The following is a 48420-nucleotide window of genomic DNA, read 5'->3' on the forward strand; positions in this document are numbered from 1 at the left end:
GGGGGTTAGGGGGAGAGGTGCGAGGGACAAACAACAAAAATCCGGCTGTCATCGCCACTATTGCCGCCACATAAAAAACCATTTCTAAGCCGCTAAAACCGAAAATAATTCCTAACAGTAAAGGCGACACAAATTGTCCTAAAAATCCTGCGCCAGTTCCCGCAGCGAGGACGCTGGAACGTAATTCTGAGGGAGCAAGATTGGCTAAACTATTGTATAAATTCGGTAAAACTAAGCCAAATCCTACGCCAAAAAATACGGCGGTGACGAGAATTAAACTCAGTTGAGATAACACAGGAATTGTAATTAAAGTCAGTGCCATTAAACCAAAGCCAAGGGCGATCGCGCCAGCCCCACCAATTTTTTTCGCCAGGGGTTTTGCGCCAAAAGCGGAGATAATTGCTGCTCCTACGGCTCTGCTAGCTAAGACAATACCATTAAGGGTACTTCCTGCCCCAATTGTTTGTTTGAGGTAGATAGGGGCGTAAATAACCACAGCATACATGGCAATTGAAGCGAGAGAGAGGGTTAATAACAGTCGCAGCGTTTCTGGATTACCTAAAACCGTCGTCAGTCCGAGAGAATCTGACTTTACCTTAGTTTTGGGCTTTTGGGGCGGTTGCTTACCAAAAGTTAACGCAGTTAAGAAAGCCAGAGGAAAGGCGATCGCGTACAAATAAAAGGCATAATGCCAATCAAACGAACCTACCCAGCCCCCCAAAAGCGGAAAAGCAATCCCCGTCAGAGTTAAAGTGCTAGTAGCGTAACCGAGGGCTTGCGATCGCGCCTCACCTTCATACATACTGCCTAACAAACCTAAACTCGCTGCCGCAATTCCACCACTAGCAGCCCCCAATAAACCACGAGTGACTAATAACGGCGCGAGATCGTCAATAAAAGCCCCAGCCGTGCCAAAAATAGCATAACCAACCAAACTAGGAATCAAGATCCGCAATCTCCCGATCCGATCTGCCAAAATCCCCAAGGGAGGGCTAAACAGCGCAATTGTCAAGCAATGAAGACTAACTAAATTACCTGCCAAAGCTGGATCTAATTGTAACTGTTCGATTATTTCTGGCAATACCGGGGAAACAACTCCTCCTGCCATTGTCGTCAAAGAACCTGCGGCAAGCAAGACTAATATTCTAGGATCTCGAAACATCAGCAAATTTTTCACTAAAAAAGATGAATAACTGGCACAAAACGGCAACTTCAGACGTTTGCCCCTTTCTCAAGGTGAATTTAACTTTTTCTCCCTTTTTCTGGACAGTAGAGGGATCTATTGACTCAAATCGGGAAAAATCACCAATAATAAACAACAATGAGACAATAAACAACGAACGATCGCTAACTGTCAAGGAATGGAACTAAAGACAGCCTTAACTAGCCAAATAGTCCGGAATCAAGTGAGAGAAGTGGGAATTAACCCGAATTACTGGTATCCGGTAGCTTGGGCAAATCAACTTCAGCCTGGTAAAATTCTGCCTGTCACGATTTGGCAAGAAAATATCGCCGTTTTTCGGGACGAGTCGGGTAAACTTCATGCTTTAGAAGACGTATGTCCCCATCGTGGTGTTGCCTTACACAAAGGAAATGTTACTGGTTGCAATCTTGCCTGTGGTTATCATGGCTGGGAATTTAACGGCAGTGGCGAATGTGTAAAAATTCCTTATTTGCCTGAATCACAAAAGCTGCCTCGCGCTGCGGTGCGGAGTTATCCAGTGCAAGAAAAATATAACTTGATTTGGGTATTTCCGGGCGAGATTTCCTTAGCTAGTAGCCAACAACCGCCAGAAATCAAAGAATTTGACCGACAAGACGAGTGGTTAATGGTTCCGGTTTCTGCCCATTTTCAGGCGCATTTCTCGATGTGTAACGAAAACACGATGGACGTTTTCCACGGCTACTTGCATCGAGGCTTGCAAGGATGGTTCGATCCGGTGTTAACGAGTTTAAAAGAAACCGAAAACAGTGTTTGTGCCGAATATAACGTTTCCTATCAAGGTAGGATGGCAAAATTTTTAGGATTAAGCGATCGCGCAGACGAAGTAACTACTCTACCAATCTCAATTCAATATCGCTATCCTCACTACTACACCTCTCTTCAAGGTGTTTCTACTTTATATCTGATGCGTTTGCCAATTTCCCCTACGGAAAGTCGTTCTTTTGCTTACTTTTTCTTTAAAGTTCGTCTTCCTCGGTGGTTACTTCAACCCCTCCAGCCCGCGTTACAATTCCTGCTTCCGCGCTTTCTCTTACTCAAATTTCTCGCCCAAGATATCGAAATGGTGGAAAGCGAACAACAAACCTATCTCAAAAACCCTCAACGGCGTTACGTGGAAATCAACCCAGCAATTATCGCCGTCCAACGCTTGATAATTCGTCAATACGAGCAATTTAAACAGAATTCTTTGTCAACAACCGAAAATTCAACAACGTCCCAGAATGGTATCGTTGAGGGTGTCAGCCAAAATCCCAGTTAAATCAACCAGTTTTGGCAAAATTTTCCTAGTAATAAAGAGGGAAATTTTCTCTGTGGGAAATCCAACTCATCTAACTTTTTGCCCAAAAAAACCACTAACGATGAACAATCTACCGCCAACAGAGTCTTTGAATTATAGCAGTAGACTGCTACCATACTTGGAGTTTCTCAGGAATTGAAGTGTAGACTAACTTTGCCAAATGGTATTAAACAGGTGAGAGGAGTAAATCCGTGCAAGTTGTGAAAGAGTACGTTCAGCGCTGGTACGAAAGCGGACTAGATCCAGATGAATTTATTTGTCATGCTAAACAAGGTAATCTGGTTGACATTGAAGCGCCTACTACTGGCAAACGTCAAACAGTGCTAACTTTTTGCACTAATGACGTTTTGGGTTTGACTCAATCAGATCGAGTCAAGCAAGCAGCTATTGATTCGATTCTTCAATATGGTACGTCAAATAGTTCCTGCTCGGTTTTGAGCGGTCGTATAGACTTACACCGTCAATTGGAAGAAGAAATTTCTCAGTTTAAGCATCTACCCCACACCCAACTGTTTCTTAACGCTTGGATGGCGATGCAAGCTTTGGTGGATGCTTTTTGTCATTTGGCTATTCCCGTTCCAGGATTTCAGCATACCAAAGAGACGTTAATTATGACCGATGTTCTCAACCACGGTTGTATTGTCTCGGCGGTAGTCAATGCTGGCACTCGTTCTGGTAAAGTATTCGGTCATAGTCCCCAAGTACGAGTCAAAGCTTATCGTCACTGCAACGTCGAAGATTTAGCTCGGAAATTAAAACGATATGCTCGTCCTGATGAGAGAATTATGGTAGTTTCTGATGCAGTGTTCTCGATGGACGGGGATATTGCTCCTCTCCCGGAAATGCTGGACGTACTAGAAAATTATGACGGTAGCGTGTTATTAATGGACGAAGCTCATGCTAGCGGTGCGATCGGTGCGACGGGAAGGGGAATTTACGAACATTTTGGGATTTTACCCGAACAGGCGATCGCTCGAGGTATCGTCCCTTTGATTTTAACCACTTTTTCTAAGTTTGCAGCTTCGGCTGGGGCGGCGATTAGCACTCATGTTGCCGAATTTAAACCTTTGTTGAACGTTTCTCCTACTTCTATTGGTACAATTTCTTTACCACCAGCAAGTACGGCTGCGGCTTTGGAGAGTATTCGTCAGGTGCGCCAATCTCCTGAGTTGGTGCAAAGGTTGCAAGCTAATACTCGTTACTTGCGAAGTCGTCTGGCGGAAACAGGTTTTTCCGCGATCGGTGAAACTAATGTCATCCCCGTCATTTTACCCCCAGAGATTAATCCGAAAATCTTTGCGCGGGAGATCATGTCAAACCACGGCATTTGGATTTCACCAATTTGGTTTATCGCTAAACCTCGTCTCCGCATTACGGTTAATTCTCTCCATACTCAAGAGGAAATGGATCGTTTGATTGCTGCTTTGGTAGCAACGCGAGACTTACTTTATCGACCGACAATTAGTGCATAAATCGGTGTTTAAGTCAAGAGAAAATTTAGAAATTCGGGCTGCGATCGCTCCAGAAGATTTGGCAAAGTTTCTGGATGTACCAGCCCTTGTTTACCGCGATAATCCCCACTGGGTAGCACCTTTGCGTAGCGAAGTCGCCAAGCAATTTGCACCCAGCAATCCTTTCTTTAAATATGGTAAATTACAGCCTTTTATTGCCATTAAAGATTCAGTTGCGGTAGGGAGAATTGTTGCTGCGGTTAATCAACGTTTGGTTGACAAAGAACGTAGAAATGTGGGTTTGTTTGGCTTTTTTGAGTGTATTGAAGATTGGGGAATTGCCCAAGCACTTATTGATACTGCTTGTGATTGGTTAAAAGCACAAGGAATGACTTTGGTTCGCGGTCCAATCGACCTTTCTACTCACAATAAATGTTTATTTTTGGTCGATGGGTTTGACGAACCACCAATGGTTATGATGCCTTACAATCCTCCTTATTATCCTCAATTTATGGAACAGTTGGGTTGGGAAAAAGCACAAGATGCTTATGCGTATAAATTTCCTTTAGATGAACCCTTACCAGAAAAGTTTGCTAAAGCTTATCGAATTGCTTGGAAATCGGGAATAAATTTTCGCCAAATTAATCTTAAAGGTAAAGCTTTTGAAGAAGATGCTCTTCGACTTTATCAGCTTTTTAATAAGTGTTTTGCCAACAACTTTAGTGCTACTCCTCGCACTGAAGAAGAATTTCTCGAAGAAGCAAAATCCCTACAAAATTTAGTCGATGCAGATGCTTTTCCCATCGCCGAAGATAATGGCGAAATGGTCGGCTTTTTTATGGGTTTACCTGATTATAATATTCCCCTTAAATACGTGAATGGTAAACTAAATTGGTGGGGAATGCTGAAGTTTTTCTGGTATCGGCGACAAATCGATCGAGGGAGAGTGGTAATAATTTGTTCGTTACCAGAATATCGACGAAAAATGGTACCTTTAGCGTTAATTTATTTAGGGCTTCAAGGAGCAACTAAAAAAGGTAAACCCTACAAATACGCGGAATTAGGTCACGTTTTTGAAGATAATTTCCCCTCGCGTCGTTTAATTGAGGCATCGGGTGGTAAAATTCACAAAACTTACCGTATTTATGAGAAAAAAATAGGGACTGGGGATTAGGGATTAGTGACTGGGGATTGGGGATTAGTGACTGGGGATTGGGGACTAGGAAATAGTAACTAAAAAGATTAGAAAAATTAGATGAAAACTATCAACTACCTCCAAAAAACTGACAACTTTATCGCTAATTCTAAATCCATAAATCACTAATTAACTCATCTTTGATTACCCATACTAACTATTAAATACTAACAAATATTATGAAAGCATTTGTAACTGGAGCTAGTGGATTTACAGGCTCTCATTTAGTAAAATTACTAATAAATAAAGGACATGATGTTGTTGGTTTGGTTCGTAAAACAAGCAACTTAGAACGTCTTGCTGATTGTAATCTTAAGTTAGTTTATGGTGACATTACCGACAGGGAAGCTTTAGCTAAGGGAATGACAGATGTAGACTGGGTTTTTCACACCGCAGCTTATGTAGAATTAGGCTTAGTTGATGCTAATAAAATGGCAAAAGTAAACGTAGAAGGAACCCGCGCCGTGTTAGAAACTGCCCAAGCTGCTAACATTTCAAAAATGGTTTATTGCAGCACAATTGGCGTATTTGGCGATACAAAAGGGAGAGTTATTGACGAAACTTTTGTCAGACAACAAAGTGAATTTTCTTCTGCATACGATCGCACAAAATTTGCGGCGCAACAATTAGTAGCTGAATTTGCGGCGAAAGGGTTGCCTGTAGTTAGTGTTTTACCGTCGGGAATTTTCGGTGCAGATGACCCTCATTTTGGTCCAGTTATTGACCAATTTCTCAAGGGAAGATTAAAATTGTGGGCGGGAGGATCTCGCGTGACGGGAATTGTCCATGTTGACGATTTAGTTACGGCGATGATTTTAGCAGCAGAGAAAGGTGAAACTGGTGCTAAATATATCATTTCGGCGGGGGAACTTACAACTAAAGAAATGTTTGCTTTTCTCAGTCAAGAAACAGGTATTCCCGCCCCTGGTGAAACTCCTCAACTAATAGTTAGATTAGCAGGAAATATTCTCGATCCGCTTGGGAGATTTTTGAATTGGCAGCCACCTTTGAGCCGAGAAAGAGTACATTATATTTACGATCGCTGCGTGCGTGTGGATGCAACTAAAGCGCGTCGGGAGTTAGGTTGGCAACCTCGCGGTGTTAAGGAGACTTTGCGCGAAATCGTCGCCGCGAAGAGATAATTACATCTGTTGTTGCATCAGTCGCGCGAATAAGCCTTCTTGGGCAGCAAGTTGGGCAAATGTACCTTCTTGGACAATTTTACCTTGGTCGAGGACGTAAACGCGATCGCTATTCCGAATTGTAGTTAATCGATGGGCGACGACAATTCTGGTAATTTGTAATTTGTCGATATTTTCGCTTACTTTTGCTTGAGTTTGGTTGTCTAAAAAACTCGTAGCTTCGTCTAAAAGTAAAATTTTGGGTTGTTTAGCTAAGGCTCTAGCTAACATCAACCTCTGTTTTTGTCCCCCAGAAAGATTAGTTCCGCCGACGCTAATTACAGTTTGCATTTTCATCGGCATTTTGTCAATATCGGCGGCAAAATCAACTTGTTTGACTGCTTGCCAAGCTTGCTCGATGGTAATATTACTACCACCAGCAATATTCTCAAAAATTGTCCCACTAAAAGGTTGACTATTTTGTAAGACTACGCCGATTTGTTGGCGTACTGCATCTAATTCGAGGGAGTTTAAATCTTGTCCCTCATATTTTATTTTACCAGCTTGGGGTGTTTCTAATCCTAAAAGCAAGCGTAAAATTGTTGACTTTCCGCTTCCGGAAGCACCCACTAGGGCGATAAATTCTCCGGGTTGGGCATTAATAGTAATATTTTCTAAGATATTTGGTGTATCTTGATGGTAGGAAAAGGTCAGATTTTCTAAGGATATTTTACCATCAAGTTGACCCGGATGACTTGAATTTTGCGTAATTTCGAGAGGTGCATCAAGGATAGGTTTAACTCGCTTCCAGAGAGACGCGATCGCTAAAAGATCGATTGAACTATTACTTAAATTAATCCCCCCAGTTATAAAAATTCCAAAGGCTGCATAAAATGCCACAAAAGTACCTGTTGATAACTTTGATAAACCAATTAAAGATACCGCCAACCAAAACAATAATACCGTCGCTACTAAAGGTAAAACTTCGTTGAAAACTGCCAAATAGTCCTCAATTCGCTGGCTTTTCAACCTCAGCACTAACTGTTTGCTATAGCCTTTACTCCAATAAGCAAAAGCACGTTGAATTGCACCAGCTACCCGTAATTTAGCTACACCATTAATTAACTGAATCAGGATACCAAAAACCTCTCCTTCTTGCTCTTGTTCTCGACGTAAATACCTCAAACTAATTATACCAAAAATAAGCGTAGTTAGCGCAGCAATTAAGCCAACAGCACAAGCAACTAAAGCAAGTTTCCAGCTATAATAAAACAATAAACCTAAATTGAGTAAAGCAAAAATACTTGCCAAAAAACTACGCAAAATCGTCCCAGCAAATTGACGGCGAATCTCGCTAACAGTAGTGACTCGACTTGACAAATCGCCGCTAGAATATTGACGAAAAAAACTAGCTTTTAACTTCAATAATCGATCCCAAACCGCCGCTTGGCTAGCAAGATCGGCAAAACTTTCTACTCGCAATTGAGCAAATCCTTGGGTAAGTTGATACAAACTTCTTCCCCATGCTGCTACTAATAAAGCTAAACCTATTTGTAATAAAATTTCTCTTGACGCAGCCGGAATAGCGTAATCAATTAAAATTGCCGTCGCGTAGGGTGTCAGCATCCCCAACACAGTTGCACCGATACCACACCAAAAAATAAGTTGTAAGTCAGATTTACGTTTAAATAAAGCAAATTGTAGCAATTGCCAAACTTGTACTAAACTTGGCTTTTGGTTGATATTTTCAGGTAGAATGCGATAAAAAGTATAAGCGTGACTAGATAATTTTTGGGCAAGTTTTGCTGTTAATTTATTTTTTGTCTTCGCTACCGGATTAAATAACTGATAACTTCCTGACTTAGCTGGTAACAAAACTACAGGTTGCTCTTCCTGCAAATTATAAGCCAAAATTACACCAGCATCTTTTTTCCACCAATCTGTGGTTAACTTTACCTGACGCATTCGTAAACCAGCCGCGTGACTCATTACTGATAAAGAATTTTCTTGAGGAAGAGATGCAGGGATTTTAACTTCCAAATAGCGACAAATTTCGACAAACGCGAGAGATAAGGGGGAATCAACTATTGGTGTAAAATTTTTTGCTTGCTGCGGATTTAATAAGTGACTTAATTTTCCAAAAGCTATCTCAGTCGCTTGACTATTAACTTGTATTTGTGTTTGTAATCTTAACTCAGCTTCTGCTTGTTGCTGTTGTTTAACCTGATTTAGATGTTGAAAGACATTTTCGTGAAGTTTATCTAAATATTCCCTCAGACTTTTGGTTTTAGGTAAAGCAATTTTATGAGGAAATTCTAAATATTTAAGCCAATTATCTAAAAGCAAACTAGCATTTTTATCTCCTTTGATAATTAATTCCTCTACCTCATCTAACTCAACCTTGAGCAATTCACTTGCTTGTAAACAAACTGCCAACAAACCTTGACATTTGTCAATATTTGAAACACCAAACATTGCTTCTCCAGCATTCACACTAAATAAATATTTACGTCTTCCATGAGGAATACCATTCTCAACATCAACAACAAAAATAGCAATTTCTCCCGATTTAACCAGCCAAACAAGATCGGGATCGTCGAGCAAATTAGCCTTATTTACATTTACCAAATAACCTTGTCTTTCCCACAAATTACGAACATCTTCACCATGCTTACCACAGTCATCATTTATCTGCGTGTATCCGCGTTCATCTGTGGTTAATAATTCCTCATTATCAAGACTTTTTCTTTCTTGACTCAAACTCCAATACAGTTGTTTCAATTGCAATAATTCTTCGTGAGTTCCTTTCTCTACAACCTTTCCCTCTGATAACACCAAGATTTCATCGCAGTTACGAACCGTACTTAAACGATGAGCAACAATTAAACAAGTACAGCCTCTTTTTCGCAAATTTTGGTCAATAATTCTCTCAGTTTCTGTATCCAAAGAGCTAGTTGCTTCATCTAAAATAATTAGACTCGGATTATTAACTAAGGCTCTAGCAATTTCCAAACGCTGTCGTTGTCCTCCACTTAAATTTAAACCAGCTTCAGTTAATTTAGTATTGTACCCTTTTGGTTGCGATCGCGTAATTTCATCGATTACTGCATCTTGACAAGCTTGACTTATTTGTTGCTCGGATATGGTATAATCCCACAAAGTTAAATTATCCCTAATTGTCCCGGCGAATAAACAAATATCTTGAGATACAAAAGCAACTGATTGAGCAAATAAATAAGATGGTATTTCTGACATTTCTCGATCGTCAAACAGAATTTTACCTGACCAAGGTTGATAAAGTCCGCAAACGAGTTTAGCAATCGTCGATTTACCCGAACCACTAGCACCCACTAAAGCAATTCTTTGTCCTGGTTTAATAGTTAAATTCAAATTTTCAACTAACGGCGGATCGATAGGGCTATAGCCAAAGGTAACATTTTTTAACTCTATGTTTCCTTGTAAAGGTTGAGATGAATTTTGATTTGTTTGTTGGTCTTCCTTCAAATTATCTGCTATATTGGTTTTATAGACATCATCTAAACGTTCTAAGTCTCCCGTTAATTCTTGAATCAAACTACCAAAATCAACCAAGCGGCTAATTGGCGCGAGGAAAGCTTGAATTAAAATTCCAAAAGCGACTAAACCGCCAATAGTTAATTCTCCTTGAATAATGCGCCAACCACCAATTACCAAAACTAACATCGAAGTTAATGCTGTTAGCAAACTTGGTAAAACTGCTAAAATTTGATTTTGCTTGCTTAAATTTTGTTGAGTGTTAATTGCTTTCGTATAGTAGCCCACCCAGCGCGAAAAAAAATCGGAAGTTTCCCCAGAAGCTTTCAGAGTTTCGATGTTTTGCAAATTAGCGATCGCTACTCCAGACACTTGTCCGTATTCTTGTACCAAACGCCGATTTGCATCTTGTCGCTGTCGAGATAACCATGCTAAAACAAAAACATTAATAATGGCAAAAAATATGCCAATTCCTGTTAGAAATAGGTCGTATTGAATTAAAATTAAAATATAAAATAAAGCGATAATAATATCAATAATTGTCGTTGCCAATTTGCCCGAAAGTAAATCAGCTACCTTATCATTTAATTCGACCCGGCTAGCAATTTCGCCAGCAAAACGTTGCTCATAAAAACTAATTGGTAATTGCAGCAAATGCCAAACAAATTTGCTCGACATTCCCACCGCCAGTTTGATTTTTAAACCTCGTAAAGCTTGCAACTGTAGCAAAGTCAGAATAGCTTGAATAACTCCTGCCAAGAATAATCCTAATAGCAAAGGACGCAACCAATCTTCCCTCCCCGCAATCAAAATTCGGTCGATAAAAATTTGCGTAAAAACTGGTAAAGCAATCGTCGGAATAACTAAGAAAAAACCTACCAAAACCGCATACGCGATCGCGCCCACAGATGACCTTAACCGCTCCCACAAAGCTATAATTAAACTAGGCTTGCGTCCTCCGGGCTGAAAATTTGCACCCGGTTTCATCGCCAAAACAACACCAGTATAAGCAGCGTCAAATTCCTGCCAAGAAACTGTCCTCGGTCCCGTTTTCGGGTCGTTAACATAAACTCGGTTTTTAGTAAAGCCTTCAACGACTAAAAAATGATTAAAATTCCAGAAAACAATATAAGGAAACTCTAACTTTTTTAATCCGTTCAAATCGGTCTTTAAACCTTTAGCCTCCAAGCCATAATTACGCGCCGCTTTCACAATATTTATCGCCTTAGAACCATCGCGAGAAACCCCACATTCTACCCGCAACTCGGCAAGGGAGACAATGCGCCCATAATAACCTAAAATAATCGCTAAAGCTGCCGCACCACATTCGACAACTTCCATTTGTAGAACCGTAGGCGTTCTGACTCTTTTGCTCATTGTTTATTGCTTAGAAAATCGTGCAATTAGCTTAATTAACAGTTTGATTAATTAAATCCCGCTAGCTTGTTTTAAAAGCGGAATAACTAATTCAATTGGCGCTTGCTTCTTAACAGTAACCCGGCTAGAAGTAGTAGTTCCCGAAGTAATTTTTAATTCAGGTCCAGCAGAAGCAGACCATTGATAACCGCTATAATTAGAAGTATTTGGTTGAAGTTCGGTAAAAACCGCGATCGCGCCTCCTTCGGGAAGCAATTTTTCCACAACTTCCGCATTACCAACCAATTCAGTTGCACCCTGTTTCGTTACTGGAAACGGCGATACCTCAGTAACAGTACCGACAATACCGCCAAATTCTTCTCTTTTTACCGTATTTGGTGTAACTTGAACCTCCATCCCTGGTTCAATCTTTTTCCCGTCTTGAATAGAAAAATAGCTAACCGCTAACATCTCTTTTCCGGTTTGAGATATTTGCAAAGTTCCCAAAGAATTTCCAGGGTTAACATATTCGCCAGCAGTAGTAGTAACTTCGAGAATGCAGCCCCTATGCGGACTAAAAATTTGACTATTCTCAGCTAATTTTAGTTCTAACTGAGCAACATTTTGCTCCACTGCTTGAATTTCATTTTGGCGGGTATTAGCAGCTTCAATTTTTACCTGTTCTCGTTCTTGTTGTTGACTTGCTAATTCTTCCAACTGAGCTTGCAATTGAGCAACTTTATTGAGACTTTCTTGATAAGATTCTTCTGCTTGTAACTCGCGAATTTCTAACTCTTGCAATTGCGCTTGTAAATCAGTAATTTCTGTAAGCGAATTCAGATAAGTTTGTTCTGCTTCTAGTAAAGCATCCGCAGAAATTGCCCCTTCTTCGCGAAGCTGACGGCGATTTTCTAAGCGTTGTTTGAGAGTAGGAGCTAATTCGCGAGCATTGTCAAGCTTTTGTTGAATAAGTTGACGTTGTTTTTGGATAGTTTCGAGTTGTTTTTTTTGCAAATCAGGAGCAAGATTTTCCGCATTTCTTAACTCTTGTAACAACGCTTGACGCTGTTGTTGCAGATACTGTTGTTGCTGGTTAGATTGTTGTTGTTGTAATGCAGTCAATTGGCGATCTTGACTTTTTAATTCCGTTAATTTATTACGTTGTTGGGTAAGTTGTTGTTGAACTTCTGTGGGTTCAATAGTAGCTAAAATTTGCTTAGTTTCGATACAGTCACCGGGGGCAATTTTTAGTTCTTTTAATTGTCCCGCGATCGCAGATTGTAACTCTACCACTCGACGCGGTTGAATTAGCACTCCTTCGGCTTTCACGGTAATCGGTATTCGTCCCCAAATACTCCAAACCCCAGCAAATGCTACTAGGGAACCTGTAGTCAACAAAGCTAACCAATTTTTGGCTGTAACTACTTGCATTAATTCGTCAATTCTCTCCGGTGAAGATACACGATTTAATGCTTCTTTCCGAAAAAGATTATTCATAATTTGTTAGTAGTTAATATTACTCATAGCGCTGCATCACGCGATAAACATAAACCTTTCTAGTCTTACCTTTCAAAGGAATTAAACCCCAAGATTCTACGGCAAATTTATCGTGAAGATGTACTAAAGTTTCTTTAGCAATCAAAATTCGACAATCACTAGTTTGGCGTTCTTTTTGGCAACTTTCTAAACGAGAAGCAATATTCACGCTATCGCCAATTACACCATATTCTAAGCGTTCTTTACCACCCAAAGAACCCACCATAACCGAACCTGTAAAAATGCCGACTCGAATCTGAATTACCGGTAAATCTTTACTTTGCCAATTTTGATTTAATAAGCGCAAACGATCGCCCATTGCTAAAGCACAACTAACCGCTTGTTGAGCATCAACAGCCATTTCTGCGGGAGTTTTACTCGGTACAGGTACGCCAAATACTGCCATTAAACCATCGCCCATAAACTTATTAACTACCCCATGATGTCGAGAGACTTCTTGTGTCATTGTCGTCAAATATTCATTCAGCCAACTCATCACTTCTTCGGGCGATCTTTGTTCAGAAATAGTGCTAAAATTACGAATATCACTAAAGAGAATTGTCGCCGTAATTCTTTGTCCTGGTAAAATACCAGATTTGAGTAGGCGATCGCGGTCTTTCCACAAAGCCAGGGCAACTTCGGGAGAGGTTTGCTGTCCTAATAATTTCATCACCATTTTTTGTTGTTGTCTGGCTTGTTGCATTTCGTAAGTAATTAACGATCCACTAGTAAAAAGAACGGCTAAAGTAGGAGATGCTAAAGGAATCCATCCAGAGTTAAGAAAAAGCACGAATCCGATGCCGAAAATTGACGCGATCGCACCAAACTCACCCAGACACAAAACCAGGAAATTGTTGCTACGCCAAGCGATCGCGCCGCCAACTAAGCCCCAGCCCCAAATCCAAAGTATTTCTTGCCAGTCACTCCAAAACCAAAAGACTGCTCGATTTTTTTCCACTCGATCGAGAATTTGACTCACCATTTGTGCGTGAATAATTACTCCAGGCATTCCCGGATTATCCGGTTCCGCTACACTGAAAGGAGTAGGAAAAAAATCCTTCAAGCTTGGCGCGGTACTCCCAATCAAAACTAGTTTATTTCTAACTAAATTTGGCTCAATTTCTCCGTTCAAAGCTTCACTTAATGTTACCTGGGGTGCAACCAAATTAGGCGAGCGATAATCGAGTAAAATTTGATAGCCGAGAGCATCAATTGTTTGATAACCGCCAGAATCAGCATTTAAGGCAAAAAAAGTGGTTTCTCCAAGCTGTAAGGAATTAAGATTAATTTGCAAATTGTCCTCAGCAAAATACTTTAAACTTAAGCGTAGGGAAAAGGAATAAAATTCTTCCGTAGCGGTAAAAGCATATAATAAATTTCGCCGGACAACGCCATCAGGATCGATTAAAATATCATTAAAACCAACTCTTTCTAAAGGTACAGTTGGTGGTGGTGGGACACTTTCACCACTAGGATCGATTAACTTTTCGATCGCCACCACATTTTCCTCTTGCAGTTGCTTTAATAAAGCTTCATTTCCGGGAGGTTGGGGAATATCGCGATACAGATCCAAACCAATAACTTTTGGTTGATATTTTTGCAATTCAGCTAACAATTGTGCTAAAGTGCGATCGCTGAGGGGCCACTGTCCTTGTTCGCGGAGATCGGCTTCCGTAATTGCCACCACCAACAAACGCGAATCAGGAGGTAAAGAAGTTTGCGATCGCATCAAGCGATCGTACGCAGCTAACTCCAGAGGTTGCAACCAACCAAACTGTCTTACCCCCAGTAACAAACCCGTCACAGCAAGACTACCAACCGCAACTGCTGGTATTCGACACAAAAACTTGTAAATCTTGCCAAGACGATCCGGGAACCATTTCACTTTTGCTTAAATAAACATCGGAATAGGATTGAGCCACTCTTCTTTTAAAGGTTCTTCTAACCAGCCTAACTTAACTGGAACCTCATAAAGCCTTCCCGGAGCAAACTGCGCCCAAAAATGACGCAACCCAGGAACAATTAACTTCACTACACTCATCTTAATGTCCGGACGAGTGAGATCCAAAACTAAAGTTTCTAAACCTCGTTCCGCAGCAATATTTACACATTTCATGACATCTTCGCGCAAATCAAAACTTTCCTCCTCTAGATAATCTCGATAAACTTTTGCTTTGACAGTTTCATCTGCTACTAAATAAGGTTGATTTGCTACTGTTGCCATTTCACACCAACTCTGCATATCTTCGCGAGAAAAAATTGCTCTCCCTTCGGGATCGGCAGCCCCAGAAAGAAACACCATTTGATTCATTTCTGCCACTGCCCGTAGGATGGCAATTTTCGGATTGAAATGACAACCAAAACCAAATAAAATATCCTCTGGCTGGCGATTATTCCGATGGGAAATTGCTGCAAAAGTTGGAATATTCAGGTCGCTGGTAAGATCCAAAACCCAAAAATCCCGCCCTAAACTTTGATAATATTCTTTAACTTTATCCAGATAATTTAAGCCAAAACTTGCCAAATTTACCGCAGGTCTTTTAACTCGATTGTACCACCACAAAGCTACCGCATCTCGTTCAACTAATTCCAAAAATCCTTGTAAAATCGCCTCTTCCAAACAATTTCCTGCCGCATTGCCATTGGTATCTGCCCAGCAAAAACATTGTTCTTTGGGCAAAAAATAGCCATAGTAACAGTATGCTGTCGGCAAATATTTAAATTTTTCTGCTGTTAGCGACCAAACGGGAGTCCATTCAATTTCTTGCTCTGGATTGAAAGGTTCGGGAATCCATTGAATCGGATGATTAATTTGATTCCACTCCTGTCTTTTTTGATATTGCTGTTCGCTGTAAAGGAGAAACTTATCCGGAGCAATAGCATCATCTCTGAGTTGAGAATATGTAGCTTTTACCCGCATTTCTTGACCAGTATAAATTCCCGAATACCGTTCGATTGCTTCACCCAAACAACTAACTTTGGCTTGCCAATCTGTTTGACCTTTACCCGCACTTTTGCGGCGTAAAGCTCGTTGCAAACTATCTAGATCGTGACCTGTTTTCGGAAAATTATGTTCGGCAAGATAAACGTGAATTAAGCTATTTTCTTGGGGAAGCGGATTAAATATTTTGCGAACAACTCCGGTAATTGGACTGAGATGAGCGGTGTATTTCTGCCAAGTTTCTTGAGGCGAGCAACTGCGATATCCGCCAGATTGGTTATCAAGTTTAGGTTGACTTTTTAGTAGCAAAGGTTGCGGTTTTAAGTGATTTTTTGAACCGCATTTAAGACATTGCGGTCGTCGGATTAGTTGGTGATGTTCTAAGCTTAAACTAACTAAATCAAAAGTGATAATTTTTCCTAGTAATTGTTTTTCTTCTGCTCCTACCAGCCATTTAGCTATTTCTGTGGCTGCCAAATTAAAGCCGATTTGGATAGTAGGAGGTAAGGCGGAGCGAGAAACAGGAAATGGTCGTAAAATTCCTTTTTCTTGTTGCAGAGAAGATTCAATTTCTCGATTCATTTGTAAACGTTGGCGGAGACATTGCCAACAACCTGTTTGATTAGGAACAAAAATTGGACCAATCCACAAAACTGCTCCTACAGGTTTAACTAATAGCCAAGGTTTTCCGGAAAGTAATGCCTTTTGATTAATAATTGCTAATTCTGGTTGCAGATAATCGTCGGTTAAGACAACTGTCAAATCTCCCTCTTCGCTAAGATTAATATTCAGAGATTTCAGGGCGTAAATAAATGGTTCGGTAGGAATATTGCTGATATTAGTGACAGTGACTTGGGCAGATTTTAAGCTATTTAATGTAGTTGAACTGTCGAGATCGAGTAAATGCCAAAAACTAGCAAAACTAGGTGGTAAATTAGGCTCTGCTTCGGTAATATAGCCTTTATTTTGTAGTAATCTTAGCCCATAGTTAATTTCCTCGGCTGTAGCTTTTCCTTGTAACTGCTGGACAATTTCTGCAATCGTGTAGCTGCCATTCAGAAAAGGTGCTAGAAGCACATAAAGTCGTCCCCGTAAGACAAAATGTCCTTTTTCGCTCAGTAAATAAACTAATTTTGGTTCCCTAACTTCAACATGGAAGTGATTTTTGAATTTTGGTTTTTTGAGCATAGTTTACCTGTGGCTAGTTACGGAACCAATTGGAAAATATTGAAGATAAATAGCTGGTAAAATAACTGACTATAATTGCCTAATCTGTCTCAAAAAGGGTATAATTATAGTCAGTGTTATTTCTGGGAATTGCCCATTTTTTGTGTAATTTTTAAGGTAGCTGCACGATTTAGGGATTATTTTCAGAGCGACGATCTTTTAGCGATCGCACGCCAATTTTAGCAATTTAATTTGCAGTGGAGATCCACCCTGGTAGGTGAGATTACTCCTTATATCTTAGTTAAGAGCTAATTGAGGATTAGTAATCTCGGTGGACGTGCTGAGATTTTGCTTGATTTCGTTAATTTCTGCACGCAATTGTTGTATTTGAGAGTCTTTTTCTTGCAACTGTTGGTATAAACCTTGAATTGCCGCTAAAGCGACTCCATTAGCATCGACAGCAGAAATTTGCGTTTCGCTATCTCCCAAACTAAAGCTAGCAGCAAAATCTTGCGCCATTGGTCCGAGGTGACGAACGCTCGTACCTTCATCGGTATAATTCCAAGTAGTTATGGGGAGAGATGCCACTTTTTCCAGGATTTCTTGATTATCGATATTAGCGAAGTTTTCTTTAATTTCGCGATCGCTCCAGTAACCCCAGGATCTGTGGGAACCTTCCGGATCGTATTCAATCAAACCCTGTTCGAGCTTCTTCTTTATCCACTTATCGGACTTATTTTTGGTATTAAATGGTTTACCACTTTTAGTGTGGATGTAGCCAGTGCCGCCTACACAGTCTGTTAACATCTCATCAGACAATTCTTCGATTAAACCATCTTCACTGGCGTGAGTTTTATTCTTGTCGAATAAATCCATTTTTGCCTTCTCCTGTTGAATATCTTGAATACTGATTGCTGCACCCTCGCCCTAATGCTAGCTAGGGTAATTAAGTATTTACCTCTACCCGAGGGATTAAGATTTAGTTAATTATTTCTTTCCCTAAGTGTATCTACGGGATTTTTTTGCTGAAACCGGAGAAAAACAAGAGTTTTTTTTTCGCTCGCGTTTCTCAAGTAATCCTTCTCAGTAGTAATCCTCTAGATAGATGAATTATTAAATAAAAATTTCAAAAATATACCTGGCGAAATAGCTGAAGACAGTTCAGTAGGAAACTCAGGTAATGAAACAAAGACGTAAGTATTTTTATCTAATTTTGAAAATGGCGATCGCGTCTTTGGCAACCACTACATCCGCCTCAGCTCAACCTATCTCCGCCGATGGAAGCCTATCAACCACAGTCACTTCACCCGATAATCTCAACTTTGTCATTACTGATGGAAACCGCGCAGGAGACAACCTTTTTCACAGCTTTGATAGCTTTTCCGTACCTACTAACGGTTCAGCTTTCTTCAACAATAATGCCAATATTAGCAATATTATTAACCGAGTTACAGGTGGGGCAATTTCTAACATCGACGGCTTACTTCGCGCCAACGGAACAGCTAATGTATTTTTACTCAATCCTAACGGAATTATCTTCGGTTCCAATGCTCAATTAAATATCGGCGGTTCCTTTGTTGGTAGTACCGCCGACAGCTTAAATTTTGCCGACGGTACTGAATTTAGCGCAACCAATTCTTCATCCCCTCCTCTCCTGACAATCAGCGTACCAATTGGCTTGCAATATGGCAGTAATCCCGCATCAATAGAGGTACGCGGTACTAATTTAGCAGTACCGTCAGGTCGCAGTTTAACCTTGGCTGGTGGAGAAATAAATATCATTGGCGGTAAGCTAACAGCCGCCACTGGAAATATCGATTTGGCTGCTGTATCAGGTAACATTACTGTGGGTTTAACCAGCAATAATAACCAAATTCAGTTAAATTTACCGAACAGCATTGACAGACAGAATATTTCTCTGACTGAGAATAGCTTAGTTAGTACGACTGCTGAAGGTAGTGGGAACATTCAATTATTTGGTAAGCAAATTATCCTCGAAAATTCGCGAGTTGAAGCTAATACTCTGGGAGCAGGAGTAGGAGGAAATATTACCGTTAATGCGAGCGAAAATGTAGAATTACTCGGCGATGTTGCTAGCGGAATCTTTAATAATGGCTTATTTGCAGAAACAATTGCTACAGGAACAGCAGGTAACATTAAAATTACTAGCAACAGCTTAACTATTGCCGGAGAAGCGAGAGTTTCGGCGGCTACTTTTGGGGCTGGTGATGGGGGAAATTTAACTGTTAATGCTAGGGAAACTATAGAATTAATTGGTGCTGAATCGAACAATGTCGCTTTGTTTACAGGATTATTGACCGATGCTGAAAATCTCGGAGATGCAGGAAATTTAGTTGTCGAAACAGAACGTTTAACTGTTAGGAATGGAGCGCAGATTTCGGCGGCTACTTTTGGGGCTGGTGACGGGGGAAACTTAACTGTTAATGCTACTGAATCGATCGAATTAATTGGCGTTACTCCGGCTGATTTTTTAGCTAGTGGTTTATTTACCGCCGTCCAACCAACCGCTACGGGAAATGCTGGAGATTTAACGGTTAATACCAGAGATTTGATTGTTCGGGATGGAGCGCAAATTTTTGCTGGGACTTTAGGTGCTGGTAATGGGGGAAAATTAACTGTTAATGCCAGCGAATCGATAGCATTAAGTGGTGTTTCGCCTTTGAGTCTTATTCCCAGTGGCTTGTTTACCGCAGTTAATCCTGGAGCGCCGGGAAGGGCGGGCGATTTAACTGTTAACACGGGGCGGTTAATTATTAGTAATGGCGCGCAAATTTTTGCTGGGACTTTGGGTGCTGGTGCTGGGGGAAATTTGACTGTTAATGCGAGTGAATTTATTGAATTAATTGGTGTTTCTCCACAATTAGGTAATCCTAGTGGAATTTTTACGGCGGTTAATCCTCCTTCTACTGCTCAAGCGGGAGAATTAACGATTAATACAGAAACGTTAACTGCACGAGATGGAGCGCAGGTAGCCGCCGCCGGGTTTGGTGAAGGAGAAGCTGGTCAAGTCAGTGTAAATGCGGATACGGTAGAATTGAGCGGTATGGGCCCTGTCAGACCAGATCCTAGTAATCCGACGCAAATGCGACAAGATCCAAGCGGTTTGCTTTCGGATACGGGTGGTGAGAGCGATTCTGGTGATGTGACGCTGAATGTGCGGCGGTTGACGGTGCGAGATGGTGCGGCGATCGCGGTGAACAATCGCGGTTTGGGTCAAGCTGGTAATCTGGAAGTTCAAGCATCTGAGATTTTTCTCAATCGCGATGCAACCTTAAGTGCTTCGACGGCTTCGGGAATTGGTGGCAATATTAATTTAACGGTGGAAAACTCGTTACAGCTACAGGAAAATAGTATAATTTCTGCCGAAGCTGGCGGTAGCAGTGCGATCGATACTTTAGCCGGAAATGTCAATATTCAGACTCAACTTTTACAGGTAGAATCAGGTTCAGCGATCGCGGTGAACAATCGCGGTTTGGGTCAAGCTGGTAATCTGGAAGTTCAAGCATCTGAGATTTTTCTCAATCGCGATGCAACTCTTAGTGCTTCGACGGCTTCGGGAATTGGTGGCAATATTAATTTAACGGTGGAAAACTCGTTACAGCTACAGGAAAATAGTACAATTTCTGCCGAAGCTGGCGGTAGCAGTGCGATCGCTACTTTAGCCGGAAATGTTAATATTCAAACTCAACTTTTACAGGTAGAATCAGGTGCGGCGATCGCGGTGAACAATCGCGGTTTGGGTCAAGCTGGTAATCTGGAAGTTCAAGCATCTGAAATTTTTCTCAATCGCGATGCAACTCTTAGTGCTTCCACAGCTTCTGGTGAAGGGGGAAATATTCAGCTAGATCTTGCCGATTTACTGTTTTTACAAGGTAATAGTGTAATTTCCGCCGAAGCTGGGGGTACGGGTAATGGTGGTAACGTGACTATTGACGCAACTTTTATTGTCGCGATCGCCAATAGTGATATTATTGCTAATGCTTTCCAGGGTCGGGGAGGTAATATTCAAATTAATGCTCAAAGTGTCTTTGGAACTCAATTTCGCCCTCAGTTAACTCCCACAAGCGATATTAATGCTAGTTCGGAATTTGGAATTGATGGTGTTGTCGAAATTGATACTCCCGATCTCGATCCTAATCAAGGTTTAGTTAGTTTACCAGAAGAGGTAATCGATCTTGCTGGCTTAATCGTTGAAGGTTGTGGAGTTGCTGAAGAAGCTAATGAATTTATTGTTACTGGAAGAGGTGGACTACCGCCAAATCCTGGTGGCACTAACCCTAGTGAAACAATTCTGGTAGACTTAGGAAACGAGAATCTGAGTAATTCTACGGATAATTCTCGCGATCGCCTCTCCGATTCTACCAAGGTCGAATCTTCTCTTCCAGATCGGATTGTTCAAGCTCAAGGTTGGATAATTGGCGATCGGGGTAATGTAATTTTAACCGCTACCCCGCCTACCGTGACGCCTCAAAGTACCTCCCCGGCTGCGCGTCGCTGTCAAACTCAGCGAGGTAATTAACTACCTCTCTTGTTCCAGTGGTCTGGAAAAACCATTTTACAAGCTAGTTATATTCATTTAAGTGAATATAACTATGAGGATTATGAAGCTTTTATCAAGACTCCGTAAAGATACTGTAAAAGGCTTGAATCTTCACTTAAATAGATGTTATTCTTACTTAGAAGTAGATTAACCAAAAAGATATTTTTTAGTAGAAATTCTCTAAAATTAGCGACTAATCTTAAGAGCGGCGAAACACTTACTACACGCCTAAATATTCACAAACAGCTAAAAGATAGCTAAAAAATAAGTATTGAGTCTCGATATTTATGTCTTTTTATTCGCAAAAATCCTCCCAGCAGAGAAAATCAAAAAATATTTCTCTTGACAGAGAATTTCAACGAAAAAAAATACTAAACTAATTGATGAAGTTAGCAAAGAGATCGGAAATAAAACTGTTTTTATCGCTCCGGTAATTGTTTCTCAGAAATGAAACTGTACCAATTGTTTAAAAATTCATGAGAAGAAAAATCTTAACCAGATTAGCAGGTGCAACCACTACCATTGCTCTCACCTTGGGAATGACTAATATTGCAGAAGCAACTCAGCTTGTTTACCTAGATTTCGAGAGTAGAACCGACCCAGGAGAATATACTTACTCAGCAACAGAACAACAAACAATTCTCGAAAACGTAGCCGCCGATTATTCCTTATTTGACGTAGAATTTACACTCAAAAAACCAACTTCAGGAGACTTTTCCACAGTTTTCTATAACACAGGAATTCTCGGAGCATTAGCCGATCCGATCGATTTTCGGAATCTAGATAAAAACGATAATGTCATCATTAATATCAATTTTTTCCTCAATCCAGACTTATTTCCCGAAATAGATCCCGTAGCTTTAAGTAGTTTTCTCACTGCTCACGAATTAGGTCATATATTAGGAGGATTACGACATCGAGATTCCTTCGGTCCCATTGGTTCGGGAATTTACAATCCACCAGGAGCAGATGCTTATTTTCCCACCTATCCAGGACCAGTAGCAGCAGACGAAACCTTAGCTCATCTTCAAGTTATTCCCGAATTTGGGATCGGTATAAATCAAGCAAATGAAGAATTATTTCTCAGCGAAAGATCGGCGGTAAGATTATCATTTAGCGAGCGCGGCAAACTAGTCAGCGAAGAAGCAGAAAATAACTCATTTGCTACCGCTCAAGAATTAGAATTAGCTCAACTAGAAGTTCCCAACCCACTGTTAACAGGAAAAAATGCCGGGAAAGAATTTTTAGTCGAAGCGATCGCGGTGACAGGATCTTTAGACACACCAGAAGAAACAGATTTCTTTTCCTTTAGCGGGAAAAAAGGAGAATTATTCAACATCGAGGTACTTTCAACCGTTTTACAAAGCCTAATCGACGTTCCCCTCGATCCCGAAGATCCGATTATTAAAGAAGAAGGGCGAATTACCGATCCCATCGATCCAATTATTAGTATCTTCGATTCCAACGGAGACTTAGTACCTTATTACGATAGCGTTGCCGTCAACAACGATGAATATGAATTACTAGACTCAGTAATCATCGATTTAATTTTGCCCAAAGACGACACCTATTTTATTCAAGTTAGCAGCGATCCCACTTGTTGCATTGACTTAGCAACAGGAGATTACGAACTATTTGCATACAACTTTGAAGCAGTCGAGAGCAAAACAGTACCCGAACCAAATTCAGCGATCGCGCTAACAGCGATCGGAATATCACTTTTTGCGACAGCCAAATCTAGACGTAAAAGCAAAAAATCTAACTCCTAGTTCTAGCATGAAGAGAAGCTTTAGCGAGACGAGCAGCAAAAACCGATGGCAAGAAAAAAGACGAGAAGATTCGATAAAATAGCAGCGATCGTCACCAAAAAGTGGCTCTTGATCGCTTTAGCGATCGCTTCTTTTCTCTTCACTTTTACCAGTTACCAGTTTAACAGTGAACAGTTAGCAGTTAACAGTTACCAGTTATCATCACTTAACAGTAACACCCTAGTTTACCAATCCCCAGTCCCCAATCCCCAATCCCCAATCCCCAGTCCCCAATCCCCAATTTCCCAATCCCCAATCCCCAATCACCAATCCCCAATTTCCCAATCCCCAATTTCCCAACTAATCGAAGAAGGGAGAGAATATTATCGCCAAAGTCAATTTTCCCAAGCAATTCAAATTTGGCAAACCCTTGCTAGCTCAAATCAACTCCCAAACATAGAGCGAGCAATGGTATGGAGCAATCTTTCCCTAGCCTACCAACAACTCGGACAGTGGGAACTAGCCCAAAAAGCCCTTAACAACAGTTTCGACATACTAGCAACCCAACCAACCACCGAAAGCGCGATCGTTTTCGCTCAAACCCTTAACACCCAAGGTCGTCTCCAGTTAGCATTAGGAGAAACCGAATCAGCCTTAAAATCTTGGCAACAAGCCGAAATCCATTACCAGCAAGCAAACAACGAAGCCGGATTACTCAAAAGCCAAATTAATCAAGCCCAAGCCTTAAAAATCCTCGGATTCTATCGTCGCGCCTTAGACATCTTAAGCGAAAGTTCTCAGCACATCCAAACTTTAGCCGACTCCCATCTCAAAGCCGTAGGGCTACGCAGTTTAGGTAACGCCTTCCTCTTAGTAGGTAATTTCGATCGCGCCACCGAAAACCTCCAACTTAGTTTACAACTCGCTCAACAAATCAATTCTGCTCCCGACATTAGCGCCGCCTTGTATGACTTAGGAAATACAGCCCGCAGCCAACAACAATTAACCACCGCCCAAAAATATTACCAACAAGCAGCCACCCAAGCCACCTCACCCAGCCAAAAACTCGACGCACAACTCGCACAACTGAGCATCTTCATCGAAAAGCAATCTTTCTCAGCAGCAGAGCAACTCATACCCGAAATTAAATCCGAGTTAGACAAATTACCTATTTCTCGTCAGAAAATTTACGCTCAAATCGACTTCGCTACGAATTTAAGTAAACTCGCACCCGCAAATACCGAGCCGAATTCGCCCTATCTCCTTCAATCCGCAGAACTTCTCGCATCAGCCCTAAAACAAGCAAAAAGCTTATCCGACAGCAGAGCGACAACTTATGCTCTAGGGAATTTAGGCAAATTATACGAACAAACCCAACAATTATCTACAGCCAAAAACTTAACCGAAAAAGCCCTTTTAATTGCTCAAGCGATTAACGCACCAGATATAGCTTACCGTTGGCAGTGGCAATTAGGTCGCTTATTAAAAGCCGAAGCCAAAATTGAACCAGCCATTTTCGCCTACACTCAAGCAGTCAACACTTTACAATCATTGCGGAGCGACTTAGTAGCAATTAATCCCGACGTACAATTTTCCTTTCGCGAAACCGTCGAACCCGTTTATCGTCAACTCGTCAGTTTGCTCTTACAACCAGGAGATCAACCAGCTAGTCAAGAAAATATCGCCCAAGCTCGCGATGTTATCGAATCTTTACGAGTTGCCGAGTTAGACAATTTTTTTCGGGAAGCTTGTATTACTATTCAGCCAGTACAAGTAGATCGAGTCGATAAAACGGCGGCTGTTTTTTATCCGATTATTCTCGAAGATCGCTTAGAAGTTATTCTTTCGCTACCAGAGCAACCTTTACGTCACTACGCTACTAATTTACCGAGAAACGAAGTTGAAGCAATTGTCGCCGAAATGCGGCAAAACTTAGTAATTCGCAGTAAACGCGATTTTCTCAGTCCGGCTCAAGAAATTTATAATTGGTTAATTCGTCCTGCGGAAGCAGATTTAAGGAAAAATAAGATTCAGACTCTCGTTTTTACCTTAGATGGATCTTTACGCAACATTCCAATGGCAACCTTGTACGATGGAAATAGCTATTTAATTGAAAAGTATGCTTTAGCGTTAACTCCAGGCTTGCAATTATTAGATCCTCAACCTTTACAACAAATAAAATTAGCATCACTTACCGCAGGTATTACCGAAGCGCGTCAAGGTTTTCCACCTCTAGAAAATGTGAGCTTAGAAGTAGAGGAAATTAAATCCGAGTTACCTAGTAAAGTTTTACTTAATAGTGAGTTTACCCGCGAAAGTTTTCGGGAAATTCTCGAATCTTCATCTTTTCCTGTAGTTCACGTGGCTACTCACGGTCAGTTTAGCTCAAATGCCGAAGATACATTTATTCTCACTTGGGAAGATCGGATCGATGTGAAACAATTAGACGATATTCTCCAATCAGTGGAACGTAAGAAAGCGAAACCGATTGAATTATTAGTTTTGAGTGCTTGTCAAACCGCAGTCGGGGACAAAAGAGCAGCCCTTGGTTTAGCTGGTGTCGCAGTGCGTGCGGGTGCGCGTAGCACGTTAGCAACACTGTGGTTTGTTAGCGATCGCGCTACTGCCGAACTCATGGGTTTATTTTATCAGGATTTGACTGATACTAGTTTAACTAAAGCCGAATCACTGCGTCAGGCACAAATTGCCTTGTTACAAAATCCTCAGTTTGAACATCCTATTTATTGGTCGCCCTATGTTTTAGTTGGTAATTGGCTGTGACAGTTAACAGTTAACACGTAGCCGCATTTAGCAGTTATTACTACTGTTTAATTCAAATTCAATCAGGTTCATTTTTTACGCAAAATTGTATTACCTAACCCCCCAACCCCCTTCCCTTGAAGGGAAGGGGGAGTAATTAAGAGTTGCTTTTCCGTCTTCCTAATTTGAGCAATTCTTCTCCCCTCTCCTTGTAGGAGAGGGGTTGGGGGAGAGGTTATCATCAAAATTCTCTTGTTTTTTATTATGGTTAATCATCATTTAGCAGTTATCAGTTATTACTAATATTTATCCTTTATCCCACAAAAGGGGAGTAATTAAGAGTTGCTTTTCCGTCTTCCTAATTTGAGCAATTTTCTCTCCTCTCCTGGTAGGGGTTGAGGTTATCGCAGCGAACAGTAAACAGCGATCGCCGTCTATGCTAGCAAGCTTTTACGGAAATGAGGATGTCCTAACTAACTCCTTCTCTGCTCTACGCAAAATTGTATTACCTAACCCCCCAACCCCCTTCCCTTGAAGGGAAGGGGGAGTAATTAAGAGTTGCTTTTCCGTCTTCCTAATTTGAGCAATTCTTCTCCCCTCTCCTTGTAGGAGAGGGGTTGGGGGAGAGGTTATCATCAAAATTCTCTTGTTTTTTATTATGGTTAATCATCATTTAGCAGTTATCAGTTATTACTAATATTTATCCTTTATCCCACAAAAGGGGAGTAATTAAGAGTTGCTTTTCCGTCTTCCTAATTTGAGCAATTCTTCTCCCCTCTCCTGGTAGGAGAGGGGTTGGGGGAGAGGTTATCATCAAATCAAAACCAAATGCAAGTCATTAATAGTTGATTTTAATTGTTCCTAATCTTCTCCCCTCTCCTTGTAGGTGTTGGGGGAGAGGCGATCGTCAAATCAAAACCAAATGCGAGTCATTAATAGTTGATTTTAATTGTTCCTAATCTTCTCCCCTCTCCTCGTAGGAGAGGTATTGGGGGAGAGGTTATCAATGTAGCTAATTAATCACCGTTCGCTAATTAAAGGTTTACTTTCGCTTGTCGATTCTAACAAAGGTTTTTCCGCCACTTCAACCAATTCAACTAACTCTAAAAGTTGCGCCCATTGAGCAGCTAAACTAACATCATTCGGACGAGAATATCTTAATTGCGCGAGAATTGTCAAAGCATCGTTCCAAAGACCTGCTTCACGATATAATTCTACTTGTTCGTCAAGAGTTGCTTGTTGTAACTGAGAAGCAAGAGTTTGGTTGGGTTCAATTCTTTCAATCCAACCGTCTACAGAAACATCATTAGCGCGATTTTCAGGATTACAAATTACTGAGAAATACCAACGATATTTTTCGCCAACTTTTAAAGGTACTGAATCTTGAGGGTTTGAGAGCGGATAACTAACAATTCCTGCTGAAAGAGTTGGGGTAAATGTAGTTTCGTAAACTAAGCGATCTTGTTCGTCACGAAGCACAAACTCGATCGTTTTTCCTTCAGCATATTCCGGAAGATAGAAAAATAAACTGGGGTTTTCTGCTACAGTTAAACTCAAGTTATTTTCTGGAATTAAAGCGGTGAGCGATCGCGCGCCGAAATTACAACCTCCACGAGTTCCACCACCAACCCGTCTCCCTGGTAATCCTTGTCGAGGATTATTCGCTCTTTGGGCTAATACCTGTTCTGAAAAACTACTGGGAGTTATAATTAATATTGAGGCTAATCCGAGGGCGATCGCCAATTTTTTGGTAAATATTTGAGGCATAGTGAGTAAATACTTATTTCTCAGCAAAATTGTTTAATTTTATTTCTGTATTTTCTGTAGATGCCCCTTGATTTTTACAATAATTGGTCGCTCTGAGAAAAGGATCTGACTTGAGAAAGAAATTTATGTTAAGATGAAATCATTTCTTCAGAAAAAAATGAGGATTTCTCGATCAAGTTTAGCGCGCGATCGCCATTCTTTAAATACAACCAATCTCTTGCAGCATTTCTAACTGCTTTGATACAGGTGCAAGTTGATTTGCAGCCATCATCCCGCTAGCAGCGACTGCGGGTAAACCAATACCGGGAAATGTGGAATCTCCACAACAGAGCAATCCTGGTAAAGTAGTTTTATGACCGGGGAAAAAGCCTTTTCCGGCGGATATGGCTGGACCATAACTACCATGATATCTTCTCAGGAAGCGAGCATGGGTTAGTGGTGTTCCCACCAAAGTTACTTCACAACGATCGCGAATATCGGGGATAATACGTTCTAAAGCTTGCCACATTACCTCGGCTCGTTGTTGTTTTTGGCGATCGTATTCTTCCGATTGACGATCTAATTCTGACCAAAGTTGATAAGGTTCCGTAGCTGGTGTATAAACATGAATATTGTGCTTTCCTGGCGGCGCTAAACTAGGATCGAGCAAGGAAGGAATGGAAATTGCGACAACATTTTGCGGTGCAGTTATTTCCCAATTATTAACTACCAGATAGTGACAATCTAAATCCTCTGGTAAATTTTCCCCGTCGATACCGAGATGCAAGTGCATGAAACTATTACATTCGGGGGTAGTTTCGCGCGCAAATCTTTCTTTTGTCGATAAAGCTTTTTCTGGGAGTAACTTGAGTGTATCCCAAGTTGAAGCATTGGAGATGACAGCCCGACGCGCTTTGATTTGTTTACCGTTGCGTAAACTAACTCCAATTGCGCGATCGCCACTTACCAAAATTTCTTTAACATGAGTAGAAAGCAGTAACTCACCACCATAACGCTGCAAACCTCTCACCAAAGCTTCTACCAAAGCCCCACCGCCGCCTATTGGGTAATCTAAGACGACATTGGGGCGATACCACTCCGCAAACATAAAAGCCATTTCTGCGGCACTGGTTCCCTCAGCAGGCAGCCCTGAGAGCATAAAACAAAGGAGATTCAGCCAGTTACGAATAAATGGATCTGTGACTACTTCATCCATAATCCGGGAAAAAGATCCACTGAGTTTGGCGATATTCGCCGCGTGACGCAGCAAAGCCGGGGCAAACTTCCCCGCAGTCAAAATTGCACCGAAATCGAAGCGTAAAGCCGCAGGAGGGATAGCTACAGCCGCATCTGCAAAGGGGTGCATCACTTTTTGTAGTTTCCGCCATTGGGATTTTGCGTTTTTCCCACCAAATTGTTGCAAAACCTCACAAAATTCGTCCGCACCGACAGTAGCAGGAAATTTTCCTTCCGGCAACAGACAGCCCCAAGTATCATAAGTAACACAAGGTAAGTCTTCGGCGATCGCATCTAAAACTTGTCGTAACGGATTAGTCGAAGGACTGTAAGATAAACCTGAATGTAGCGAAGGTCCTGAATCAAATTTATAGCCATTGCGGGTAAAAGCATGAGCAGCACCACCAGGAATTGAATGACTTTCGCAGACAATTACCTCAAAACCATAACGGGCTAGAAGTGCCGCACAGCATAAACCACCAATACCACTACCAATAACTACAATATCTGTGGAGATTGTTTCTGTCATCAATTACTGCTGTGAACTCTAACTGGAGAGGGTAGTGGTAGATGTTTAAAGGCACTAGCTTTTGACTTATGTCTATAAAAATAATCCACAAACTCTTGCTCCATCTTGACTTTAGCCTATTTTATATGTATAAAGTATTAAAGTAGGTTAAGATGTATATAAGGTTTATTCAAAAATACGATGATAAGTAAAATTTTCTAACTATACATATAATAAATATTCTCTTAAAAAAAATCAAACAATAACTGATAATGACTGAATTTGAAATTTTTAGTAATCCACCAATTATTGAATCAATCATTGATATAAGAGTCAATCTTACAAAAGATACGGCTTTATCCGATTTTGTTAAAATTCATGAAAATATAATTTCAGAATTTCCAGAAAGAAGAATTACCATGAATTTAACTGGAAATTTTGCCATCAACCTAGAAAAATTTAAAATCGATAATCTTGATGTACTTGATGTAACCAAGGATTTAGTAACAGAAAAAATTGAAGAAACAGAACAGAATAATATTCCTGAATACCTTAATTTTTCCAGTGCTAATAAACAAGATGGTTTTCTTTTTATATCCAATGATAAAAAAAGGTTTTTAGAAGTGGGTTTAAATGGTTTTACTTTTAGTAGAATAGCCCCTTATACCAACTGGAGCGATTTTTATAGTGAAGCTTTTGAACTATGGAATCAATATATACACATTACCAAATCAGGTGAAATTACCCGTTTGGGATTGAGATATATTAATAGAATAAAAATTCCTTTTGAACCGCCTGTCAACCTAGGAGACTATCTTCGAATAATTCCTGAGATTCCAAATGATGTTTCAGTTGTACTATCAGAGTATTTTATGAAATTAGTTCTCTTTGATACTAATTACCCCAAATCTCAAGCTATTCTCACGCAAGCTGTAGAAGAAGGGAATGAAAAAGATATTATCCCTTTAATCCTTGACATAGACGTATTTCAGAAAAAGAAAACTAATTTAGTAGATACCAGCAAGATTAAAAAAATTTTTCAAGAGGAATTAAGAGAATTTAGAAATAAAGTTTTCTTTGGAAGTATAACTGAAAGAACGAAGGAGTTATTTCGATGAGTGCAATATTAGTGCCATTCGTGCCAATTAGAAATAATGAGCAAAGTTCAGGTATAAGCAAAGATTATGGTAAACTTGAGCGAGCTTCCACTCTTGCTAGAGAACATTATGATTCAAGACTCTCTAATTTTTCTGAACTAATTTTCCTAGAGTTAGTTAATTGTCAGAGTTTTGAAGATTTAAAGAAAAGAATTCATAATATCAGTGAAAAAATTGAAGATGGTGAAAGAGTTCTAAATAATATCGATCTCAAATTTCTTTCTTCAACTCTTAGATATTCAAACTGTTTATTCTTTTCGATTTTCGTCCAACTATTAGAACCAATGTTGGAAAACCAATATTATAATCAATTTGCTCAAAGTATGGTTAGACTTCTTTTGGTAGATAATAGAGCAACAGCTAGATATGCAGCTTTAGAAATAATTGGATCTGGACTTGGCACATCCCAGGTTGCAGATAACCTTTTGCGCGAGGCGCTTTTTTTTCTTAAGGATGAAACAGAAATCTATATCTCTAAGTACCTAGAAAGATTAAAGGGAACAGACGGTTAATGAAATACTTTGTTAGGAAAGTGGAAACTTTGCAAATGTGGCAAGAAGGAAAAAATTCCAAAAAGGTTCTTTCAGATTTACATTTAATAGCGTATACACTAGATCTCACTGCTGGAACAAGAAAGCCTTCTTTCTGGTTAGTTGAAAAAGGTGAAAAACTAGAAGAAAACTTAGAGAAAATTGCTCTAGGTATGCAATTAAGATCTGGTAGTTTAAAAAGCGTAAGATTAGTCTTGTTTGAAGAAGAATGCTTTACAAACCTCTTAAAACTAAAGCAAGCTTCTGATTTTCCTGTCAAAAGTGTAATGGACTTCCATTATGAGCTTACTTCTGTTAAACCTGATGTAATAAAAACAATTATAAATAAGTTTTTGAGTTGTCAAGGTTTTTTTAGAGAGTTTCTTAAAGCTAAACCTGGCGAAGTTAATATGAAAGTGATTACTCAAAAATATTTACAAGATGTTTCTCCTGAGTACCAAAATATCGCAAAGAAGTGGATTTGAGTAAAATGATGAACTAAGTAATTGAATTCTTTAACGATAAAATTCATATTTATTGATAAAAAAACTGAGTTAAAATTGGCTAATCAAGTTGAAAGTAGGGGGTTGAGCTGTTCTGATCCCAGCTAATCGCTCTTCCGTAACTTTGAGAAAATTCAATAAAATTACTTTTTTTCAGCCTACGAATTCCTAATAATCAAAAGTTTACCCCTGTTTGACAAAAGAGTTTGTCCCCTTAAGTTTACTTAAAAGTATAACTTTACCCATAATCTTGCCACCGTAGCTTTGAAGCATAACCCTACCGAAACGGCAAAGTTATGGTTCAAGTCACAATACCGAACAGCAAAATAAACCAATTAAAAATGGACGTAACTGGATTCGAACCAGTGACCTCCACGATGTCAACGTGGCGCTCTAACCAACTGAGCTATACGTCCTCACGAACAACCAATATAACACATAAATTCTCAAATAGGCAAACCTGAGCAAATTTTTTCTCCTTGAGACGGGAAACAAACGTGAAAAGCGGCAAAATTAAGAAAACGATCGCTGCAAATGGCATTTTCTGCGTAAAGGTTTGCTAAAATATCTTGGGTCACTAAACCTAAGTACGATCGCCTTTGAGTCAATCAATAGATATCCAACAAATAGATACATTGGCACAGGAACTGGCGACTATTCAGCAAACTGGTTCAAAACGGATTGCTTTATTGGGTTCGCGCCATGTTCCAATTACTCATCAGAATTTGATCGAGATGATGAGCTATGCTCTAGTTTTAGCAGGTAATCGTCTGATCACTTCTGGTTCGTCAGGGACGAATTCGGCGGCAATTAAGGGAGCTATGCGTGCCGATGCTAACTTATTAACCGTAATTTTGCCGCAAAGTCTCGATCGCCAACCGCGAGAGTCGCGAGATCAACTCGAAAAGGTGATTCATCTGGTAGAGAAACCGGAAAACGATCGCCTGTCGCTGGCAGAAGCTAGTTCTTTATGTAACGCTGAGATTGTTTCTCGCTGTCAGCAATTGATTTGTTTTGCTTTTCACGACAGCCACACGCTGCTGAAAACTTGTGAAGAGGCAGAAGAACAACGCAAACTGGTAACATTATTCTATTTCGATTAGGTAATGAGTATCTCGATGCCGGAAATTTTGCTCTACGCGATCGCGGGAGCAGCTTTTTTAATTTACGTTCCTTTTTTTGTCGTCGCTTATGCTCGTGCTAAGGGAGGATACGAGTATTTGGCAACTCCTCGCGCGATGCTTGACAAGTTGCCAGATTACGCCCAACGAGCAACTTGGGCGCACCAAAACTCGTTTGAAGCGTTTATAATTTTTTCTGCTGCGGCTCTGATGGCATATGTGACGGGTGTAGACTCGTTAGTAGGTTTTGGGGCTGTAATAGCATTTTTGGTGGCAAGATTGCTTTATTCGGTTTTCTATATTGCCAACATTCCCTTGGGGCGATCGCTGATGTTTGGCATCGGTTCTCTTTCTAGTATTACCCTGGTTGTGTTGAGCTTGTTGAATCTCAACAGCTAAATAAATAAAATTAATTGGGTAAGGCGGTTGGCTTTTCACACTGAAAGTCAATCGTTTTCTATCTTTCTTGAAAAATAACCTTTAATAATTGCTTATGGCTTCTAACTATTCTTTTGACATTGTCAGCGATTTTGATTATCAAGAAATGGTCAATGCTGTCGATCAAACCAATCGCGAAATTAAAAGCCGTTATGATTTGAAAAATACCCAAACTACGGTTGATTTGGAACCAGAAAAAATTATTGTCAATACTGACAGCGATTTGACTCTTAATGCTGTAGACGATATTCTGCGTGCGAAAGCGGCTAAACGCAATTTGTCTCAGAAAATCTTTGATTTTGGTAAACCTGAGTCTGCGGGTGGAAATCGCGTGCGTCAGGAAATTAAGCTCCAAAAAGGAATTAGTCAAGAACTTGCTAAAAAAATTAGCAAAATGATTCGAGATAATTTCAAAAAAATTCAAGCTTCAATTCAAGGTGATGCGGTGCGGGTTTCTAGTAAGTCGAAAGATGATTTACAAGAGGTGATAACACTGTTGAAACAGGAAGATTTTCCCGTTCCTTTGCAATTCAACAATTATCGTTAATTATCCCAATTATTAGAAGACGTAGCCGTGCTACGTCTCTACTTCAATTTATCTAAATTACCAATCATTCTTAGCTAAATGCTCTAACAGTAAGCGGTGGATAAAAATATAACCACCCCCAACTTTCTGTAAGAAAATTCTCTCGGTTGCATAGTCGAGAAAATGCCGATAATTCCAAGGAATAACGCCACTAAAATAAAGGATTATTCGCAATAATAAGTGTTTGATTACTGCTACACCACCACCAATAAATAAGCCAAAGCTGAAACCAAAAATTCCCCAAAATAAGGGCAGCCAGCCAATTATATAAGCAGCTATTCCCAAAACTATACCGCCAATTAAACCAAAAATTAAGGCATTTTTAGCAGATAACCAAATTCCTTGATTGGGAAACGTGTTTTTTTCGATTACTGCTCCGGTTAAGCCGCGAGTTAAGCCATAAATTATGCCCATACTGAAGCCAAATACCGCACCGCGAAAGAAGGAATAAAAGGGAAAATTTTCTGGTTGAAAAATTTGCCAATGCAGAGGGTTGAAAATTAATTCGTAGGGAAATTTGAGGAGAAATAAAGATAAGGTTCCGATAATTATTCCTAATCTTAGGTGAGTATAAGCTTTTTGCCAAGACCAAGAAATTGTTTCTACTGAGTTAAGTCGATATATACCAAAAATTGCGACAAAAAGCAAGCTACTAAAGATTAAAACTATTAATAATCTGTCACTAGATAGGACTAAATTTCCCACAAAAAAGCCACCCGCGAAAAAGCTGCTAAGTAGCGCGATCGCGTAAATTATTTTTTGCCAGGGAGACAACCATAAATCTGGTTGCATTCGCTCAATCAAAAAGATAGTTTGCGATTGTTTTTTGAGTTGTTTGGCTAACTGAATTAACCAATGTTTGGCTTTAGCTTGAGGATAAGTTTCAGTTACTCGACGACGGGACAACATTCGTTCGATATAAGTATCAAATAAATGAGCGCGTCTGAGGGCAATACTTTGATTGTTTGGCAATTTTGAAGCTGATATTCCTTGATAAGCTAAGACAATTAAAGTTAGAATTAATGGAGATTGGACTAATTCTTGGAGGATTTTATCTTCCGCTAAGGCTGTCTTGACACCAGTTAATTGTTCGCCTGCATTGGCTAAATATTGTTGAATTTGAGCAAGATTTAAAGGTTGTAAACAAATTGCAGCTTGTAAATTTAAGCGGTTGTTTAAGGTTTCATATTCTTTTCGCCGACAGCAGATAACCATCTCAGTAGTGCCGCAATCTTGCTGGAATTTATTAATAGCAGCAACGCAATCTTCCCGGTAGCGATCGCGGACTTCATCTAAACCATCTAAAAATAATAAAATCTGTCTATTTTGTAACCAATTTCTACTAATTTCTGAAGAAACTTGATATTTGCTATTTAATTCGCTGACTAGCCAATCCATAAAATTTTTGTTTGCTTTTGTCCACGAAGAAAGATTAAAAACTACCGGAATTAACGCGTTAACATCAGCAAAAGCTTGCTCTAAGAATTGCCGACAAATCTCAAGCAAAGTTGTTGTTTTTCCCCCACCAGGTTCGCCTAAAATTAGCAAACTACGCCCCGTTCCCATTTCCTGAAATAAATCGCTAATTTTTACTTCAGTAGGTAAAGATTGGGATAATTCTGATTGATTTAACCAGACCATTCCCCAAGGATGTTCGACTAGATCGCCGCGATTTTCTAAGCCTAATTCTATTAAAGCACGACCGTGTAAAGAACTTTCGAGAACACCTTTAATCCAGTAATTTTTCACCTTGTTAAGGAGAATTTGGCGATCGCGGTAAAAGCGACTACTCAGTTGAGGAGAAACCTTGACATTTGACTGTATTTGTGTTATTGCAGGTTCTTGAACTAAAATTTGATAGACTTTAATCGGTTCGAGAATATTTTTTAATTGTTTCTCTCCTAAATAAGTTATTGGTAGTTTAATTTGCGACTTAACTACTTCATAAACCGCTTGAGATAAACAAATACCACCAGGAGGAGAAAGAGGTTCTAAACGCGCCGCAATATTAACCCCATTACCCATAACATCATCTGCTTCAATTAACACATCACCTAAATGAATTCCGATGCGATGTAAAAGGCTATCTTGGTTAATTAAAGTAGTTTGGTTATTAGCCAAACTTCCTTGAATTTCAATAGCACAATTAACCGCATTCACTGCACTACTAAAATACATCAACAAGCCATCACCAGTAGATTTAATTACCGAACCACTAAATTGTTGACAAGAGGTTCGCATTAACTGTAAGTCGCGGCGAATTAAATTTACAGTATCTTCTTCATTTACCGACATTTTCGCACTAAAACCCACACTATCAGTAAACACGATCGCTGCGAGCGCGCGTTGAGTTTGTCTCGTGATTTCCGCAGTAGGAACCAAGGAAGGATTTACTGTTTTCGCCTCAGATGATAAACTAGAAAAGTCACCAGTAAAATTAGCTAAAGCTTGTAAAACCTCTCTCACAGATTGGTAGCGATCGCGAAAATCATAACGCACCATGCAGTCGATAATTTCTAGTAACTCAATATCCTCTTGCTGTTGAGAAGTTAACCGATTGCGCCAGATCGATTCACCAGTTTCTTGATTTGCGGGTAACTGTTGAGGTAAAATACCAGTTAACGCCTGAATGCCGATCCGTCCCACTGCATAAAGATCGCTCGAAAAATGCGGTTGACCACTCATTTGTTCGCTCGGCATATAACCAGGAGTGCCGACAGCGATCGTCAAACTTACTTCGCCTTGAGAGTTAATAGTTTGGGTACTAATTTGTTTCACTGCCCCAAAATCAATTAATACCAATTTCCGATCTATTTCACGTCGGATTAAATTAGCTGGTTTCAAATCGCGATGAATTACTCCAGCATCATGTACAAACTCTAAAATAGAGAGAATTTCTAATAATAAATTAGCAACCTGTAGTGTATTAAATCGTTTTCCTGGTAGCAATTCTTCTTGCAGACTATTGCCCGGAATATATTCCTGAACCAAATAAAACTCTTTATTTTCCTCAAAATAAGCAAACAAACGAGGAATTCGATCGTGATTACCTAACTGAGATAAAGTTTGGGCTTCGGTGTTAAATAAACGTCTTGCTATTTGCAAACATTCCGGTTCCTTGGAATAAGGTGACAGTCGTTTAACTACACAGTGAGGATGATTAGGTAAATCTAAATCTTGAGCAAGATAAGTTTCCCCAAAGCCACCTTTTGCTAAAGCTTTGATAATTTGATAGCGTTTGCGGAGTGTTGTGCCAAGCATAGATATTTAAGATTGAGTACCCGCATTTACCAGTTTATCTCGAAAAGGTAAAAGAGGAAATTGTTAGCACCTTCTCAGTTTCGACTTATTTTCAGGTTTTGCTGACTTATGAAAGTCGCCCAGCCAATTAATTTTTTCGAGCGAAAACTTAGCTAAAATTAGATTTTTCTTGAAAAAATTACTTAGTTTGAAAGATATTTTGCACCATTGTTTTATCAACACTAGCTGCCGCTTTGTCAAGTTCTTCTACTTCCCCAGAGTCTAATTTCCAACCCAAAGCGCCAAGATTTTGTTTAGCCTGTTCGGGATTTTTGGCACCAGGAATGGGTATAGTTTCTTTACATATACACCAATTAATTGCTATCTGAGACATAGTTTTATTTCTAGATTCAGCGATCGCTTGCAAACAAGATAAAAGTGGTTTAACGCCAGGTAAGATTTGCCGAAAGACAAAACCTCTAATTCCTGGAGGAAGAGAACCTTTTTCGGAGTATTTTCCCGTTAATATGCCCAAAGCGAGGGGACTATAAGCAATTAATTTAATTCCCAGTTCATCGCAAACTTCTTTTAGCCCTAACTCAGTAATTGGATAGGTAGAGAGAAGAGAATATTGAACTTGTAAAGTAGTAATCGGAACTCCGCGATCGCGGAATTTTTGATAAACTTTTTTTAGACGTTTGGGTCCATAATTCGATAAACCAACTCCTTTGACTTCCCCTTGTTCGTACAAATCAGCTAAACCATCTAATAATTGCCATTCTTGCCAAGGAAAATAGTTTGCCGTTGACCAGTGCATTTGCACCAAATCGACATTTCTACCTAACCTTTTAGCTGAAGCTTTACAGGCAGAAATCATCGAATTGCGGGTTAATCTCCAAGGGTAAGGTGCTAGTTTAGTAGCGAGACAAATTCGCTCAGAATTTAAACCCGAATACTCTGTCGAAAATTGTCCTAAAAGACTCTCGCTGCGTCCATTTAATTTTCCGGTTCCGTAGGAATCACCTGTATCAAATAAAGTAACTCCATTACTCACACAAAGGTTAAAAACTTCTTGGAGTTGCCGATCCATACTGCGATCGTAACCCCAAAGTAATCGGTTTCCCCACGCCCAAGTTCCACACCCCATTGGTGGTAGATTTAATTGTTGATTTGTAGACATAATCAGTAGCAGTGAACAGTTAGCAAGTAGCCGCATTTACCAGTGAACAGTTAGCAAGCAGTTATCAGTAGATATTGGAAGATATTGGAGACAAGAAGCAATGTTCCCTGTTCACTATTTACTGTTAACTGTTCCCTGGTAACTGATAACTGTTAACTGTTCACTGATAACTGCTCACTGAAAATCCCCCGTGGTTGCCCCGACAAGTCTTTTACAAGCCAGACAAAACTTCCTTGGCTACAGCAAGAGTACGATCGATATCTTCGTCGGTATGAGCTAAAGAAGTAAAACCTGCTTCAAATTGAGAAGGAGCCAAATAAACGCCTCGTTCTAACATACCGCGATGGAAACGACCAAACTTAGCCAAGTCCGATTTTTTCGCATCGTCGTAATTATGAACTTCTTCGCCTGTAAAGAACATTCCAAACATAGCGCTGAGACTGCCACCAGTCACTGCATGACCAGTTTGTGTAGCAATTTGCAGCAAGCCCTCGATCAGTTTTTTGGTAATGCGATCGAGATGTTCGTAAGTTCCGGGTTTTTGCAATAATTCTAGGGTTTTGATTCCTGCTGTCATTGCTAGAGGATTACCCGAAAGCGTTCCGGCTTGGTACATCGGTCCGGCAGGTGCGACCATTGACATGATATCTTTACGTCCGCCGTAGGCTCCTACGGGTAGTCCGCCACCGATAACTTTACCGAGGGTGGTTAAGTCGGGAGTAACGCCAAATTTTTCTTGTGCGCCACCGTAGGCGATGCGAAATCCGGTCATTACTTCGTCAAAAACGAGCAGTGCGCCGTTTTCCTGGGTCAGGAGGCGCAAACCTTCCAAAAAGCCTGCATCGGGGATAATAAAGCCAGAATTACCGACAACTGGTTCGAGGATTACTCCGGCAATTTCATCGGGGTTGTCAGCAAAAAGTTGTTTAACGGCTTCGAGGTCGTTGTAGGGTGCGGTCAAAGTGCTAGCAGTGGCTGATTTAGGTACGCCAGGAGAGTCAGGTAAACCGAGGGTTGCAACCCCCGAACCGGCTTTGACGAGGAACATATCAGCGTGACCGTGATAGCAGCCTTCAAATTTGATAATTTTATCGCGACCTGTAAAAGCACGCATCAGTCGCAGTACAGCCATACAAGCTTCGGTACCGGAGTTAACAAAGCGTACCATTTCAATGCTGGGTACGGCTTCGATGACCATTTCTGCGAGGACGTTTTCTTGGGCTGAAGGTGCGCCAAAACTCGTACCTTTTTCGAGAGTTTCGTGCAAAGCGGCGATAACTTCCGGGTGAGCATGACCGCAAATAGCAGGTCCCCAAGTGCCTACATAGTCGATGTACTGGTTGTCATCAACATCCCAAATGTAAGCTCCTTTGACGCGATCGAAGACGATGGGCTGTCCGCCTACGGATTTAAATGCCCGTACTGGAGAGCTAACACCTCCGGGCATCAGCTTTTGAGCGGCAGCAAAAATTTCTTCCGATCTAGTGGTTTTAAAAGAAGTGGTGGTAATCAACGCTCTCTCCTTAGTTAGATGCGTAGAAACTTATCTTTACAGCAGATTAGCTTTTAGTGTTCACAAATTCTAGTAAATTTTGGTGCTTTTTTGGGCTGGAGCGATCGCGTTCGCTGGTTTTGCTCGCCACGATCGTCTGGCTCAAAGTTCTTCTGTCTCTGCTGGGAAGGGAATTTTTGAGGAAAAATAAGATTTGTATTCAAGTTAATTGTTAACGGCGATCGCCACTCCTGACTACCCTCTTTGCCGATTGCTTATTCGTAGTCTGGGCTGAGATAGACTAAGTTGTCTCCTAACATCTTCCGTTGATAGTCGCAACTCGATAAGAAATTGACAATCTCTTGCTCTGAGAGTCCCCGTTTGGCGAGATGAACCGGATGAAGCTCTAGGGCGATCGCTTTGACTCGATGTGTCTCAAACAATTCCTTGCTACCTAAAATCGCTTCGTACTCAAATCCTTCGATATCTATTTTCAGTAAGTCGCAGGTGGCGATCGCTTGTTGCTCGAATAATTCTGTTAAGGTGAGCGCGATCGTTTCTTGTTTTGGTTGAGAGAAGCGAGAAATTTTTGTCGCCCCAGTGGAACCTGTGTTCATGTCTGGGGAAATGTATAATGTCACTGTTTCAGATTGATCGGAAACTGCTACTGACAAAATTGTCACATTCTCACAATTATTTAAGCGCAGGTTTTCTCTCAAGATTGGTTGCAAACGTTCTTGGGGTTCGACGGCGATTATTTTACCTTCACTGCCGACTAAATTTGACGCGATCGCGGTAAAATATCCTTCGTTAGCTCCTAATTCTACGCAAATATTTCCCGGACGCAAATAAGTTTTTAACACTGCGCGCATTCCTGATTCGTAGACACCATTTTTGAATAATTGGTATCCCAAACAAGAAGAAATATCTACAAAAAACGTTCCATCGTTAGTAGTGATATTTGTCCGGCGGAACCCCAAACTTTTTTTGATGAAAGACGCCAAGAATTCCGGACGCAGTTTCATCAGTATTCCGGCGGCTTTTCTCTGAAATAAATTTACCGAGCTTTCACTTTTCTCTGGGGAAAATAAAGTTGGGTTTGTTATCGAAATAGTAGAGGGATTTTTCATAATTGTTTCACCCAAGGATCTTATTTGGTTTAATCCCTGTTATATTTGTTTTCTCATCTAAGCTCGCCCAAAAATTTACAAATATTCAAGAAAACTAAATATTCGCGGAAAAAAAAACCGAAAAATGGCGATCGCAGCTTACCATAAAGAAAGTGAAAGCAAAACATTTAGATTAGATAGTCTCATAGTTAGATGTCAGAGCGAGAAGTTACTACCCCAATTTTACCGATCCCCATAGGCGAAATTCGTTATAACGAGCAAGGATTAGTTCCCGCGATCGCCCAAGATTATCTTGACGGTACGATCTTGATGATGGCTTGGATGAATCGAGAGTCGTTACAGAAAACCATTGAAACCGGGGAAACTTGGTATTGGAGTCGCTCTCGTCAAGAATTATGGCACAAGGGCGCAACTTCTGGTCATATTCAAAAAGTACGCAGTCTCCGTTACGATTGCGACAGCGATGCTATTTTGGTCAGTATAGAACAAATTGGCGACATTGCTTGTCACACCGGAGAGCGCAGTTGTTTTCATCAGGTAGAAGGGAAAAAAGTCGCTCCACCAGCAGATACTTTATCAGGATTATATGACATTATTCGCGATCGCCGCGATCGTCCTAGTCCAGATTCTTACACTTGCAAATTACTTGCAGGTGGAGATAACAAAATCCTTAAAAAAATTGGTGAAGAAGCCGCAGAAGTGGTAATGGCTTGTAAAGATAACGATCGAGAGGCGATCGCGGCTGAAGTTGCAGATTTGTTCTACCACGCTTTGGTTGCTCTGGCTTATCATAATGTCCAGTTGCGAGATGTTTATCGAGTCTTACAACAACGGCGCAAATAAATTTTGCTCTAATCTTGACGTGTTTATTACCTCTAAGTCAGTAATTAGGTACTATGGTAACTAACTCTCAGCCCGAAAATAAGAACCTGAATACTTACAAACCTGAATTTCCTGGTAGCCCAGTTTCTCTTGATTCACCATTTTATATCGAACGAAAACCTTGGGAAGACCAAGCCTATGCTGAACTCACTAAACCGGGCAGTTTAATTCGGGTTCGAGCGCCGAAAAAAATGGGCAAAAGTTCCCTAATGCTGCGTCTGATCGCTCAAAGCTCTGCTTTGGGATATCAGGTTGCCACAATAGATTTTCAACAAGCAGATCGGGAAATTTTTGCTAATACCAATAAATTTTTTCGCTGGCTTTGTCGAATGGTAGCCCGGCAACTAAAGATTTTGCCTAATCTAGATGATTATTGGGATGAAGATTTAGGAAGTAAACTAAGTTCTACCATCTACTTTGAGAGTTATTTATTTGAGCAAATTGAAACCCCTTTAGTTGTAGTCTTGAATGAAGTAAACTTGGTTTTTGAACATCCGGAAATTGCTCAGGATTTTTTGCCTTTGTTGCGATTTTGGCACGAACAAGCTAGACATAATGAAATTTGGCAAAAACTCCATTTGATCGTCATTCACTCGACAGAAGTTTATGTATCTTTAAGCATTAATAAATCCCCATTTAATGTGGGATTATCTTTGAAATTGCCAGAATTTTCTTGGGCAGAAGTTCAAGATTTAGCCCAACGTTATCAACTTAATTTAACCGATGCCCAAATCGAGCAATTAACAGAAATGTTGGGAGGACATCCCTATTTAGTTCATCTGGCTTTTTATCATCTACACAATCAAACTTTTATCCTAGAAAAATTGTTAGAAACAGCGCCAACTCAAACAGGAATCTATAGACAACATCTGCAAAATATGTGGGTAACACTGCAAGAGCAGCTAGAATTAGGGGCAGCAGTACAAAAAGTTATCGCTAGTCAAGATTGGGTGCAGTTAGAGCCAATAGTTGCCTATCAATTAGAAAGTATGGGTTTAGTCAAATTAGACGGTAATTTAGCCAAGATTGATTGCGATTTATATCGTCTCTATTTCCAAGGGCAAAATTTAGCTGCTGCTACCGATCGCTCCCTTCGTTTACAAAAGTTAGAACAAGAAAATAACGATCTAAAAGTTATTGCTAATCTAGATCCTCTCACGAAAATTGCCAATCGCCGACAGTTCGATCGCTGTTTAGAAATTAAATGGAACCAGATGGCAGAAGAAGCTGCACCTTTGTCTTTAATTTTAGGCGATATAGATTATTTTAAATATTATAACGACACTTATGGACACCAAGTAGGAGATGATTGCTTACGCCAAATAGCGCAAAAAATTTCTAATTTATTAGAGGATTCTCAGCAAATGGTAGCACGGATTGGCGGTGAAGAGTTTGCTGTAATTTTGCCTCGAACTGATGTTAATAATGCCATGAGAATTGCCGAAAAAATTAGGGTAGGTATTCTGGATATTGCTATACCTTTTATGCCCAATCAAATTGGTGGCTTACCAAGTAATGTAATTAGCTTAAGCTTAGGTGTGGCAAGTATGATACCTAGCTCTCAAAATGATTTGACAAGCTTATTTGTGGCGGCTGATGCGGCTCTTTATGAGTCTAAGAAAAATGGGCGTAATTGTACGACTTTAAGTTCTGGTTTAGATTTGGAAAAAGATTAGATTTGACTAGTGTAACCCCGAGCTTTCCACCTGCTGAGAGTACGAGCAGTTAACACTGTTCGACTGGTAGGAATCGCCCGAGGATGTCAAAAACTGAATTTAGTCTTACTCGCTAGGAAGGGTTTGGCTGGAGTAAGCATCCATTCCATAAGCGGGAGTGCGCTTGCTGTAGTCGGTGGCTTGGGCGGTTACGCTGACGGCGATTTTCTCGAAGCCTTCGGAACGCCAGTTACGCTCGTGGATGGGCTTGGTTTGTTCGCCTCGGAAGTATGCTTGAGTGCCGATTACTGCTGCTGCTACCCAACCAACGACGATTAAGCTAATTAAAATTGCCATAGTATCTACCTCTGTTGTTAATTTTTTGTTTAGTTTTATTGCTTTCTGTAAATTAATATAACAATTACTTGCAAAAGTGTCAAGAGATAAGTAAAGGTCATTGAGTTGATGAGCGCGATCGCACATTCGCTCCAGATATGGCAAAATTAGGATACCGAGCAGGATTGTTGCCGCAGCCACCAGCTAGAAAGCATCAGCGAGATTCGATGGGAACTCAGGAAACCCTAAATACCCTGTAAATCTACTACCTATGTGCGACAATAATCGACCAGCAGCAAGAATTCAGATCTTGTATCTGGGTTAGGGTAGCCAAGAAAAAAATTTGTCTTTGAGCATCAAAATAGTTGAGTTAGGAGTTATGCTCAAACAGCGATTTCTAACTGTAGTGAGTAAAATATTGCAGTCTTATTTTGGTAGTTAATCTTCATCTCCCTAGCCGCAAACCCCCGATTTAACCCCAGCCTAAATGAAAAAACAAAACTTCAAAAACTAGATAATTTTCCGGGTGGAATCCATCTTTGGTTGTAAGCAAAGATAGATAGGAGCGACAATTTCTGGCGTTCTCTACTGTTGAAATTTTCATTTAGAATCAGAAACTTATGCTGTCAATCAAAGGCACATTCCGTGATGGGATCGTTCAACCAAACGAATATGTTGAAAGTTACAATGGACAAGAGGTTATTATCACTTTTTTGGAAACAGATCGCCCTCCCGAACCCCCCGAAAATAACTCAGATTTTGAAGCATTAATGCAGTTGATTGAAGATTTTGCTATTGAGAGGAAAATTGCTGAACTTGCCCAGCAGCATGATCGCTATTTTTATGGTATGCCTCATGTGGAATACGATGCTTAAATGAGAGTTTAACGGTTGGCAATTTTCCCAATTTTAACCATTTCAGCAGTTATGTAGAGACGTGGCAACCTACGTCTCTTACTACTTAAATTAATTGTAAATCTTGCAGCGATCGCTCGAAAGCAGCCGTTTCTAAATCTATCTGTAATGAGCTTTGAATATTGGGATTTACTGTCACATCATCTACAGTATAAATATTGACAAAACCCCAGAAAACTGCTCTAATTTCTACTTCTCTTGGCACTAACTCAATATATTTTTTTAAGTTTCCCGGACTAATATTTAATTCTACATCGATACGGTGGTAATTTCCTACATTCACAAAGCCAAACATCTTGACATTAATTTGCGATTTTTCTTGACTAATTGCTTCTTTTATGGTACGTATACCAGTGTCAATAAGGGTTTCTAGGTAACTAGGATCGGTTAAATTTTGCTGGTATAAATCCAGTAGTCGGGCTAAAGTTTCTTCGTCTTGCTGAGAGCAAATTTCGCTGACATTAATACCTAATTTATCTTCATCGATCGTCGATTGTAACAGCGCGATCGCGTGGGATTGCCAATCTTTTTTTGTAATTTCATCTGCGACATCTATTTGTTTATAGTTTGACAGCAGCTTATCTATATTTGTAACTTGTTTGGCACCAGTTTGGAAAAGAGTTTCTCGTAGATTATAGCGAAATTCTCCCAAAGGATTTAACCACCACCAAATTCTGCGGATAGGGGATTTTCTGGATAAATGTTTGCCTTGATTCCAGCACTTTTTCAGTTCTTGATTTTGCAGATAGCACTGAAAAATAAGAATTTGCCAGTAAGGTAATTGAACCAACAATTTTCCCGCCGAAAAACTCAGATTTGATTTAATAGCTTGTTTGACTTGAATTTCTACTTCATACAATTGAAAAATACTCGTTCTTTGACCATTAATAGCTATGTGAAAATCGCGCAGAAATTTAGCAACAGCCTCTATTTGTTTTTTCAGAATTGCTTGAATGGAATTTAAATCAATTTCGTCTTCCCCAGTAACATAAATTTCGTAAACTGATTCAAGAGGAACAATTTTGCTTGAGGTGACTTGTCTCCGAGTTAATGCTGCATCAATTTCAGCGTTGAAGTTACTTAAAACTTTCTTCGCATAGTCAGCTAATAGTTTTGAATTTCCCCGCGCAGTATTAGACATAAACTAACATTACTTAAATTTGTTTAATAATTTTCTTTCTCTTCTGACGTAATTTTGAGTTGAAAATAAACCAAAATTAAAGCAATTAATAATAACACAGTCGCTGCCGCAGCCGCATAGCCAAAATCAAAACGAGCAAAAGCCTCTTGATAAATATAATAAACCAAAATGTTAGTCGAATTTAGGGGACCTCCACCTGTAATAATATAAACTTGCTCAAAGCTACGGAGAGTAAAAATAGCTGTGGTTACGATCGCAAAAACTAAACTAGGTCGTAATCCTGGTAAAGTAATATACCAAAATTTTTGCCATCCATTGGCACCATCTAATTCTGCGGCTTCGTAACGAGACTGAGGAATAGTTTGCAAACCTGCTAAAAAAACTACCATATTAAAGCCAATTTGTTTCCAGATAGTTAACAAAATTATTACAGGCATTGCCCAAATTGTACTATTTAACCAAGGAATAGGTTCCCAGCCGAAATTAATCAGAAAATTATTGACAGGTCCTTGGTTTTGAAATAGCCACCGAAATCCTAAACCAACAGCAACTAATGAAGTTATTGAAGGAAGAAAATAAGCAGTACGCAATACACCTCGTAAAGCGATAGATTGATTTAAAAGAGATGCTAGGGCTAAGGGAATAATCAAACTGGGAACAACTGTAGCAATGGTAAAATAAGTAGTGTTACCCAAAACTTGCCAAAAGTCGGGATTGACAATTAAACGTAAATAATTCCGCAAACCAATCCATTGAATACCTGTTGAGGAAAAACTACCAGTGGTAAAACTTAGTCCTAATAGATAAGCTATGGGAAAAAAGAGAAAAATTCCTAGGAAAATAAGTGCGGGTGCGAGGAAAATCCAAGCTGCAATTGTATCTCGATCTAAAAAAGATTTAAAATCTGGTTTGAGCATGGTTATCTTTCTTTTGGGGTAGCTATTCGTCAAGTTTAACTTGGTTATCGATGTCAGAGAGTTAGAAAAATTAAGCAAAATTATGGATCAGCAAAATTATTTAATTTCGCCTAGTTTAAGTTTAGAACAATTAAATTTAGATCCGCCTGTAAAGTTAGGAATTATGGCTTCTGGTAATGGAAGCAATTTTGAAGCATTAATTCAAGCGATCGCGGATGGCAAGCTTAGGGCTGTAATTCCCCTTTTGATTTACAATAATCCAGGGGCTAAGGTGGCGGCAAGGGCGCAACTTTGGGGTGTCCCGGCAATTTTACTCAATCACCGTGATTTTTCCCGTCGCGAAGATTTAGACCGCAAAATTGTGGAAAAATTTCAAGAAGCTGGGGTAGAATTAATTGTTATGGCTGGTTGGATGCGGGTGGTTACTCCGGTGTTACTTGATGCTTTTCCTGGTAAAATTGTTAATATTCATCCGAGTTTACTACCTAGTTTTAAAGGTGTTCGGGCGGTAGAGCAAGCTTTAGCTGCTAATGTGAAAATTACTGGCTGTACTGCTCATTTGGTAAGTTTAGAAGTGGATAGTGGGAAAATTCTGCTTCAAGCGGCTGTCCCGATTTTACCTAATGATACTGCTGAAACTCTCCACAAACGGATTCAAATTCGGGAACATCAAATTTTACCACAAGCGATCGCGATCGCAACTCAAGAAAGTCGTCAGCGCGAGTTTAATTAATCAAAACGATTATTGCGAAAAATTTCTAATAAATTCGCCTTACCTACAAGTTATTTTAGTAACAGAATTAACTAGCTATCAGTATAACAAGAGATAGTCAAGGGTTTCTTGTTGGATTTTCCAATCTCGGTTAAATCTACCAATAAATTCATCTTTTACCCAGGTGAATAATTTTGTTGCTTCTGTATCGAAATTATGAGGATATTTTTGTAGATAACTATCAATTGTTTGCAAATCTTTCTCCAACAACCAAAAAGCTATTTCGTAAGGTTGGATCCCAATTTGCCTAATTCTAGCAGTAAATTGAAATAAGTTTGCTTTGTCTTGGTCTGACAAACCCATTTTTACTCTCATAAGTAACTTTGATTGAACTTATAATTTATCAAAAAGCCTTAGCTTTTTCTTTTCTTAATTATATTTTAATATTTGACTTTTGTAAATTAAGATTAAGTTAATTAACCGTCAATTATTGATTATTTGTTGACTAAATTCTGCTCAAGTTGAATCGAATCACCGAAGAATAATAGAAGAATATCTGTTAATTTAAAGCAAATCGGTAATCATTAACTATTGTTTAGATAATTAAACATAAATTAAAATAGCTCGAAAAAAGCTAAAACATAGCTGCGAGTGGGATAGCAGCGAGATTGTTTGTTATCTGTCTGGGAGCAGAAAAAAATTAATTTCGTCAAAGATTAAGTAAAATATATCTGAGCCTTAAGATGACGATTGATTTACGAAAAGTAGCGATCGCTACAGCATTAGTTAGTATTGTCGGCATTGGGATTAATTTATGGTACGATGCGATCGCCAGAAACACATTAACCGACAAATCAAGTAAAGAAGTAACCTTAGCTTCCATCCCCGATGTTGTGAAACAGCAATATCGACAAGACGCAGCCAAACTAGCATTGCGAATAATTTTAGCTGAAAATTCCTCAGCCGCCACCGAAATTGACTTACCTACGGATTTAGTCGAGAAATTGTCTCAAAGTTTACTCGCAGTGTATCAAACTAATTCACCTGCTCGCAATGCAGTCGTGGAAACCTACAACATTCATACCGCCCCCAATCCTGATTCAGTGATAGTCGATCTTGACACTA

Annotated in this window: 34 protein-coding genes and 1 tRNA gene; 18 read left to right on the top strand and 17 right to left on the bottom strand. The window is 40.0% G+C overall.

The window, feature by feature from the left end:
- The coding region (locus tag G3T18_RS15005) for an MFS transporter (RefSeq protein ID WP_224411378.1) at window positions 1-1162 on the bottom strand (1162 nt) is incomplete at its 3' end.
- Between the two features lie 199 nt (window positions 1163-1361).
- Here G3T18_RS15005 and G3T18_RS15010 point away from each other — a divergent pair.
- The 4 genes from G3T18_RS15010 to G3T18_RS15025 all read left to right on the top strand — a co-directional run bounded on the left by G3T18_RS15010 (window position 1362) and on the right by G3T18_RS15025 (window position 6310).
- Complete coding sequence (locus G3T18_RS15010; protein ID WP_224411379.1) at window positions 1362-2483, top strand: aromatic ring-hydroxylating dioxygenase subunit alpha; 1122 nt, start codon at window positions 1362-1364, stop codon at window positions 2481-2483.
- Between the two features lie 230 nt (window positions 2484-2713).
- A complete protein-coding gene (locus G3T18_RS15015) occupies window positions 2714-3994 on the top strand; it encodes an aminotransferase class I/II-fold pyridoxal phosphate-dependent enzyme (protein WP_224411380.1) in 1281 nt (426 codons plus the stop codon).
- 4 nt (window positions 3995-3998) lie between these two features.
- Window positions 3999-5147, top strand: a complete 1149-nt coding sequence (locus G3T18_RS15020) for a GNAT family N-acetyltransferase (protein WP_224411381.1) — start codon at window positions 3999-4001, stop codon at window positions 5145-5147.
- Between the two features lie 200 nt (window positions 5148-5347).
- Window positions 5348-6310 (top strand): NAD-dependent epimerase/dehydratase family protein, encoded by a 963-nt coding sequence (locus G3T18_RS15025; RefSeq protein WP_224411382.1) that lies wholly within the window; start codon window positions 5348-5350, stop codon window positions 6308-6310.
- Here the strand turns inward: G3T18_RS15025 and G3T18_RS15030 are convergent, their stop codons facing one another.
- The 5 genes from G3T18_RS15030 to G3T18_RS15050 all read right to left on the bottom strand — a co-directional run bounded on the left by G3T18_RS15030 (window position 6311) and on the right by G3T18_RS15050 (window position 17678).
- Complete coding sequence (locus G3T18_RS15030; protein ID WP_224411383.1) at window positions 6311-11179, bottom strand: NHLP family bacteriocin export ABC transporter peptidase/permease/ATPase subunit; 4869 nt, start codon at window positions 11177-11179, stop codon at window positions 6311-6313. It abuts the gene before it with no gap.
- A 51-nt stretch (window positions 11180-11230) separates the two neighbouring features.
- Window positions 11231-12655, bottom strand: coding sequence for an NHLP bacteriocin system secretion protein (locus G3T18_RS15035; RefSeq protein WP_224411384.1), 1425 nt, complete (start codon window positions 12653-12655; stop codon window positions 11231-11233).
- A gap of 19 nt (window positions 12656-12674) precedes the next feature.
- The gene (locus G3T18_RS15040; RefSeq protein ID WP_224411385.1) at window positions 12675-14579 is read right to left on the bottom strand and encodes a CHASE2 domain-containing protein; all 1905 of its coding nucleotides are present in this window, start codon (window positions 14577-14579) and stop codon (window positions 12675-12677) included.
- A gap of 6 nt (window positions 14580-14585) precedes the next feature.
- Entirely contained in the window at window positions 14586-16823 is a 2238-nt protein-coding gene (locus tag G3T18_RS15045) for a TOMM precursor leader peptide-binding protein (protein WP_224411386.1), read from the bottom strand.
- 276 nt (window positions 16824-17099) lie between these two features.
- Window positions 17100-17678, bottom strand: a complete 579-nt coding sequence (locus tag G3T18_RS15050) for a tail fiber domain-containing protein (protein WP_224411387.1) — start codon at window positions 17676-17678, stop codon at window positions 17100-17102.
- A gap of 304 nt (window positions 17679-17982) precedes the next feature.
- Here G3T18_RS15050 and G3T18_RS15055 point away from each other — a divergent pair, with 304 nt between their 5' ends.
- From G3T18_RS15055 to G3T18_RS15065, 3 genes are all read left to right on the top strand, one after another.
- Window positions 17983-21342: a two-partner secretion domain-containing protein gene (locus G3T18_RS15055; RefSeq protein WP_224411388.1), complete on the top strand. Its 3360-nt coding sequence runs from the start codon at window positions 17983-17985 to the stop codon at window positions 21340-21342.
- 497 nt (window positions 21343-21839) lie between these two features.
- Complete coding sequence (locus G3T18_RS15060; RefSeq protein WP_224411389.1) at window positions 21840-23132, top strand: hypothetical protein; 1293 nt, start codon at window positions 21840-21842, stop codon at window positions 23130-23132.
- Window positions 23133-23177: 45 nt separating this feature from the next.
- Window positions 23178-25892 carry a CHAT domain-containing protein gene (locus tag G3T18_RS15065; protein ID WP_224411390.1) on the top strand — a complete coding sequence of 905 codons (2715 nt, stop codon included), beginning with the start codon at window positions 23178-23180 and terminating at the stop codon, window positions 25890-25892.
- 999 nt (window positions 25893-26891) lie between these two features.
- Here the strand turns inward: G3T18_RS15065 and G3T18_RS15070 are convergent.
- A complete protein-coding gene (locus G3T18_RS15070; protein WP_224411391.1) occupies window positions 26892-27638 on the bottom strand; it encodes a DUF928 domain-containing protein in 747 nt (248 codons plus the stop codon).
- A gap of 199 nt (window positions 27639-27837) precedes the next feature.
- Window positions 27838-29382 (bottom strand): phytoene desaturase family protein, encoded by a 1545-nt coding sequence (locus G3T18_RS15075; RefSeq protein ID WP_224411392.1) that lies wholly within the window; start codon window positions 29380-29382, stop codon window positions 27838-27840.
- Window positions 29383-29633: 251 nt separating this feature from the next.
- On the opposite strand from G3T18_RS15075, the gene G3T18_RS15080 reads away from it, so the two are divergent.
- Genes G3T18_RS15080 through G3T18_RS15090 form a run of 3 tightly spaced genes read left to right on the top strand, consistent with a single transcriptional unit; the run spans window position 29634 to window position 31533 of the window.
- A complete protein-coding gene (locus G3T18_RS15080) occupies window positions 29634-30479 on the top strand; it encodes a TIGR04255 family protein (protein ID WP_224411393.1) in 846 nt (281 codons plus the stop codon).
- Complete coding sequence (locus G3T18_RS15085) at window positions 30476-31030, top strand: hypothetical protein (RefSeq protein WP_224411394.1); 555 nt, start codon at window positions 30476-30478, stop codon at window positions 31028-31030. The genes G3T18_RS15080 and G3T18_RS15085 overlap by 4 nt, the downstream gene beginning before the upstream one ends.
- A complete protein-coding gene (locus G3T18_RS15090; RefSeq protein WP_224411395.1) occupies window positions 31030-31533 on the top strand; it encodes a hypothetical protein in 504 nt (167 codons plus the stop codon). The genes G3T18_RS15085 and G3T18_RS15090 overlap by 1 nt, the downstream gene beginning before the upstream one ends.
- 360 nt (window positions 31534-31893) lie before the next feature.
- Here G3T18_RS15090 and G3T18_RS15095 read toward each other — a convergent pair.
- Window positions 31894-31967, bottom strand: a tRNA-Val gene (locus G3T18_RS15095).
- Window positions 31968-32150: 183 nt separating this feature from the next.
- Here G3T18_RS15095 and G3T18_RS15100 point away from each other — a divergent pair.
- From G3T18_RS15100 to G3T18_RS15110, 3 genes are all read left to right on the top strand, one after another.
- Window positions 32151-32654 (top strand): DNA recombination-mediator protein A, encoded by a 504-nt coding sequence (locus G3T18_RS15100; RefSeq protein ID WP_224411396.1) that lies wholly within the window; start codon window positions 32151-32153, stop codon window positions 32652-32654.
- Window positions 32655-32657: 3 nt separating this feature from the next.
- Window positions 32658-33071 carry an MAPEG family protein gene (locus G3T18_RS15105; protein ID WP_224411397.1) on the top strand — a complete coding sequence of 138 codons (414 nt, stop codon included), beginning with the start codon at window positions 32658-32660 and terminating at the stop codon, window positions 33069-33071.
- Window positions 33072-33165: 94 nt separating this feature from the next.
- Window positions 33166-33657 (top strand): YajQ family cyclic di-GMP-binding protein, encoded by a 492-nt coding sequence (locus G3T18_RS15110; protein WP_224411398.1) that lies wholly within the window; start codon window positions 33166-33168, stop codon window positions 33655-33657.
- A gap of 57 nt (window positions 33658-33714) precedes the next feature.
- On the opposite strand, the gene G3T18_RS15115 is transcribed toward G3T18_RS15110, so the two are convergent.
- The 4 genes from G3T18_RS15115 to G3T18_RS15130 form a co-directional block, all read right to left on the bottom strand.
- The gene (locus tag G3T18_RS15115; protein WP_224411399.1) at window positions 33715-36957 is read right to left on the bottom strand and encodes a protein kinase domain-containing protein; all 3243 of its coding nucleotides are present in this window, start codon (window positions 36955-36957) and stop codon (window positions 33715-33717) included.
- 178 nt (window positions 36958-37135) lie between these two features.
- Entirely contained in the window at window positions 37136-38116 is a 981-nt protein-coding gene (locus G3T18_RS15120; protein ID WP_224411400.1) for an aldo/keto reductase, read from the bottom strand.
- Between the two features lie 211 nt (window positions 38117-38327).
- Window positions 38328-39626, bottom strand: a complete 1299-nt coding sequence (gene hemL / locus G3T18_RS15125; protein ID WP_224411410.1) for a glutamate-1-semialdehyde 2,1-aminomutase — start codon at window positions 39624-39626, stop codon at window positions 38328-38330.
- Between the two features lie 257 nt (window positions 39627-39883).
- Window positions 39884-40738 (bottom strand): FkbM family methyltransferase, encoded by an 855-nt coding sequence (locus tag G3T18_RS15130; protein ID WP_224411401.1) that lies wholly within the window; start codon window positions 40736-40738, stop codon window positions 39884-39886.
- 192 nt (window positions 40739-40930) lie between these two features.
- Here G3T18_RS15130 and hisIE point away from each other — a divergent pair, with 192 nt between their 5' ends.
- Window positions 40931-41581 (top strand): bifunctional phosphoribosyl-AMP cyclohydrolase/phosphoribosyl-ATP diphosphatase HisIE, encoded by a 651-nt coding sequence (hisIE, locus tag G3T18_RS15135; RefSeq protein WP_224411402.1) that lies wholly within the window; start codon window positions 40931-40933, stop codon window positions 41579-41581.
- Window positions 41582-41634: 53 nt separating this feature from the next.
- On the top strand, window positions 41635-43296 hold the full coding sequence (locus tag G3T18_RS15140; protein WP_224411403.1) for an AAA-like domain-containing protein: 1662 nt from the start codon (window positions 41635-41637) through the stop codon (window positions 43294-43296).
- Window positions 43297-43401: 105 nt separating this feature from the next.
- On the opposite strand, the gene G3T18_RS15145 is transcribed toward G3T18_RS15140, so the two are convergent.
- Window positions 43402-43632 (bottom strand): photosystem II protein, Psb35-related, encoded by a 231-nt coding sequence (locus tag G3T18_RS15145; protein WP_224411411.1) that lies wholly within the window; start codon window positions 43630-43632, stop codon window positions 43402-43404.
- Between the two features lie 599 nt (window positions 43633-44231).
- Here G3T18_RS15145 and G3T18_RS15150 point away from each other — a divergent pair.
- Window positions 44232-44486 carry a hypothetical protein gene (locus G3T18_RS15150; protein ID WP_224411404.1) on the top strand — a complete coding sequence of 85 codons (255 nt, stop codon included), beginning with the start codon at window positions 44232-44234 and terminating at the stop codon, window positions 44484-44486.
- Window positions 44487-44571: 85 nt separating this feature from the next.
- Here the strand turns inward: G3T18_RS15150 and G3T18_RS15155 are convergent, their stop codons facing one another.
- Window positions 44572-45666: a hypothetical protein gene (locus G3T18_RS15155; protein WP_224411405.1), complete on the bottom strand. Its 1095-nt coding sequence runs from the start codon at window positions 45664-45666 to the stop codon at window positions 44572-44574.
- A gap of 23 nt (window positions 45667-45689) precedes the next feature.
- Window positions 45690-46583 carry a carbohydrate ABC transporter permease gene (locus G3T18_RS15160; protein WP_224411406.1) on the bottom strand — a complete coding sequence of 298 codons (894 nt, stop codon included), beginning with the start codon at window positions 46581-46583 and terminating at the stop codon, window positions 45690-45692.
- 82 nt (window positions 46584-46665) lie between these two features.
- On the opposite strand from G3T18_RS15160, the gene purN reads away from it, so the two are divergent.
- On the top strand, window positions 46666-47316 hold the full coding sequence (gene purN, locus G3T18_RS15165) for a phosphoribosylglycinamide formyltransferase (protein WP_224411407.1): 651 nt from the start codon (window positions 46666-46668) through the stop codon (window positions 47314-47316).
- A 78-nt stretch (window positions 47317-47394) separates the two neighbouring features.
- Here purN and G3T18_RS15170 read toward each other — a convergent pair whose 3' ends face one another.
- Complete coding sequence (locus G3T18_RS15170) at window positions 47395-47658, bottom strand: hypothetical protein (protein WP_224411408.1); 264 nt, start codon at window positions 47656-47658, stop codon at window positions 47395-47397.
- 380 nt (window positions 47659-48038) lie between these two features.
- Here G3T18_RS15170 and G3T18_RS15175 point away from each other — a divergent pair.
- Window positions 48039-48420 (top strand): hypothetical protein (locus tag G3T18_RS15175; protein ID WP_224411409.1); only part of this gene is annotated, 382 nt, incomplete at its 3' end.

Source organism: Oscillatoria salina IIICB1 (assembly GCF_020144665.1).
GTDB lineage: Bacteria > Cyanobacteriota > Cyanobacteriia > Cyanobacteriales > SIO1D9 > IIICB1.

Coding starts and splice junctions, on each gene's coding strand:
- G3T18_RS15010 (WP_224411379.1), top strand. CDS start 1,362: ATGGAACTAAAGACAGCCTTAACTAGCCAAATAGTCCGGAATCAAGTG.
- G3T18_RS15025 (WP_224411382.1), top strand. CDS start 5,348: ATGAAAGCATTTGTAACTGGAGCTAGTGGATTTACAGGCTCTCATTTA.
- G3T18_RS15030 (WP_224411383.1), bottom strand. CDS start 11,179: ATGAGCAAAAGAGTCAGAACGCCTACGGTTCTACAAATGGAAGTTGTC.
- G3T18_RS15035 (WP_224411384.1), bottom strand. CDS start 12,655: ATGAATAATCTTTTTCGGAAAGAAGCATTAAATCGTGTATCTTCACCG.
- G3T18_RS15045 (WP_224411386.1), bottom strand. CDS start 16,823: ATGCTCAAAAAACCAAAATTCAAAAATCACTTCCATGTTGAAGTTAGG.
- G3T18_RS15050 (WP_224411387.1), bottom strand. CDS start 17,678: ATGGATTTATTCGACAAGAATAAAACTCACGCCAGTGAAGATGGTTTA.
- G3T18_RS15055 (WP_224411388.1), top strand. CDS start 17,983: ATGAAACAAAGACGTAAGTATTTTTATCTAATTTTGAAAATGGCGATC.
- G3T18_RS15060 (WP_224411389.1), top strand. CDS start 21,840: ATGAGAAGAAAAATCTTAACCAGATTAGCAGGTGCAACCACTACCATT.
- G3T18_RS15065 (WP_224411390.1), top strand. CDS start 23,178: ATGGCAAGAAAAAAGACGAGAAGATTCGATAAAATAGCAGCGATCGTC.
- G3T18_RS15070 (WP_224411391.1), bottom strand. CDS start 27,638: ATGCCTCAAATATTTACCAAAAAATTGGCGATCGCCCTCGGATTAGCC.
- G3T18_RS15075 (WP_224411392.1), bottom strand. CDS start 29,382: ATGACAGAAACAATCTCCACAGATATTGTAGTTATTGGTAGTGGTATT.
- G3T18_RS15080 (WP_224411393.1), top strand. CDS start 29,634: ATGACTGAATTTGAAATTTTTAGTAATCCACCAATTATTGAATCAATC.
- G3T18_RS15085 (WP_224411394.1), top strand. CDS start 30,476: ATGAGTGCAATATTAGTGCCATTCGTGCCAATTAGAAATAATGAGCAA.
- G3T18_RS15090 (WP_224411395.1), top strand. CDS start 31,030: ATGAAATACTTTGTTAGGAAAGTGGAAACTTTGCAAATGTGGCAAGAA.
- G3T18_RS15105 (WP_224411397.1), top strand. CDS start 32,658: ATGAGTATCTCGATGCCGGAAATTTTGCTCTACGCGATCGCGGGAGCA.
- G3T18_RS15110 (WP_224411398.1), top strand. CDS start 33,166: ATGGCTTCTAACTATTCTTTTGACATTGTCAGCGATTTTGATTATCAA.
- G3T18_RS15115 (WP_224411399.1), bottom strand. CDS start 36,957: ATGCTTGGCACAACACTCCGCAAACGCTATCAAATTATCAAAGCTTTA.
- G3T18_RS15120 (WP_224411400.1), bottom strand. CDS start 38,116: ATGTCTACAAATCAACAATTAAATCTACCACCAATGGGGTGTGGAACT.
- G3T18_RS15130 (WP_224411401.1), bottom strand. CDS start 40,738: ATGAAAAATCCCTCTACTATTTCGATAACAAACCCAACTTTATTTTCC.
- hisIE (WP_224411402.1), top strand. CDS start 40,931: ATGTCAGAGCGAGAAGTTACTACCCCAATTTTACCGATCCCCATAGGC.
- G3T18_RS15140 (WP_224411403.1), top strand. CDS start 41,635: ATGGTAACTAACTCTCAGCCCGAAAATAAGAACCTGAATACTTACAAA.
- G3T18_RS15145 (WP_224411411.1), bottom strand. CDS start 43,632: ATGGCAATTTTAATTAGCTTAATCGTCGTTGGTTGGGTAGCAGCAGCA.
- G3T18_RS15150 (WP_224411404.1), top strand. CDS start 44,232: ATGCTGTCAATCAAAGGCACATTCCGTGATGGGATCGTTCAACCAAAC.
- G3T18_RS15155 (WP_224411405.1), bottom strand. CDS start 45,666: ATGTCTAATACTGCGCGGGGAAATTCAAAACTATTAGCTGACTATGCG.
- G3T18_RS15160 (WP_224411406.1), bottom strand. CDS start 46,583: ATGCTCAAACCAGATTTTAAATCTTTTTTAGATCGAGATACAATTGCA.
- purN (WP_224411407.1), top strand. CDS start 46,666: ATGGATCAGCAAAATTATTTAATTTCGCCTAGTTTAAGTTTAGAACAA.
- G3T18_RS15170 (WP_224411408.1), bottom strand. CDS start 47,658: ATGGGTTTGTCAGACCAAGACAAAGCAAACTTATTTCAATTTACTGCT.